41 protein-coding genes are annotated in these 57,671 nt (G+C 69.5%); 21 read left to right on the top strand and 20 right to left on the bottom strand.

Features of this window, described 5'->3' with window-relative positions:
- A partial coding sequence (locus tag VHB92_RS05270; protein ID WP_325452130.1) for a hypothetical protein occupies positions 1-288 on the top strand: 288 nt, incomplete at its 5' end.
- Between the two features lie 391 nt (positions 289-679).
- Here the strand turns inward: VHB92_RS05270 and VHB92_RS05275 are convergent.
- Positions 680-1,432: an SDR family oxidoreductase gene (locus VHB92_RS05275; protein ID WP_325452132.1), complete on the bottom strand. Its 753-nt coding sequence runs from the start codon at positions 1,430-1,432 to the stop codon at positions 680-682.
- A gap of 311 nt (positions 1,433-1,743) precedes the next feature.
- On the opposite strand from VHB92_RS05275, the gene VHB92_RS05280 reads away from it, so the two are divergent.
- Complete coding sequence (locus VHB92_RS05280) at positions 1,744-6,489, top strand: DUF5979 domain-containing protein (protein WP_325452134.1); 4,746 nt, start codon at positions 1,744-1,746, stop codon at positions 6,487-6,489.
- A 212-nt stretch (positions 6,490-6,701) separates the two neighbouring features.
- Here VHB92_RS05280 and treS read toward each other — a convergent pair whose 3' ends face one another.
- Genes treS through glgX form a run of 4 tightly spaced genes read right to left on the bottom strand, consistent with a single transcriptional unit; the run spans position 6,702 to position 15,332 of the window.
- Positions 6,702-8,993 (bottom strand): maltose alpha-D-glucosyltransferase, encoded by a 2,292-nt coding sequence (gene treS, locus VHB92_RS05285; protein WP_325452136.1) that lies wholly within the window; start codon positions 8,991-8,993, stop codon positions 6,702-6,704.
- Positions 8,990-10,894 (bottom strand): malto-oligosyltrehalose trehalohydrolase, encoded by a 1,905-nt coding sequence (treZ, locus tag VHB92_RS05290; RefSeq protein WP_325452137.1) that lies wholly within the window; start codon positions 10,892-10,894, stop codon positions 8,990-8,992. Before treZ ends, treS begins: the two co-directional genes overlap by 4 nt.
- Positions 10,894-13,293, bottom strand: coding sequence for a malto-oligosyltrehalose synthase (gene treY / locus VHB92_RS05295; RefSeq protein ID WP_325452140.1), 2,400 nt, complete (start codon positions 13,291-13,293; stop codon positions 10,894-10,896). The genes treZ and treY overlap by 1 nt, the downstream gene beginning before the upstream one ends.
- Positions 13,290-15,332, bottom strand: a complete 2,043-nt coding sequence (gene glgX / locus VHB92_RS05300) for a glycogen debranching protein GlgX (RefSeq protein ID WP_325452142.1) — start codon at positions 15,330-15,332, stop codon at positions 13,290-13,292. Before glgX ends, treY begins: the two co-directional genes overlap by 4 nt.
- 111 nt (positions 15,333-15,443) lie before the next feature.
- On the opposite strand from glgX, the gene VHB92_RS05305 reads away from it, so the two are divergent.
- The 4 genes from VHB92_RS05305 to VHB92_RS05320 all read left to right on the top strand — a co-directional run bounded on the left by VHB92_RS05305 (position 15,444) and on the right by VHB92_RS05320 (position 19,631).
- Entirely contained in the window at positions 15,444-16,925 is a 1,482-nt protein-coding gene (locus VHB92_RS05305; protein WP_325452144.1) for a maltokinase N-terminal cap-like domain-containing protein, read from the top strand.
- A 153-nt stretch (positions 16,926-17,078) separates the two neighbouring features.
- Complete coding sequence (locus VHB92_RS05310; RefSeq protein ID WP_325452146.1) at positions 17,079-17,978, top strand: UbiA family prenyltransferase; 900 nt, start codon at positions 17,079-17,081, stop codon at positions 17,976-17,978.
- Entirely contained in the window at positions 17,975-19,015 is a 1,041-nt protein-coding gene (locus VHB92_RS05315) for a sensor histidine kinase (RefSeq protein ID WP_325452148.1), read from the top strand. Before VHB92_RS05310 ends, VHB92_RS05315 begins: the two co-directional genes overlap by 4 nt.
- Positions 19,002-19,631 carry a response regulator transcription factor gene (locus VHB92_RS05320; RefSeq protein ID WP_325452149.1) on the top strand — a complete coding sequence of 210 codons (630 nt, stop codon included), beginning with the start codon at positions 19,002-19,004 and terminating at the stop codon, positions 19,629-19,631. Before VHB92_RS05315 ends, VHB92_RS05320 begins: the two co-directional genes overlap by 14 nt.
- A 164-nt stretch (positions 19,632-19,795) precedes the next feature.
- On the opposite strand, the gene VHB92_RS05325 is transcribed toward VHB92_RS05320, so the two are convergent.
- Positions 19,796-20,080, bottom strand: coding sequence for a Fe-S cluster assembly protein HesB (locus tag VHB92_RS05325; protein ID WP_325452151.1), 285 nt, complete (start codon positions 20,078-20,080; stop codon positions 19,796-19,798).
- A gap of 198 nt (positions 20,081-20,278) precedes the next feature.
- Complete coding sequence (locus VHB92_RS05330) at positions 20,279-21,250, bottom strand: SGNH/GDSL hydrolase family protein (RefSeq protein ID WP_325452153.1); 972 nt, start codon at positions 21,248-21,250, stop codon at positions 20,279-20,281.
- A gap of 125 nt (positions 21,251-21,375) precedes the next feature.
- Here VHB92_RS05330 and VHB92_RS05335 point away from each other — a divergent pair, with 125 nt between their 5' ends.
- Positions 21,376-22,299: a TIGR03560 family F420-dependent LLM class oxidoreductase gene (locus VHB92_RS05335; protein ID WP_325452155.1), complete on the top strand. Its 924-nt coding sequence runs from the start codon at positions 21,376-21,378 to the stop codon at positions 22,297-22,299.
- A gap of 154 nt (positions 22,300-22,453) precedes the next feature.
- On the opposite strand, the gene VHB92_RS05340 is transcribed toward VHB92_RS05335, so the two are convergent.
- Positions 22,454-22,936 carry a hypothetical protein gene (locus VHB92_RS05340; protein WP_325452157.1) on the bottom strand — a complete coding sequence of 161 codons (483 nt, stop codon included), beginning with the start codon at positions 22,934-22,936 and terminating at the stop codon, positions 22,454-22,456.
- On the opposite strand from VHB92_RS05340, the gene VHB92_RS05345 reads away from it, so the two are divergent.
- The 3 genes from VHB92_RS05345 (at position 22,923) to VHB92_RS05355 (ending at position 25,242) form a co-directional block, all read left to right on the top strand.
- Positions 22,923-23,183: a hypothetical protein gene (locus tag VHB92_RS05345; protein ID WP_325452159.1), complete on the top strand. Its 261-nt coding sequence runs from the start codon at positions 22,923-22,925 to the stop codon at positions 23,181-23,183. The two genes, VHB92_RS05340 and VHB92_RS05345, sit on opposite strands and share 14 nt — an antisense overlap.
- A 134-nt stretch (positions 23,184-23,317) precedes the next feature.
- Positions 23,318-24,436: a Dyp-type peroxidase gene (locus VHB92_RS05350; RefSeq protein WP_325452161.1), complete on the top strand. Its 1,119-nt coding sequence runs from the start codon at positions 23,318-23,320 to the stop codon at positions 24,434-24,436.
- Positions 24,433-25,242, top strand: coding sequence for a family 1 encapsulin nanocompartment shell protein (locus VHB92_RS05355; protein WP_325452163.1), 810 nt, complete (start codon positions 24,433-24,435; stop codon positions 25,240-25,242). Before VHB92_RS05350 ends, VHB92_RS05355 begins: the two co-directional genes overlap by 4 nt.
- A 204-nt stretch (positions 25,243-25,446) precedes the next feature.
- On the opposite strand, the gene VHB92_RS05360 is transcribed toward VHB92_RS05355, so the two are convergent.
- Together VHB92_RS05360 and VHB92_RS05365 are read right to left on the bottom strand one after the other, a co-directional pair.
- The gene (locus VHB92_RS05360; protein WP_325452165.1) at positions 25,447-25,716 is read right to left on the bottom strand and encodes a hypothetical protein; all 270 of its coding nucleotides are present in this window, start codon (positions 25,714-25,716) and stop codon (positions 25,447-25,449) included.
- 1,539 nt (positions 25,717-27,255) lie between these two features.
- Positions 27,256-28,149 carry an SMP-30/gluconolactonase/LRE family protein gene (locus VHB92_RS05365; RefSeq protein ID WP_325452167.1) on the bottom strand — a complete coding sequence of 298 codons (894 nt, stop codon included), beginning with the start codon at positions 28,147-28,149 and terminating at the stop codon, positions 27,256-27,258.
- Positions 28,150-28,551: 402 nt separating this feature from the next.
- On the opposite strand from VHB92_RS05365, the gene VHB92_RS05370 reads away from it, so the two are divergent.
- Complete coding sequence (locus tag VHB92_RS05370) at positions 28,552-29,988, top strand: dicarboxylate/amino acid:cation symporter (RefSeq protein ID WP_414653065.1); 1,437 nt, start codon at positions 28,552-28,554, stop codon at positions 29,986-29,988.
- Between the two features lie 243 nt (positions 29,989-30,231).
- Positions 30,232-31,434, top strand: coding sequence for a glycoside hydrolase family 3 N-terminal domain-containing protein (locus VHB92_RS05375; RefSeq protein WP_325452169.1), 1,203 nt, complete (start codon positions 30,232-30,234; stop codon positions 31,432-31,434).
- A 114-nt stretch (positions 31,435-31,548) separates the two neighbouring features.
- On the opposite strand, the gene VHB92_RS05380 is transcribed toward VHB92_RS05375, so the two are convergent.
- Both VHB92_RS05380 and VHB92_RS05385 read right to left on the bottom strand, forming a co-directional pair.
- A complete protein-coding gene (locus tag VHB92_RS05380; RefSeq protein ID WP_414653069.1) occupies positions 31,549-32,565 on the bottom strand; it encodes an agmatine deiminase family protein in 1,017 nt (338 codons plus the stop codon).
- 553 nt (positions 32,566-33,118) lie between these two features.
- Entirely contained in the window at positions 33,119-34,651 is a 1,533-nt protein-coding gene (locus VHB92_RS05385; protein WP_325452173.1) for a PucR family transcriptional regulator ligand-binding domain-containing protein, read from the bottom strand.
- A gap of 235 nt (positions 34,652-34,886) precedes the next feature.
- Between VHB92_RS05385 and gabT the strand changes: the two genes are divergently transcribed.
- The 3 genes from gabT (at position 34,887) to VHB92_RS05400 (ending at position 38,899) form a co-directional block, all read left to right on the top strand.
- Positions 34,887-36,257 carry a 4-aminobutyrate--2-oxoglutarate transaminase gene (gene gabT, locus VHB92_RS05390; RefSeq protein ID WP_325452175.1) on the top strand — a complete coding sequence of 457 codons (1,371 nt, stop codon included), beginning with the start codon at positions 34,887-34,889 and terminating at the stop codon, positions 36,255-36,257.
- Entirely contained in the window at positions 36,251-37,732 is a 1,482-nt protein-coding gene (locus tag VHB92_RS05395; protein WP_325452177.1) for an NAD-dependent succinate-semialdehyde dehydrogenase, read from the top strand. Before gabT ends, VHB92_RS05395 begins: the two co-directional genes overlap by 7 nt.
- Before the next feature lie 141 nt (positions 37,733-37,873).
- A complete protein-coding gene (locus VHB92_RS05400; protein WP_325452178.1) occupies positions 37,874-38,899 on the top strand; it encodes an alpha/beta hydrolase in 1,026 nt (341 codons plus the stop codon).
- A gap of 16 nt (positions 38,900-38,915) precedes the next feature.
- On the opposite strand, the gene VHB92_RS05405 is transcribed toward VHB92_RS05400, so the two are convergent.
- Positions 38,916-40,370: an FAD-dependent oxidoreductase gene (locus tag VHB92_RS05405; RefSeq protein ID WP_325452180.1), complete on the bottom strand. Its 1,455-nt coding sequence runs from the start codon at positions 40,368-40,370 to the stop codon at positions 38,916-38,918.
- A gap of 214 nt (positions 40,371-40,584) precedes the next feature.
- Positions 40,585-41,322 (bottom strand): alpha/beta hydrolase, encoded by a 738-nt coding sequence (locus tag VHB92_RS05410; protein ID WP_325452182.1) that lies wholly within the window; start codon positions 41,320-41,322, stop codon positions 40,585-40,587.
- A 169-nt stretch (positions 41,323-41,491) separates the two neighbouring features.
- Here VHB92_RS05410 and VHB92_RS05415 point away from each other — a divergent pair, with 169 nt between their 5' ends.
- The 3 genes from VHB92_RS05415 to VHB92_RS05425 are packed head-to-tail and all read left to right on the top strand — an operon-like array spanning position 41,492 to position 46,078.
- Positions 41,492-42,355, top strand: a complete 864-nt coding sequence (locus tag VHB92_RS05415; RefSeq protein WP_325452184.1) for a MurR/RpiR family transcriptional regulator — start codon at positions 41,492-41,494, stop codon at positions 42,353-42,355.
- A 5-nt stretch (positions 42,356-42,360) separates the two neighbouring features.
- The gene (locus VHB92_RS05420; protein ID WP_325452186.1) at positions 42,361-43,326 is read left to right on the top strand and encodes a serine hydrolase; all 966 of its coding nucleotides are present in this window, start codon (positions 42,361-42,363) and stop codon (positions 43,324-43,326) included.
- A gap of 58 nt (positions 43,327-43,384) precedes the next feature.
- Positions 43,385-46,078, top strand: coding sequence for a PKD domain-containing protein (locus VHB92_RS05425; RefSeq protein WP_325452188.1), 2,694 nt, complete (start codon positions 43,385-43,387; stop codon positions 46,076-46,078).
- 292 nt (positions 46,079-46,370) lie between these two features.
- Here the strand turns inward: VHB92_RS05425 and VHB92_RS05430 are convergent, their stop codons facing one another.
- Positions 46,371-47,480 carry a dipeptide epimerase gene (locus VHB92_RS05430; RefSeq protein WP_325452190.1) on the bottom strand — a complete coding sequence of 370 codons (1,110 nt, stop codon included), beginning with the start codon at positions 47,478-47,480 and terminating at the stop codon, positions 46,371-46,373.
- A gap of 166 nt (positions 47,481-47,646) precedes the next feature.
- Between VHB92_RS05430 and VHB92_RS05435 the strand changes: the two genes are divergently transcribed.
- Both VHB92_RS05435 and VHB92_RS05440 read left to right on the top strand, forming a co-directional pair.
- Positions 47,647-49,080, top strand: coding sequence for an aspartate aminotransferase family protein (locus VHB92_RS05435; RefSeq protein ID WP_325452192.1), 1,434 nt, complete (start codon positions 47,647-47,649; stop codon positions 49,078-49,080).
- Positions 49,081-49,092: 12 nt separating this feature from the next.
- Positions 49,093-49,488, top strand: a complete 396-nt coding sequence (locus VHB92_RS05440) for a VOC family protein (protein ID WP_325452194.1) — start codon at positions 49,093-49,095, stop codon at positions 49,486-49,488.
- Positions 49,489-50,140: 652 nt separating this feature from the next.
- Here VHB92_RS05440 and VHB92_RS05445 read toward each other — a convergent pair.
- From VHB92_RS05445 to VHB92_RS05465, 5 genes are all read right to left on the bottom strand, one after another.
- Positions 50,141-51,379, bottom strand: coding sequence for an arginine deiminase (locus VHB92_RS05445; protein WP_325452196.1), 1,239 nt, complete (start codon positions 51,377-51,379; stop codon positions 50,141-50,143).
- Positions 51,380-51,416: 37 nt separating this feature from the next.
- Positions 51,417-52,952, bottom strand: a complete 1,536-nt coding sequence (locus VHB92_RS05450) for a basic amino acid/polyamine antiporter (protein ID WP_325452198.1) — start codon at positions 52,950-52,952, stop codon at positions 51,417-51,419.
- A 241-nt stretch (positions 52,953-53,193) separates the two neighbouring features.
- Positions 53,194-54,726, bottom strand: coding sequence for an alpha-L-fucosidase (locus tag VHB92_RS05455; RefSeq protein ID WP_325452200.1), 1,533 nt, complete (start codon positions 54,724-54,726; stop codon positions 53,194-53,196).
- A 312-nt stretch (positions 54,727-55,038) separates the two neighbouring features.
- Positions 55,039-55,632, bottom strand: coding sequence for a GNAT family N-acetyltransferase (locus VHB92_RS05460; protein ID WP_325452202.1), 594 nt, complete (start codon positions 55,630-55,632; stop codon positions 55,039-55,041).
- Between the two features lie 151 nt (positions 55,633-55,783).
- On the bottom strand, positions 55,784-56,062 hold the full coding sequence (locus tag VHB92_RS05465; RefSeq protein ID WP_325452204.1) for an ArsR/SmtB family transcription factor: 279 nt from the start codon (positions 56,060-56,062) through the stop codon (positions 55,784-55,786).
- A 91-nt stretch (positions 56,063-56,153) separates the two neighbouring features.
- Here VHB92_RS05465 and VHB92_RS05470 point away from each other — a divergent pair, with 91 nt between their 5' ends.
- Positions 56,154-57,524, top strand: a complete 1,371-nt coding sequence (locus VHB92_RS05470) for an MFS transporter (RefSeq protein ID WP_325452206.1) — start codon at positions 56,154-56,156, stop codon at positions 57,522-57,524.
- Positions 57,525-57,671: the final 147 nt, after the last annotated feature.

Below are 57,671 nucleotides of genomic sequence, written 5' to 3' on the forward strand. Positions count from 1 at the left end.
GTGAACCTTGTTACCAAGGACGGTGCGCATACCGTGGTGCTGCTGTCGACGGATCTTCAGGTGCTCACAAGCGCGGAGAAGGTGCGAGCGTTGGAGATCGCGCTGTGGATGGTGGATGAGGGGTGGACGGTTATGACTGCCACGGACTCGCCGCTGGCAGAGGTGGTGCGACAAAGCGCTCGAGCGCTGGATGGCAGTTACATCGAGCTGAAGGACGAACCCGGCATGCAGGTGATCCCGACACGACACCGCATGCCGCCGTGGTCTCGGCTCGCCGGAGGCATCTGATGAGCACGCGGACCTCAGCTGACACCGCGCGACCGACCGCGGTGGTGGCAATGGACCACAACACCGCTGCGGAGGCGCTGGGGATGTCGCCAACCCGGTTGCGTCAGCATGTGCGTCTGGGTGATGTCACGCCTCACTTCTCCGGCACGAAACCGCTGTATCTAGTGACTGATCTTGAGCGCTTCGTCCAGCAACTACCGACACGACCGGAGCACCTACTAAGGGCCTGAGCCTCGTAGGCTGCTCTCGACGTCAGGCCGAGCTCTGCGGGCTGGCAACCGATGATTGACAGCGCATGCGGAGCCTCAGTATGTGTGCACCAATGTGTGCACGGCTCCACGATCGCCCTTTGATCTATTGGCAAATGTGGGCCGTAACCACTGCCTACGGATCAGAAGGTTGGGGGTTCGAATCCCTCATGGCGCACACTGTGTTGAGACAGTAAGAGAGCGGCCCGCGAAAGCGGGCCGTTTTCGTTTCTGCTCAGGATCGTGTGGGGGGCTGGACGGAAGCGAGTTCGCTCGCTACTCGCTCCCCGCGAGGCTTTCCCGGCTTCAGATTCCTGTGACGCGACGAGCAGGGGGGCGCTGCGCCTGGATCGCCCAACGAGGACTGCCCACTTTCGCGTGTCACTCACGCGATGCCGCCTGCGCTTGCTCTGACGCTGCGCCTTCGTGAGGTTGTAGACGGCGGTGCCTCCCCGGGCGACGCGGCCAGCGGACGAGCTGATGTTCACCAGGTCGGCCGTGCGTCTCGGCTCGTCGGCCGCTGCCTTGACAAGGTACGGCAGCGCGGCCCTCGACATGTAGAGCAGACCGAGCACGTTGATCTGCACCATCTGCTCCCACTCGCCCTCCGGCGCATCCGCGAAGGGGCCGACTAGCATCATGCCCGCGTTGTTGACCAGCGTGTCCAGGCGCCCGAAAGCATCCACCGCCTGCGCCACGGCGTCGGCCGCACCCGCCCTGCTCGTGATGTCGGCAGGGATCGCGTGCGCGGTGCCGCCCTGCGTCTGGATGCGACGCGCGACCTCCTCCAGCCGGTCCTTCCGCCTGGCAACGAGCGCCACGGATGCGCCCTCCCGGGCGAGGCGCTCAGCCGTCGCCGCGCCGATACCGCTGCTCGCCCCGGTGACGAGTGCCACCGTGCCGTCGAGCTCCTTCGACATCCGTTACCTCCTCGATGGGCGCCGCCCTCTATGGGCATCCGCCACGGGTCCCTCCCGCCGTCCATCTCGGCTCACGCATCCGCGCGAAAACAGGCGGATGCACCGAGAACAGGCCAATTCTGCCTGTTCTCGCGCGGAGAGCGCGATCATGCCTGTTTTCGGGACGGAGAGCGAGAGGGTGGGAACGTGGAGGGACGGGGACGGGGACGGCGAGGTGCGGCACGTGAAGGTGCGGGGGGAGGCCGGCTCTTTCGCGGGTCCTGTTCCCTTGCTACGGTGAGCCGGGTATGAGCGTACGCGCGGGGCGGGGGCCGCGGCTGGGCGCCTGGGGAGCGCCTGCTGTCGCTGGTTTCGTCGCGCTCGCACTCGTCACCGCCGGCTTGGTCAGTGTCGGCACCCAGGCGGCATCCGCCGAGGTCACGCGGAGCGCACTGGCACCCGACGCCGCAGCCGACTGCTCCTCGCTGGCTCTCGGTGTTCCGTGCCAGTTGCGCTACTCGAAGGAGTCGGCGCACACGACGCTGACGATTCCCCCTTCGGTGCCGACCGTGACCTTCCTTCTCTCCGGGGCGTCCGGCGGCGGTGGAGGACACGACCTCCAAGGCCCGGCCGGAACCGGCGGGTCGGTGCTCGGCACCGTCTCGGTCGAGTCGGGCGGAAAGGTGGAAGTGTGGCTCGGCGAGCCCGGTGCCGGCGCCGACGGAAAGACGAACGGCTGGTCGCAAGGCGGTGCCGGCGGACACGGCAGGAATCACGACGGCGCCGCGGGCGGCGGATCCTCGGCGCTGGCGTGGGAGTCAGCAGGCCACGACGCGCCACTCGCCGTAGCGGGCGGCGGTGGCGGAGCCGGCGGTGCCCAGGCCTTCGAGAACACACCGAATGGCGGCAGAGGAGGGGCGGGGGGCAAGCCGCCGACGGCCGGCGGCCCGGGAACGAGTACCGGCTATGCAGGCAGAGGCGGTCAGGGCGGCGCCGCTCATCGCGCCGACGGCGACGACGGCTCGGGCGGGTACACCGGTTACTACGCCTCGGGCGGCGGCGGTGGCGGCGGGGGATACGGCCACGGCGGCGGTGGTGGAGATGAGGGCGCTTCACCCGGGCACAAGATGGTCGCGCAGGCCGCCGGTGGTGGGGGTGGTGGCGTCTCGTATGCTGCTCCTGAGGTGGAGGGCGCCTATTTCGCATCCGGTCACCCGGGCGGCGGCCGGCTGACGGTCTTCCCGGGCGCTCCGCTGCCGGCCAAGCAGTGCGTCTCCTCGTCGGACAACCCGCAGAAGGCTGCAGTGCCGTCGGATGTGAGCTCCTACGGATTCGTCGCGGTCGGCGGCTCGGGAACGCACGGTCACAACGATGCTCCCGCCGGCACCGGAGCCATGCAGGCCGGCTACTTCAGCACCGCAGGCATCCGATCGCTCGACATCTGGGTCGGTTGCGACGGCTACAGCCACGCGGGCGCGGGCTTCGGCGGCACGGGAGCCGGCGGCGACAGCAACAACGGCAACGACGGCGGCCGCGGCGGAGGCGCGAGTGCGATAGCCGATGCTGAGACCCGTTCTCTGATCGCCGTCGCCGGGGGTGGCGGCGGCAATGGCGGTGACATCGGATGCGGCATCGGCTATCCGGGGGAGAGCTGCGGCGGGGTGGGCGGCTCGAGCGCAGGCGTGGCGGGAACGATCTTCGCCGCGAACGGACTGGGCGGTGGGTGGAACGCCTTCGCGGCCGGGGGCTGCGCCGACTGTCACGGAGGCAAGCATCCCGACCGCAACGGCGAAGAGGGCCACGGCTCCGGCTCGTACACGCAGCAGACCGGAGGCGGTGGCGGCGGAGGTGCGGGATACCCGGCTGGAGGCGCAGGCGGTCACCACATCACGGGGTACCCAGGTGGCGGCGGCGGTGCGGGCGGAGCCTTCTTGTCCACCAGAGTCGGCGCGAAGGTGAGCGAGCCCAGCGGCGTGGATGGCGACGGCTTCGTGCTGCTGATTCCGTTCGTCAAGGCGACCTCGAGCCTCACCGTCACCGTGACGGCTTCGGGCGATGGCGCGCGCTTCGCCGGCACGTTCCGGGTGCACGTCGTGTGCACGCTCGGGTCCTCGACGACACTCGATGAGACCACGGCTCTCACCGCCGGGCACTCGCACGAGTTCACCGCTCTGCCGTCGGGATCCGAGTGCACCGCGACAGAGACCGGCACAGGAGGCGCCTCGACGCCGGCAGCTCCGCAGAAGGTCACGCTTCCGGATGCGGGAGCGCACCTCACGCTCGACAACGTCTTCGCCGTCGCCGACCTCGGCATCACGGTGCGCTCCGCCATCACGGGCACCAACCCCGGCACGTCTTTCACTCTGGGGTCGCTCGGTGTGCAACTGGCCTGCATGCTCGACGGCAGGGCCGTTCCGTTGACCGATCCCGCCGCAAGCGGCACCGTCGTGATCGACGGCCAGGAGACCTGGGCTGCGCAAGGAGCCACCGTGACGGTGCCCGGACTGCCGGTCGGCGCGTCCTGCACCGCCACCGAAGCGGCGGGAAGCGGCGCCACGTCGGTGGCGTACAGCGTGAACGGCACTTCTCAGCCCGGGACCGACGCGACGATCGTGCTGACGCCCGAGAAGAACGGGATAGGCGTCGACAACGACTACCTGCTCGGCTCGCTCATCGTCACGCAGAGCGTCGACGGCGGAAGCCCGCCGCCGCCCGACGCGCAATTCGGCGGCACGATCGCCTGCAAGTTCCAGGGCCGTGCCGTGACGCTCGGCGGCGCGCACGACTTCGTTCTCGGGGTGGGAGCGAGCCAGACGCTCACCGGCCTGCCGATCGGTGCCGATTGCACGGTCGACGAGACCGACACCGACGGTGCGGTCGCCATCGGATACGCACCGTCGCAGACGGTACCCATCACCGCCGACCCGCCGACGGTCGCCGTCACGGCGACGTTCCAGACCGGTTCCCTTCTCCTCACCGTTCGCAGCATCGGCACGGCCGCTGCCTGGGCGAATACGCCGGCCGAGGTTCGGGTGACCTGTGTGCAGGACGACACGGTCGTGTTCGAGGAGACCGTCACGGTGCAAGGGGCGAGCGGCGGATGGGGCGCAGTCGCCGCGCCCGGCGGGTCGCAGTGCAGCGCACAGGACACCGGTGTCACGGGTGCGACCGGCACGAGCTATTCGTCGAGCGTCGATCCGACACCGCAGCCCCAGCCCGTCGCGGTGACGGTCGGTCAGGGCGGAACCGCGACGCTCCACGTCGACAACGCCTTCATCGCCGCTCCGCTCGGGGTCGCCACCGCCACCGGCGGAGCAGGGGCGATCTTCGCCAAGCCCGCCACGACGAGGGTGGACCAGTGCACGTTCGCGGGCGCGGGCATCGACATCGTGCCGGGATCGGCATCCCAGTCGTTCACGTTCCCCCGTGAGGGCGGCTCCGCGTCGATAGCGCTGCCGGCAGGAGCGTCGTGCCGCGTCACGCTGACCGACGCGGGGGCGACGAGCAGCCACGTGGCCTCGACCGTCAACGCAGCTCCGGTGACGTCGCTGGGAGACACGAGCCTCAGGGCGACCGTCAACCTCACGACGGGAGACCAGGATCCGTGGAGCGCCGTGACGTTCACGAACACGCTGGATGTCGGCCGCTTGCCGATCAGCGTCGACGTGACCGGAGCCGCAGCGTGGGCGGCATCCGTGCCGATCACGGTCGACGTCACCTGCACGCTGGGCGGGGATCCGCTCACCCCGCTCGGCCCGGCCGGCACGGTCGCGGTGCACTTCACCGCAGACGGGACCATCATTCCCGACGACGGCTCCGCTGCACTGGGCGCGCTGCCACTCGGTTCGAGCTGCTCGGCCGCGCAGCAGGGCGGCAACGGCGCCACCGCTGTCGACTACGAACCGGCAGGCAGCGGTTCCGGCGGGTCGGCCGACGTGCCGATCGAGCTCGGTGGCGCAGCGATCGTCGTGACCGACCGTTTCGATGCCGCTGACCTCGTCGTCTCGACCACGGTCGCCGGCAACGACGGCGCGAACCACCTGGACGGCGACTTCGCCTTCGATTCGGCATGCTCGTTCAACGGCCGCATTCTTCCGCCGCCTACCGACGACCCGACGCGGCCATCCGCCTTCTCGATCACGGGTGCGGGAACGCACACCATCGCCGGTCTCCCGGTGGGAACGTCGTGCACGGTGACCGAGTACGGCACGCAGAACGCCACCCAGATCGCGCCGTCGAGAGAGCAGACCGCCACCGTCGAGGCCGATGGTTCCGCGATCGGGTTCGAGAACGCGTTCGATTCGGCGCCGCTCGGAGTCTCGGCCAGCATCGTTGGCCCGGCCGCGTCGCAGTACGCGCCGCAGACCGTGGGGGCGACCGTGTCGTGCCAGTGGCCGAATGGCAGCGGAACGGCCGATCTTCCCGACGGAGGCCAGCTGGTCCTCGATGCCGAGAACGATTTCGCGGCGAGCCTCGATGCGCCGTACGGCACGTCGTGCTCGGTCGCTTCGCCCGTGGGCATGGCCACAGCGGTGCACGTGACGCCACCGGTGACGATGGGACTGGGCGATCAGCACCTGCTCGCGATCACGAGCGAGTGGGACCTCGCCTCGGCCACCGTCACCAAGCACACGTCGGGCGTGTTCGCCGGGGATCCGAGCTTCTCCTTCGACGCTCGGTGCACGTGGGCCGACGGCTCGATCCCGGTGCCGCTCGCCCAGGGATCCGCCGCATCGTTCGGTCTGCGTTCGGGCGGCTCCGCCACGGTGACCGTCCTCGCCGGCTCGACGTGCGCGATCACGGAGACGGATGCCGGCGGCGCCGCCCGAACGGACATCGTGGTGGCCGACGCCATCACCTCCGCCGTGAACGGTCGTACTGCGCAGGTGCGACTGGATGCCGGCACGCAGCCGCGGATCGACGTGACCAACGTCGCAGAGGCGGCGGCCGACCCGCTCGCGAGCACCGGTTCGGATGCGCAGGCCTGGCTGTGGCTCGCCGTCCTCCTGCTCGCGGCGGGCGGCGTGGTGCTCCTGGCCCGTCGCCGGGCCTGACCCGGCGCCGGCGCCCATCCGCCCCACAGGCCCCGCCCATCCGCCCCACCCGGCCCACGCCATCCGCCCCGCACGAACCCACCACCCCCTTGTGAAAACAGGCGGATGAACCGAGAACAGGCCAAAATGGCCTGTTCTCGCGCGGAGAGCGCGCTCATGCCTGTTTTCGGCGCGGGAGAGGTCGGGGGTGTGGGCTGGGGCTCGGGAGAGACTCAGGCCGTGTCGTCGTCCACGTCGTCGAGCACCAGGAAGAGGCCGGCGTACGGGGCGAGGCTGACGGAGAAGCTGTTGAGGTCATCGACCCGGCCGATCTCGTCGCCCGTCTCGACGTCGATGACGGCGCGGCGCGGGGTCAGGACATCCGAGCGCACCGTGCCCTCGATGGTCTCGTCGCTGAAGTTGAGCACCGTGACCTGCTCGTGGGCATCCTCCCGCGTGCGGTCGCCCTCGTCGAGCCGATGGACCATGACGAGCATGCCCGGATGCGCTACATCCGGAACGTCGATCTGCGTCGCCACGTCGATGCAGTACTCCTCCCGCACCCGCAGGATTCCCTTGAGCCGCGAGGCGAACGAGTCCGGCCGTCTCAGCTGAGCGGGCAGCGACCCGAAGAGCGACCTGCCGCGGGGCATCCCGGAGGAGGACACCGACGCGCCGGGATTCGCATCCGTCAGATCGTGCGCTCCGCGGTGGATCCAGCGCGTGTCGCCCGTGGCGATCAGGTCGCGCACCTGGTCGGCCGGCAACGGCAGAACGCCGAGCAGGTCCCAGGCGGACAGCGCGAACACGCCGGGCTGCCACGCGTTGAACATGGCCAGCAGAAGCTGAGCGCGACAGATGCCCTCGATGTCGTCGTCGCCGATCGCATCCAGCGTCGTGAACCCCTGCACGGCCGCGATGACGGATGCCGTCGTGCACGCGATCCCGTTCGTCGTGAAGACGAGATTGTACGGCGCGCGCTCGCCGGTGAGCTTGGCGAGCATGTCGGCCCGCACCGCCTCGGCCAGCTCCGCGCCGGTGATCTTTTCGCCGCGGAAGAAGAACGGATCCGCCCGGTGCCGCGCGGCCCAGTGCACGAGCTCGTACGTGAGCTCGTCGTGGTTCTGCATGGCGTGCACGAGCCCGGCCGGATCGACACCGGCATCCAGTGCCGCGCGCAGCGTCAGCCGCAGGAACTCGGTGTCTCCCGTCGTGAACGCGTGGTGGTACGCGGGCCGGTTGATGAAGTCGTAGGACAGGTCGGCGCCCACCCGGCTGGTGTCGCGGATCTCCTCGATGCTGAGGTTGAGCTCCTGGAACGTGAAGCCGCCCACCTTGCGCACCATGCTCCCGATGAGGTGGTTCGCCGCCTCCGACAGCGGATGCCCCTCCGACCAGCCCGGCAGGCCCTCGGCGCTCTTCTCGACGCCGAGGAACCCGTTGGCATCCAGCCGCAGCGCGCTCGAGCCGAGATCGCCCAGGGAGTGGAGCGCGTCGCCGATGACGAGACGCATGCCGGCGAACGTGGGATCGAGCCAGTTGATCGACGGCTGCCCCTGCTTGAAGTAGTGCAGGTACACCCATCGCCTGGTGCGTCCGTCGACGCCGACGGTCGGAGCGGTCGCACTCCAGTTCGTCTCCTTCACGCCGGGCGAGTAGAAGATCACCCGCTGCAGCTGCCCGATGATGTACCCGCTTTCGGCGAGGCGCGCCTCCGTCTCGGCGTCGAGGTTCACCGCGTCGCGACCCTCTGGCACGTCGGGCAAGAGGGTCCAGTCCTCTTCGGGGATCTCCACCATGTGGTAGATGCCCGGGTAGTCCTTGTACGCCATCTCGGCCAGGCGGAAGTCGGCGCCCTTGCCCGTGTGACCGGGCACGATGTCGTCGATGACGCTGCCGCCGTGCCGTTCCGCCACGTCGCACAGGTAGCGGAACTCGTCCTCCTGCCCGAAGATCGGGTCGATCTGCGTGCTGATCCGGTCGAAGTGCCCGTCGATGCTCGCGGTCTGCACCCATCCGGTGATGCCGCCCGCCTGCTTCACCGGGCCGGTGTGCACGGCGTTGATGCCGACGGACTCGAAGGCGCGCCACAACGCCTCGTCGCCGAGCGCCCCGAGGTACGACTGCCCCGGCCGCGTGATGAGCGAGATCGGGTACGCGGTGAACCAGACGGAGGCCGAGCGGATGGCGCGCCTGGCATCCGGACGCGCGTACGGGTTGCGCCACATGCTGGGCTGGCCGGACAGGCCCCTGCCCAGTACCTCGGCGTCGCCCAGCATCGACTGGCGCTTCAGCCATTCCACGTAGGAGGGATTGGAGGCATCGGCCGACCGAGGATCCGAGAACGAACGGCGGATGCCGCTGGCCCGCAGCTGCGCGCGGGGCCGCAGCCGGTGCGGCCTGGCCGGGTACCGCTCCTCGTCGTAGCTGATCTCGGCGGCCTCGTTCGCCGCCTCTGCCGCCTGCCGCGCCTCATCCACGGCGTCGCCCGACGGCGTGCCGGCCGACTCGTCCGTCGTCGTCATCCCCGCACCTCCGATCCGGTGCCGTTGCCGGCCTGGCCCATGCTCTCCTCCGTGGCGTTTCGTTCCCTGTTCGTGTCGGCGTTCGTGTGAGCGCTGCCGGCCGCGGCGGTCGCGTCGCCTCGCCCGGCGGCATCCGTGTCGCCTCGCTCTGCCGCGCCGGTGCCGACGACCACCAGCGAGTGGCCACCGAGGCGGATGCCGCCCTCCGTCGACGAGTGCTCGCCGAACGACGACACGACGGCCGTGTCGTCCACCCCGGGCACCGTCACCGGATCGGCGCCGAAGTTGATCGCGAGAGCCGTGCTCGCCCGGCGCAGCACCAGCCAGCCGTCGTTCTCATCCACGTCGACCCCGACGGTGGCGAAGCTCGGGTCGGTGAGATCCGCTCGCTCGCGACGGAGCCGGATCAGCTCCCGGTAGAACGCGAGCAGCCTGGCGTGCCTGCCGCTCTCGACCTCGTTCCAGTCGAGCTTCGACCTGAGGAACGTCTCGGGATCCTGCGGGTCGGGCACCTGTGACTCGTCCCAGCCCATGCGGGCGAACTCGGCCTTGCGGCCGCTGGCCGTGGCCTCGGCGAGCTCCGGCTCGGGATGCGACGTGAAGAACTGCCACGGCGTGGATGCCGCCCACTCCTCGCCCATGAAGAGCATCGGCGTGAACGGGCCGAGCAACGTGAGCGCGGCGGCGATCGCCAGGCCGCCGTCATCCAGGCCGCTGCTCAGCCGGTCGCCCGCCGCCCGGTTGCCGACCTGATCGTGGTCCTGGCTGAACACGACGAGCCGCGAGGTCGGCATGGTGAGGGTGTCGATCGACCGGCCGTGGTGCCTGCCGCGGAAGGTCGACATCGTGCCGTCGTGGAAGTAGCCGCGCCTGAGCACCTTGGCCAGCGTGCCGAGCCCGGCGAAGTCCTCGTAGTACCCGGTCGTCTCGCCGGTCAGCGCGACGTGCAAGGCGTGGTGGAAGTCGTCGCTCCACTGCGCATCCAGGCCGTCGCCATGCGCCTCGCGCGACGTGATGAGCTTCGGGTCGTTCAGATCAGACTCGGCGATGAGCGTCAGCGGACGGCGCAGGTGAGCCGACAGGCGCGACACCTCGGCGGCCAGCTCCTCGAGGATCGGCGTGGCCCTGGTGTCGACGAGCGCGTGCACGGCATCCAGCCGCAGCCCGTCGGCGTGGTAGTCGTTCAGCCACATGAGGGCGTTGTCGAGGATGTACCTGCGCACCTCGTCCGACTCCGGGCCGTCCAGATTGAGCGCGCTTCCCCACGTGTTGGCCTTGTCGTCGCGCAGGTAGGGGCCGAACTTCGGCAGGTAGTTGCCGCTCGGGCCGAGGTGGTTGTAGACGACGTCCTGGATGACGCCGATGCCGGCCGCGTGGCAGGCATCCACGAACCGCTGGTACGCCTCCGGTCCGCCGTACGGCTCGTGCACGGCGTACCACAGCACGCCGTCGTAGCCCCAGTTGTGCGTTCCGTTGAAGGCGTTCACCGGGAGCACCTCGACGAAGTCGACGCCCAGCTCGCGCAGGTGGTCGAGGCGCCCGATGGCGGCATCCAGCGTGCCCTCTGGCGTGAAGGTGCCGATGTGCAGCTCGTACAGGACCGAGCCGGCGAGAGGCCGGCCGGTCCAGGCGCCGTCGGACCACGCGAACGAGGTGGGGTCGAACGTCTGGGACAGCTCGTGCACGCCGGCCGGCTGGCGGCGGGACCTCGGATCGGGGAAGGGCCCCTCGCCGTCGATCTCGTACCCGTAGTCGACCGGACCGTGCGTCTCGAGCTGCGTCACCGACGCATCCGGTCGCCACCAGCCGTCGCGTCGCGGATCGCGCGCGAGCGGATGCCGCGACTCGCCGATCACCAGGTCGACGCTCCTGGCCGACGGTGCCCACACCTCGAAGCTCATCACGCCTCCCGTCTGCGTGAGGGTGCGGAACCGTCCACGTGCTCCGGTGCCGTCAGGAGCGCGACCGGATAGCGGGCGAGCAGCTCCGCGACAGGGATGCCGCCTCCCGCCGCGAACTGCCGCCCGGTCAGCACGTCGACCAGGCGGTCGCCTCCCGACTCGATGGCGGTGTCCTGCCATCCGCCCGCCTCGCGCAGCGTGCGCGGAAGCCGCGTCGCGACGGCGATCGCGCCGCCCCTGTCGAAGGCGACGACGTGGTCGCGCATGCTGCCCACGACGTCCACGGGCCGGTAGCAGGTGAAGAGCTCCGGATGCGCCCGGCGCAGCCGCAGGGCCCGCGCCGTGACCAGCAGCTTGGCTGCGCCGGTCTCGTCGATGGGCGGCAGCCATCCCGCGTCGATGCGCGCGAGCAGGTCGGCACGCATGCCGAAGTCGACAGGGCGGCGGTTGTCGGGATCGACGAGCGACAGCTCCCAGAGCTCGCTGCCCTGGTACACGTCGGGCACGCCGGGGGCTGCCAGCTGGAGCAGTTTCGCGGCCAGGCCGTTGACGAACCCCGCCGGGGCGATCGCGGCGACCGTCTGCTCGATCACGGATGCGACGCGCGCGTCGTCGAAGGCCGCGTCGATCGCGGCGTGCATGCGTTCCTCGAACGCGGCATCGGGGCTCGTCCAGTTCGTCGACACGCCCGCCTCACGGGACGCCTTCTCGGCGTACGCGTGCAGCCTCTCCCTCGATGCCGGCCACGCGCCCACGACCGCCTGCCAGAGCAGGTTCTCCAGCGTCGCATCCCCGAAGCCAACCGCCGCGTGCAGCCGCTCGAGTGCGTCGGCCCAGAGCTCGGGACGCTCGGACAACGCCGTGATGCGCGCGCGCGTGTCTTCGCTGCGCTTCGTGTCGTGCGTGGACAGCGTGGTCAGGGTGTCGGGGAGCGCCGCCTGCCTGCACGCCTGCCGCCGGTGGAACTCCTCGACGTCGATGGCGAACTCGCTGGGCTCCGACCCCACCTCGTTGAGCGAGGTCAGGGTGGCGACGCGGTAGAACGCGGAGTCCTCGACGCCCTTCGCCATCACCATTCCCGAGGTCTGCTGGAAGCGCACGGCGACGGGATGCCCTGACTCGCCGAGCACGGCCACGGTCGCGTCGATCGTCTCCGCGAGGTCGGAGCGGCGGGAGCGTGCCTCGGCGGCGGCCTCGTCGAGATGGTCGGCACCGACGGGAAGGTAGGTGCGGTACACCGGCATGGCGGCGAGCAGCTCGATGACGGCGTCCGCCAGGTCGGTGTCGTCGTGTTCGCCCGTTGTCGCGATGCGTGATTCCGTTCGCAGCATCCGCACGAGCCGGTTCACCTCGGAGCGCAGGATGCCGTCGGCGACGCCGCGCTTGGTGCCGTGGATCAGCTCGTGCCAGCGTCGACGCGGGTCGGCGTCTTCGGCCTCGACGGAGGCCGGCTCGGATTCCAGCTGCCGCTGCGCCCGTTCGAGCCCGGCACGACCCCGCGGGTCGACGAGCACGCGGTCGAAGTCGCCGAGCGCGTCGTATCCGGTCGTGCCCCTGGTCATCCAGTTGGCCGGCAGCGTCTCCGCTCCCTCGAGGATCTTCTCCACCCACACGGGCGCGCCGTCGGTCAGCGCGGCGAGGCGGTCCAGGTAGCCGCGCGGGTCGGCAAGGCCGTCCGGATGATCGACGCGCAGTCCGTCGGCCAGCCCCTCCCGGAACCAGCGGCCGATCTCCACGTGCGACTCGTCGAACACCCATGGCTCTTCGACGCGGATGGCCGCGAGCGTGTTCACGGCGAAGAATCGCCGGTAGTTCAGCTCGGCATCCGCTCGTCGCCAGTTCATCAGCTCGTAGTGCTGGCGCGCATGCACGTCTCGCGGGCTGTCGCCCTCATGGAACGTGCCGGGAGCGATCGGGTACCGGTTGTCGTAGTAGCCGAGCGTGTCCTGCTCGATGCGCAGCCGGTCGAGCTCGTCGTCTCCGTCGCCGAGCACGGGGATGCGGATCCTGCCGTCGCCTGCCGCCCAGTCCACGTCGAACGCGTCGGCGTACCGGGACTTGCGGCCGTGCTTCAGCAGGTCCCACCACCAGGCGTTCAACTCGGGCGTCGCGACACCCATGTGGTTGGGCACGATGTCGACCAGCAGGCCGAGGCCGGCCTGGTGCGCGGCATCCGACAGCCGGGCGAACGCCTGAGTACCGCCGCGCTCTGGATCGATGAGGGTGTGGTCGATCACGTCGTAGCCGTGTGTGGAACCGGGCTCCGCGCGCAGCACGGGCGACACGTAGACCCAGCCCACGCCGAGCCGCTTCAGGTAGCCGCACAGTGCTGCGGCGTCGTCGAGCGTGAAGTCCGAGGTGATCTGGAGCCGATACGTCGACGTGGGGACGGCTCTCACGATCCGCTCCGCGCGGACCGCAGCAGCGTGAACGTCCTGCCTCCGAGGATGAGCGTCGTGTGCGCCCTGTCTGCCGACTGCTCCTCGTCGCTGGAGGCGACCAGTCGCCACGGCTCGTCTGGCGCGTCGGGAACCTGGAACTCGACGCCGTTGTCGGCGGAGTTCAGCAGCAGCGCGAACGTGTCGCCACCCTCATGCGCGAGCACGAAGGTGACCGATCGCACATCCGGGTTCTCCCAGTCCTCCGGCTTGAACGGCTGCCCGTCCGAGCGCACGACGAGAACCGTGTCGGCTGCGCCGGTGCTGGGCGCCTGGCGGTACCAGTCGGGGCGAAGCGCACGGTTGTCGCGGCGAAGCCGCACCAGGTCGGCCGTGAACTGCAGCATGTCCTCGTCGACGTGCTCCCAGTCGAACCACGAGATCTCGTTGTCCTGGCAGTACGCGTTGTTGTTGCCGCCCTGGGTGCGACCCAGCTCGTCGCCGCCGAGGATCATCGGGACTCCGGCCGAGAGCAGCAGCGTCGCCATGAAGTTCTTGCGCTGAGCCCGCCGCCTGGCGTTCACCTCCGGGTCGTCGGTCGGCCCTTCCACGCCGCAGTTCGTCGAGCGGTTGTCGTCTTCGCCGTCGTTGTTGTCTTCGCCGTTCGCCTCGTTGTGCTTGTGCTCGTACGACGTGAGGTCCACGAGGGTGAAACCGTCGTGCGCCGTGACGAAGTTCACGCTCGACAGCGGCGAACGGCGGGATGCCTCGTACACGTCGGGGCTGCCGAGCACGCGCTGAGACAGCGTGCCGAGCACGTTGTCGGCGCCGTTCCAGAAGTCCCGCACGTCGTCGCGGAACTTGCCGTTCCACTCCGACCAGGTGGCCGGGAACCCGCCCAGCTGGTATCCGGCCGTGTCCCACGGCTCGGCGATCATCTTCACCGATGCCAGCACGGGGTCCTGCTCGGCGAGCGTGAGGAACGCGCTGTGCAGCTCGGCCGAGCCGTCCTGCCTCGTGAGCGTGGTGGCGAGGTCGAAGCGGAATCCGTCGACGTGCATCTCGGTCACCCAGTACCGCAGGGAGTCCATGATGAGGCGCAGCGCCGCCGGATGCCCGACGTTCAGGCTGTTGCCGGTGCCCGTCGTGTCGAAGTAGGACGCCGGGTCGCCGTCGACGAGCCGGTAGTACGCCGCGTTGTCGATCCCCTTGAACGACAGCGTCGGTCCGAGGTGGTTCCCCTCCGCCGTGTGGTTGTAGACGACGTCGAGGATGACCTCGATTCCTGCCGCGTGCAGGTCGCGCACCATGCGCTTGAACTCGTCGACCTGGCCGCCGTCGTCACCGCCGGCGGAGTACGCGCCGTGCGGCGCGAAGAAGCCGATGGAGTTGTAGCCCCAATAGTTGCTGAGGCCCTTCTCCAGCAGGTGGTTGTCCTGCACGAACTGGTGCACGGGCATGAGCTCGACGGCCGTGACACCGAGCCTGGTGAGATGCTCGATCGCTGCCGGATGCGCGAGGCCCAGGTAGGTGCCTCTGAGCTGCTCGGGCACCTCAGGGTGCAGCTTGGTGAACCCCTTCACGTGCGTCTCGTAGATCACGCTCTCCGAGAGCGGGGTGCCGGGCGGCTGGTCGCCCGACCAGTCGAAGTCGGGGCTGGTGACGACGCAGCGGGGCACCGAGGCGGCGTCATCCGTCTCATCCATGACAAGCGGATCGTCGAGGCTCTGCGCGAAGACGCTGGGACCCCACTCGTAGTCGCCCTCGATGGCGGTGGCGTAGGGGTCGAGGAGCACCTTGTTCGGGTTGTGGCGCAGGCCCGCGGCGGGATCCCACCGCCCGTGCACGCGCAGGCCGTACCGCGTGCCGACGCCCATTCCCGGCACGATGCCGTGGAAGACGTGGCCCGTGCGCTCCTTCAGCTCGACACGGGACTCCTGGTCGCCGTGGAAGATGCAGACCTCGACGGCGTCGGCCGTCTCGGAGTACACGGCCACGTTCGCGGATCCCTCCACGAGGGAGACGCCGAGCGGATAGGGGTGAGAACGAGAAGACGACACAGGGTGATTGTGCTCGTCCGCACGGCCCGCGGTCTACGGGTTGCCTCGGCGTCGCGCAACCCCTAAGTGCACTTCATCGTCAGGTGACCTGTCCGGGCTACTGTCGGGAGCATGCCGCAGGCCGCTGCTCTCGACGAAGACCTCGCCGGCTGGATCCAACGTCAACGATGGTTCGCCGGCAAAGGCGCCACTCCGCGCCTGCGAATGCTCGGCATGCTCGAGTGGCCCTCTCAGCACGGCGTGCAGGTTGCCACGCACTTCGTGCTCGATGAGAGCGAGGGCAGGGGCGCCCTTTATCAGGTGCCCGTGACGTATCGCGACGAGCAGCTGGAGGGTGCGGAGGGCGCCTACATAGGCCGGCTGCCCGACCCTGCAGGGATGCCTCGGCACGCCTACGACGCGCCTCACGACCCGGAGTTCGCCCGGCGCCTGCTTCGCCTGATCGTCGAGCAAGGCCGCGTGGAGGGGCGCAGATCGGCGGACGGGCGCAGCTCGGCGGAGGGGCACGGCTCGGGGGAGGAGCCCGGCACGGCGGACAGGCCCAGCACGGCGGCGTGGGGTGTGGCAGTTCGGCAGGACGGCGATGCATCGAGCGACGCCGAACTCTGGCGCGCCACGGTGCTGTCGTCGCGCGTGATGAGCGCAGAGCAGTCGAACACGTCGATCGTCTATTCGCTCGACTCGCTCGACGGGGAGGCGGAAGAACGGCACGCCATCTGTAAGGTGTTCCGCACGCTGCACCACGGTGAGAATCCGGATGTCGTGCTGCAGTCCGCGCTGTACGCCGCGGGGTCGGCATCCGTGCCCGCCGTCATCGGCAGCGTCGCAGGACAGTGGCCCGACGCGGGTCGCGCCGACGGCCAGGCGAGAGGACATCTCGCGTTCGCCCAGCAGTTCCTCACCGGCGCTGCGGATGCCTGGCAACTCGCGTTGAGCGCGGCGGCGGGCGGCACGGCGTTCCTCGACAGCGCCCGCCAGATGGGCGAGGCGACGGCCGATGTGCACTCAGTGCTCGGGTCCGCGCTGCCGACGCGCGCTGCGGCGCCGGCCGACGTGTCCGACATCCTCACCGGCTGGCGGGAACGACTGGACGCCGCGGCGAGGGAGGTGCCGGAACTCGACGAGCTGCGGTCACCCATCGAGCGGCTCTACGTCAGAGCGGCCGACGCGGAATGGCCGCGGCTGCAACGCATCCACGGTGACCTGCACCTCGGGCAGATCCTCGCCGTTCCCGGTGGACACTGGGTGATCATCGACTTCGAGGGTGAGCCGATGCGGTCGCTCGCGAGCCGCTCCGAGGTGGACGTGCCGTTGCGGGATGTCGCGGGCATGCTGCGCAGCTTCGACTACGTGGCGGGCGCGTGCGGAGACACGCCGGGTGCCAGGGAGTGGGCTCGGGCGTGCAGGGACGCATTCCTCGAGGGATACCGCGACCGGGCCGGACACGACGCGACGCGGCAGAACCTGCTGCTCGACGCGTTCGAGCTCGACAAGGCGCTGTACGAGGCCGTGTACGAGGCGCGCAACAGACCGTCGTGGCTCGCGATCCCGATCGCGGCCGCGCGACGTCTCGCTTCGGCAGTGGAGGACTGAGCACAGGCCCGCTCCGGAGCGCGACCGGCGACCGTAGACGTGATTCGTCGGGGTGTCTCGTCCCGGGCTCGTTCGCCCCGCAGTGTTACGTCGATCACGCGCGACGCACCGGCATCCTTCGCGGTCGACGCCGATCTGCGCCATGATGCTGGCGTGACGATCGGCGCTGAGTCCCGGCGGGAAGAGGATGCCCGCAGGCTCGGCTGGTACGCAGTGCCGCTCGTGCTCGCGGAATGCCGGCCGATCGTGCTCGTGATGTTCGCGCTGCGTTTCGTGGCGGGCGCATCCCTCGGCACGGCCGGCGGCTGCGGGAGACTCGACGCGCTCGACTGGTCTCATGTCGTGATCGGGCTCCTCGCCTGGGTGTGCGCGACCGCCGCGGTGTACCTCTACAACGGCATCTCCGACCTGCCCGGCGACCGTCTCAACGGGTCGGCCCGGCCGCTGGCGAGCGGACGGCTCCCGTTGCGGGTGGCCGTGGCGTGGTGCGTCGGGTTCGGTGTGGCGAGCGTGGTGCTCGGCGCGGTGCTCGGGCTCGCGTTCACGGCATCCGTGCTGGCGTCGCTCCTGATCGGCTGGTGGTACTCGGCCGGACGCCTGGCTGCCAAGCGCCGGGTGTGGTCGGCGTGCGTGGTGATCGGTCTGGGCGGAGTCATCACATATCTCGCAGGCCTGTACTCGGCAGGCGGCACACCGGATGCGTCGTCGCTGTCGGTCGTCGTACTGCTGTCGCTGTGGATGGCGACGGCGGGCAACACGAAAGACCTCGGCGACATCGAGGGCGACCGTTCCGCGGGCCGGCGCACGCTGCCCGTCGTGCTCGGGATGCGCGGTGCGGCGTGGACGATCACCGTGGCGTGCTGCCTCGTCGGCGTCGCCGGTCTCGCCGTGCCGTCGCCGGCCGGCCGGATCGTCGCCGGCTGCTTCGTCGTCGCCGGTCTCGTGATGCTCGCCATGGTGGTTCACGGACGGGACCTCGGATCGAAGCGGAGGATGTACGCGGTGTTCATGGTGAGTCAGCTGGTTGCGAACCTGATCGTGGTGGTGGCATGAAGATCGAGACGGCAGTGCTCGACGACGTCGTCGACGGCGTCTTCGCCCAGGTGCGGGAGGGCCTGATCGCCGCGCAGAGCCCGCTCGTCGAAGACGAGGAGGTCGAGGAGGGCCTGCGCGACCAGGTGCGGTTCCTGCTCGGGTCGGCGTTCGCCGAGCTCGGCTTCGTGGTGGAGCCTCGCCTCGACGAGGTGGACGATCGCGGGCTCGACGTCGGCCTCATCCGGGCGACCCAGCACATCCATCCCGCCGAGAGCCTGCTGGCCGCGAGGCTGCTGTTCTCGGCGAGCCTGCCCGGCCTGCAGCGCGCGACGAAGGATGCCGGTGATCCGGTCTCCGAAGACGCGCTCGCCATCGCGCTCAGCGACCAGATCTTCCGGCTGCTCACCTCGGCGGCGCTGTCGTACGTGGACGTGCTGCTCGACCGCATCACCGCGGTGCAGCGCGAGGAGCGGGCGTCCATCGCCCGGGACCTGCACGACAGGGTGGCGCACACCCTGGCATCCGGCCTGATGAAGCTCGATCTCGCAGACACCCAGCTCACGCGGGAGCGCGATCGGACGCGCACGGAGGCGAGGGGTCTGCTCGACCAGGCGCTCGGCGAGGCGCAGACGATCGCGATGGAGCTGCGCCAGATCACCGGCTCGCGCAGCCTGATCGACTCCGTGCAACTCTACCTCGACGAGGCCGGCGTGCACGACGTCGCGTTGGACGTGTCGGAGGCCGGCGAGCCGCAGCCGTTGGCGGATGCCACGCGCGACCAGGTGTTCCTGATCATCCGTGAGGCGCTGCGCAACTCGTTCTCGCACGGCATGCCGGCGACCGTCGGAGTTCGGCTGCAATGGGGCGGCCAGGAACTGAGGGTGGAGGTGTGGGACGACGGCAGCGGCTTCAGCCCGCTGCGCATCCGCCCAGGCGCGATGGGCCTGGTCGGCATGCGCGAGCGCGCCGAGCTCATCGGTGCGACGTACTCGCTGGAATCGGCGCCGGGCACCGGCACCAGAGTGATCGTGGAGGTGCCCTATGCCGACGAATGAGGCGACGGCGACGGAGCCGATCAGCGCGGTGCTGATCGACGATCATCGTGTGTTCCTGGATGCCTTCGGCAGCCTGCTGCAGAACGACGGCCGCATCGACGTGGTCGCGTCCGCAGCGACGAGCAGCGGCGGCGTCGAAGCCGTCGAGACGCACCAGCCGGTGCTCGTCATCCTCGACGTGGACATCGACGGCACGCCCGTCGAGCAGACGCTGCGCAAGATCCAGCGGGTCTCCCCACAGTCGGCGGTCGCCATCGTCACGATGCACAACCACGCGCCGCTGCGCGACGTGCTGCAGGGAGCGGGCGCGAGGGCGTTCCTCAGCAAGTCGACGTCGGGCGCCGTGCTCATCGATGCGCTCGTGGAGGCGGTCGCGACGGCTCCCGCCGTCCAGGCCAAGGGGCCGGCGCACCTGGAGAGGGAGTCGCTCACGCAGCGGGAGCGCGAGGTGCTGCGCCTGATCAGCCTGGCCCAGTCGAACAAGCAGATCGCTTCGGAGCTCGGCATCACGGAGGGCACTGTCAAGCGCCACGCGTACAGCCTGTTCCAAAAGCTCGGAGCGACGTCGCGCGTGGATGCCGTTCGCAGGGCGTCCAACGCCGGGCTCCTCAGCTGACGCGGCGTCTCGGGCGATGCCGCTTCCGGGCCGGTGCGGTGGCTCAGCTGAGCTGCATCGGCTGAGCCGCATCAGTTGGAGTCTGCCGGCTCAGACGCGAAAGGGGCGGTCCACCATCCGGTGACCCGCCCCTTCGAGGCTGCGTCGTGCGACGCGCCCGTGCCCTAGGCCTGGAGGCCGAGCTGGAAGTGCACGGCGCCCTGCTCGTCGAGCTGGGCATCCAGAACCTTGTCGTCGAGCGCTGCCGAGGCGTTCTCCTCGACGAACACCCGGGCGTCGCCTTCGATGATCACCTGGTCATCGGCCTGCGGTGCGGGTGCCACGGCCACCGCGAAAGTGGTCGCATTCGGCTCCGGGCTGCTGATGCGCAGACCGCCTTCCGGGGAATCGACGGCCTGGGTGGTCAGCGACTTCACGAGAGTGGTGGCGTTCTCGGTGAGGGTGAGCATGTGCTCTCCTTCCGGTTGCGATCATGAGTCGGCCACGATTCCGCAGCCGCCGCAGTGCCGCAACCCGAGGCGGCCGATTGTGCGCGGAGACCCAGGTTCGGCACCGCGGAGATCCAGGTTGGCGGCCTACAGGCCGGGGCTCGATCTCAGGCGAAGCAGGGGAGAAAGCCTGGGAGGGATCGGGCGACGGGACGCGCCTCACGCGGCAGGAGGTGCGACATCCTTCGCGTGGCGCAGCCGCACGCCCGCCCGCCGGGAGGCGCGGAACGCGAGCCACGCGAGGGGATGGCTGCTGGTCTTGTCGTATACGCGGTAGGGCACCAAGGGGCCGTCCTTCGCCGGATATCCCGCCGCTGCCCGCACGCTCGGGAACAGCACCTCGGCCGCGTTGACGTACCCCAGACCGGACGGATGCAGCCGGTCCATCGCCGAGAACATCGACGTGGGATCCCGCCGGAACAGCGGGCCGAGCGAGTCGGCGAGCGACACCGTCCGTGCCCCGGCGCGCAGCGCCACGATCGTCTGGCTCGTGGCGAGGAGGCGACTGAGCCAGTGCGCGAAGAACCGCAGCGGCTCGAAGAACGAGCGCACGGTCCCGAGATCCGGGCACGTCCCGACCACGACCCGCGCGCCCATGCGGCGCAGCTCGCCGATCGTGGCTCGCAGCGGATGCAGGGCGTCGGCGAGTGGCTTCAGGTGCATGGCATCGTTGCCGCCGACGATGATCACGACGACGTCGGGCGCAGAGGGCATCCTTCCCACCGCGATCAGCTGGGCCAGCAGGTCGGTGGACTCGGCCCCCACTTCCGCCACGTTGTCGAGTCGCACGGGTCGTTTCGCGACCTCGGCCAGGCGTTTCGCCAGGACGACCCCGACCGTCTGGTCGTCGGTGTCCGAGCCGTATCCGACCGCGAGCGAATCGCCCATGAGCACGAGGTGAAGGGGCTGACCGTCGTACTGCTCGCCGAACGGGCCGCTCGCGCCAGTGGGGGTGACGCTTCGGGTGCGAAGCAGCTTGCCGCGTGCCCAGAAGCCCTCGACGACCGTCAGCGCCGCAACGCCGAGGATGGCGGCCAGCGCCGACCCGAAGCCGACGGCGGCGTAGCGGACGACGAGGATCGGCCATCGCAGAGCGGCCGGTCGCTCCGGCGTCGGGTTGTCGTCGTTCATGAGTGCCTGCGGATGCTGTCACCTCGATTGCCTGAGGCAAACGTTACTCGCGGGCGCGGGTGACAGGCATTCCTCGTGTCGCCGCTCGGGACGTACAGGTGCGTCCCGACCGGCAGGATGGTGCGGTGGAATACTGCATCTTCGTCGAGCCGCAACTCGGCATGACCTGGGACCGACTGCTGGCGGCTGCGCTCGCCACCGAGGCGCACGGCTTCCACGGGTTCTTCCGTTCCGACCACTACATCGCCCCCGACCGCGTCTTCACGGGCGATCACGCCGTCTCGGATGCATGGACCACGCTCGCCGCTCTCGCCGTCAGCACCCGGCGCATCCGGCTCGGCACGCTCGTCTCGCCCGTCACGTTCCGGCATCCAGGAGTGTTGGCGGTGCAGGTGGCAAACGTCGACGCCATGTCGGGCGGCCGCGCCGAACTCGGCCTGGGGGCGGGCTGGAACGCGCCGGAGCACGAGGCGTACGGCATCCCGTTCCCGCCCAAGCGGTTCGGGCTGTTCGAGGAGGCCCTGGCCATCGTGAGCGGTCTGTGGGGCACGCCGGACGGGCAGACGTTCTCGTTCCAGGGTGAGTACTTCACGCTCGACGCCGCTCCCGGCGCGCAGCGGCCGGCCGGGGCACGCATCCCGCTCATCATCGGCGGGGGCGGTCCGAGCCGCACGCCGGCCCTCGCCGCACGATTCGCGAGCGAGTTCAACACGGGGTTCGTCGCGAACGAGGTCGTGGACGAGCGGTTCGGAAGGGTGCGCGACGCCGCGGAGGCATCCGGTCGCGACCCTCAGACGCTGCGACTGTCGATAGCGCTCACGGCCACGATCGGCGAGAGCCGTGCCGAGGCGGATGCGCGTGCTCGCGCCCAGCGCCTGGACCCGGCCGCCCAGCGCACGAGCGGCCTGCACGGCACGCCGGACGACGTGGCCGAGCGGCTTTCCGGGCTCCGGGCCCTCGGCGCCGCCCGGGTCTACCTTCAGCTTCTGGATGTCACCGACCTGGCACAGTTCGACCTGCTCGCCGAAGCGACGCGCCTGGCCGGCTAGCCGGCGCGGGTCCTCGGCTTCTTTCCGGTCCGCGTGGCCGGCGGCTCGGGTCGGTCGGCACGGGCCGCTGGGCTCACGCCGTGGGGTCAGTGCCGGTCGGCTTGGGCCACTGGGCTGGACCGCTGGGCCGGGCCGCTGGGCTGGGCCGCTGGGGTCAGTGCGCGAGGATGCCGAGCACGATCACGATCGAGCCGAGCAGCCCCGTGATGAGCGCGGCCAGGATCCGACGCCACCACGGGCGCCTGTTGCGCAGGGCGACGAGGTATCCGATCATCACCAGCAGCACGATGCCGATCAGGAGTGCGATGAAGTACGCGACGTACTCGTCCATCAGATGCAGTGCCGCCAGAAGCAGGAAGAACGCCGGCAGCAGCATGGCCAGCAGCATCCCGCTGGAGTGCCGCACCGCTTCGCCGAACGCCTTGCGAACCGGAACGGGCTCGCCGCCCTCGTCAGCGTGCGCAACGGCGGTGCGGGCGTAGACGTGGGTCAGCCAGAAGATGATCGTCGTCGCCACGATGAACGTGAGCACCTCGAGATCGGTCTGGTACTTCCATCCGATCGCCATCAGCGCGGTCACGAGCACGATGCCGTAGACCGTGGATTCCGTGCCGAACAGGTTCGTGACGAAGCGCACGGCTCGGCCTGAGGTGCTGGGTGTCTTCGCGGGGCCGGGAGTCGGGGCGGGAGTGCTGTCGGCGGCGGTGGCGGGCGTCTTCGCGGGGCCGGGAGTCGGGCCCGTCGCGGGACCGGTCGTCGGGGTCGGCGCGCCGCCGGCGGCCGCCGGGTTCGAAGGAGTTCGTGCGGCCGACTCGGCGCTGGCGGGGGCGGGCGTGGGCGCGTCCGGCCCTCGCGGCGACCCGACCGGCCTCTCCTCCATGTGAAGTGAACTTACCCGGTCTGCAGACGCTGCGCCGACCCGGTCCGGGCCCGACCCGGTACATCGAGGCAGGGCCGCCCGAGCGGGCGAGGTCAGGCTGCTCGGCGGTAGTGTTTGGCTGAAGCGGAGGGGAGCCGGATGTCGAGTCACCACGGCGATCGCGTACCGATCGATGCTCAGAGCGTCGACGCTCCGCTCTCCAGGTTCGCGGTCTTCCTGGTGGTCACGGTGCGCGACGATCCGGCATCGCTCGACATCGTTCGGGAGACGATCTCGGCGATCGACGACCTGGTGAAGACGGTCGGGTTCCGCGACCTCGGCGGACGTCTCTCGTGCGTCGTGGGCATCGGGCGCCTGCTGTGGGACAGGCTCGTGCCGGGCATCCGTCCCTCAGAGCTCGAGGTGTTCCCCGTCGTGCGCGGCGACGTGCACACAGCGCCGTCGACGGCGGGCGACCTGCTCTTCCACATCAGGGCGGAGCGCATCGACCTCTGCTTCGAGCTGGAGCGGCTGCTGCTGGATGCGCTCGGCAGCACGGTGCGCATCGCAGACGAGACCCAGGGCTTCAGATACTTCGACGAGCGGGACCTGCTCGGCTTCGTCGACGGCACGGCGAACCCGATCGGTCAGGATCTCGCCGACACGGCCATCATCGGAGTCGACGACGCCCCGTTCGCCGGCGGCAGCTACGTCGTCGTGCAGAAGTACCTGCACGATCTGGGCACCTGGGGTGATCTCACCGTGGAGGAGCAGGAAGCCGTCATCGGCCGCAGGAAGAGCGACAACGTGGAGCTCGACGACAGCGTCGAGAACCAGAAGGCGCACAAGACGCTGACGACCATCACCGACGAGAACGGCGACGAGATCGACATCCTGCGCGACAACATGCCGTTCGGCCGCCCCGGGTCGGGGGAGTTCGGCACGTACTTCATCGGCTACTCCGCACGGCTCTGGGTGACCATGCGGATGATCGACCGCATGTTCATCGGCGACCCGCCCGGCTTCTACGACAAGATCCTCGACGTGTCGATGGCCGTCACGGGCAGCACGTTCTTCGTGCCGTCGAATCCGGTGCTGCAGGCGCTCGCCGACCCGGATGCGCTCGCCGATGTGCTCGGGATCGCCGCGGACGACGACGAGTCTGGCGCGCAGAGCGACGAGTCCGGCGCGACGGCCGGCGACGGTCTCGGGATCGGATCGCTTCGCGCCATCCCGCTCGATTCAACAGACCTGGCACGGAAGGAACGCAGACCATGACGAATCATCTGCTGCGCGATCATGCACCGCTCACCGACGCGGCGTGGGCGCTTCTGGATGCCGAGGCGTCCGCTCGCCTGCCCGTCGCGCTCGGTGCGCGCAAGCTCGTCGACTTCTCCGGGCCGCACGGCTGGGATCACTCGGCGACCAACCTCGGACGCGTGACGGGCGTGGTGGATGCGCCCGAGGAATCCGTCATCGCGCGCAGCCGCAGGGTGCTCCCGCTCGTGGAGGTGCGCGCGGACTTCGCGCTCGAGCGGGAGGAGCTCGACGCGGTCGACAGGGGTGCGGAGGATGTCGACCTGAGCGCGCTCGACGAGGCGGCCGTGCGCGCCGCGCGCGTGGAGAACTCCGCGGTGTTCAACGGATGGGATGCCGTAGGCATCACGGGCATCATCCCCGCGTCCCCGCACTGCCCGCTTGTGCACGAGGGAGCGCCGCAGGACTATGACGACGTGGTGACACAGGCGATCGCCGCGCTGAAGCGTTCCGGCGTGGACGGGCCGTACGCGCTCGCGCTCGGGCCGACCCAGTGGACGAGCGTGATCGAGGCGAACGAGGGCGGCGGGTATCCGTTGATCCGGCACCTGCGCGACATCCTCGGCGGACCGGTTGAATGGGTGCCAGGGCTCGACGGCGTGGTCGTGCTCAGCCTTCGCGGCGGCGACTTCGTGCTCGAGGTGGGGCAGGATCTCGCGATCGGATACAGCGCGCACGACGCGCAGAGTGTGAGCCTCTACCTCGAGGAGTCGTTCAGCTTCCGCGTGAACACGCCGGAGGCCGCGATCCAGGTCATCCTCGGCTGATCGCTGCCAAAGCGCCGGGCGCGATACCGAGGGTTGAGTCTGTCGAAACCGGGCGACCCCGCGATACCGAGCGTTGAGCCTGTTGAAACCCGGCAACGCCAGCGCAGCGGTTTCGAAGCGCAACCGGCGCCGACGCGAGCCGGTCGCCGCCGGACATAGCCGGCGGCGACCAGACTGCCCTTGGCCGTTGACGCGTTCATGGCGTCACCTGCGTGGAAGCTCGTGCGCCGCGGCGAGCCAGGCCTGCTCCCGAGCCGCCCGCTCCCGCTCGAGGCGGTTGCGGTGCGCGATGAGCTCCCATTGCGCTTCCCGATCGGGCCGCGCACGGTACCGGTGCCTGCCCCAGAGGAGCAGAGCGAGACCTACTCGCATGGCGATGCGATCCAGTGGACTCGGCGGATGCGAGTCCCGGCTCCACGAGCTGACCGCGCCGGTGGTGGCGGCACGGGGCTTGACGAGTGTTTCGGTGTTCATGGTGATTCCTTCGCAGTGTGCTCGAACGTGTCGAGCGGGGTTGGTGGTGCGTGTGGTGCGACGGGTGCCACGCGGGGCGTGGCTCACGCGGCGCGGGCACGGATGCCGTCAGCCGCGATCTCGAGGGGCGGATACAAGAGACGATCGGTCGTCCGGCGTCGATGCCGGCGGGTTTTCTGCCAGCGGCACGCTCTGCGGAGAGCAGAGAGCGCCGGAACGGAGTGCGGGAGCCGAGCCCCGTTGCGGGAGCTTGGACGGAGCGGGCGCGACGCGCGGGGGCCGGTCGAGTCGGCGTCAGCGGTCTGCGCCAGATGCCGAGCTCAGGCGCCGAGGCCGTGGCGTGCGGTCGAAGTCGCTGCGTCGGTCAGTCGCCGAGCCAGCCGTCGCCCGCTGCTGCCACCGGACGACGCCTTCCGCTGCCGCCGGCCGACGCCCGCCGCTGCGAGCCGGCCGACGCCCGCTGCTTGCGCTGGCCCGTTGCCGTCCGCTGTCGACGCGGAGCAGACCGACGCCCGCTGTCGCCGCGGAGCAGACCGACGCCCGCTGTCGATGGCGAGCCGGTCGGCATCCGCTGCTGCCGGCTCTGTGGCCGCGCCACTCGTGTGAGTCGGACTGCCGATGCACCGACAGCTCGCGAGCGAGACTCGAGCAGAGTCGATCTAGTGCTGCTCAAACACCGGGCAGCGCGATCGACGGTGGCGCCGAGGCCGCGAGGGCGTCAGCAAGCGGATGCGCGCCTCAGCAGGCGGAGACCGCTAGCAGGCTGTCCCTGCGCGGAGGCCACGCTCACGAAGCAGGGATGCGCCGCGGAATGCGAAGGTGTGAGGCTGAGTGTTCGTGATGTCCTGCATCATGACGTTCCCCTTTCGCATTCCTGATCGCCCGCTCGAGCGCGAGACTCGCGCGAGCGGAACGGATGACCCGAATGGGCCTCCGTCAACTTAGCGGGGATTCACAGCCGAGCGCAAGGAAAGATGCGGAATCATGCAGCGCTCCCGCCCACGGGTCCGTTTCCTGTCCACGGGTCCCCTAATCTGCGGCAACAAACGGACCGCCCGGCAACAAGCGGACCCGCGGGGAGGACGCGGCTCTCCCGCGCCGGTCGCCACATGCCCCGGCACGACTGCCGCGTGGCGTCCACGGATCCCCGGTTGCCGTCTCCGGCGGTGCGGTTCCCGTCCACGGGTCCGTTTCCCGCCCACGGGTCCACTTCTTCGCGGCGACAAACCGACCGCCCGACAACAAGCGGACCTCTCGGGGAGGGCGAGGCTCTCAACGGCTCCCCGGTCGTGGCATGCTGCACACGACCGCCGCGTCGCGTCCACGGGCCCGGTCCCCGTCCGTAGCGCGTCCACGTCCCTTCCACGGGTCCGTTTCCTGTCCACGGGTCCACTTATTCGCGGCAATAGGCGGACCGCCCGGCAATAAGCGGACCGCTGGCTGGGGAAGGGGCACCGCGGGAGATGCGAAGACGGACGAGGCAGGTGGGGCGAGGACGGAGGAGGCAGCTGACCGCCCGGCGGCCAAAGTACCTCTGCGTCAGAGGCGCTTGGCGCCCTCGACCGTGACGCGGATCACGTAGAGCCGTGTCGTCGCGGTGATGTAGAGCAGGTTGCGCTGCGGCCCTCCGAACTCGAGGTTCGCTGCGATCTCGGGCAACCGCAGCACGCCGAGCAGCGTGCCATCCGGGTCGTAGACGTGCACGCCTTCCCCAGTGGCCGCCCACAGCCGGCCCCGATCGTCGAGCCGGATGCCGTCGTATCCCGCCGGGCTCGAGGCGAACTCCCGTCCGTTCTGCAGTTCGTCGCGCACCACGTCGAACACGGTGACGGTGCGGAGCTCGCTGTCGGTGACGTAGAGCAGTGTTTCGTCGGGCGAGAATGCGAGGCCGTTCGGCTGGGTCAGGGTGTCGGCGACGACCGCAAGCGGGGCATCCGGCGCCCAACGATACACGTTGCGGCTGCCGATCTGCTCGACCGAGCGATGCCCCTCGTAGTCGGTGAGGATGCCGTAGGTCGGATCCGTGAACCACACCGAGCCGTCGGAGCGGGCCACCACATCGTTCGGGCTGTTGAGGGCGAGGCCGTTGTAGGCATCCGCCAGCACTGTGGTGGACCCGTCGTGCTCGCGGCGCACGATCCGCCGGTTGCCGTGCTGGCAGGAGATGAACCTGCCCTGGGGGTCGACCGTGCGGCCGTTCTCGAATCCGGCGGGCTGCGACCAGACATCGACCCGTCCGGACACCTCGTCGTATCGCAGCACGCGGTCGTTGGGGATGTCGCTGAACAGCAGGAAGCGCCCTTGAGGCGAGTACGACGGCCCCTCGAGCCAGCGACCGTCGTCGAACAGGATGCGCAGTTCGGTGTCACCCCTGATCCCCTCGAAGCGGTCGTCTCTGCGCTCGAACACGGCGGGGATGCGGTCGTTGGTCATGGGGGTATTCCATCGCATCTGCGCACGGCTCCGCAGAGGCTCGACTCGCGCCGTCATCCTGCGGACGTCGGGGCTCACTCCTCGCGCGGGCTCGTAAGTCGGTGTGGCGGCGCGGTTCCGCTTTCACCGGCAGCGCGAGCGCTGGCGTTGCACGGCCGACGGACGGCTTGACGTTTCACCGGGCGCGGCCCGGGCCGGCGTTCACCGGCGCAAGCGGCCTGGCGTTTCAGTGGCAGAAAATGCTGCGCGGCGTCCCAGCGTCCGCATTCTCTGTCAGTGAAGCGGATGCCGCGAAGCCGCAGCCCCCCGCCGCTGACGGCCCGCCGGCGGGCGGCATCCGCCCTCGCGGTAACACTCCGTCACAGCCGACACCGTCGCTTCGGGCGTCGATAACGTGACCGCGTGACTTCGACGACTGCAGAGAACAAGGGACCAGGCGGCGAGCCCGCCCAGGGTCGACCCGCATCCACTCGCAAGGCGCCACGCTGGCTCACGTCGTTCGGCGTGCAGATCATCGCCGGACTCATCGCCGGCGTCGTGGTCGGCCTGATCGCCCGTTCCCTGGGCGGAACGCCGCTTCAGCCGAACTGGCTGACGGCCACGGTCACGACGATCGGCGGATCGTACGTCTCACTGTTGACGGCCGCCGTGGTGCCGCTCGTCTTCACCGCCGTCGTGAGCTCGATCGCCAACCTGCGCCGGGTGTCGAACGCGGCGCGCCTGGCCGTGCAGACGCTCATCTGGTTCGCCATCACGGCGTTCGTGGCTGTGGTCATCGGCATCGCGCTCGGCCTCATCGTGCAGCCGGGCGTGCACACGGGAGTGACGAAGGCGGATGCCGCCACTCCCAGCCACGTCGGCTCCTGGTGGGCCTTCCTCACCGGGCTGGTCCCGTCGAACGTGTTCGGTCTTTCGGCGCAGTCGCAGGTCGTCGGGACCGGGCCGGCGGCATCCGTCACCACGGCGGTGTCGTTCAACGTGCTGCAGGTGATCGTGATCTCGGCGGCCATCGGCATCGCGGCGCTGGCGGTCGGCAAGAAGGCCGAGCCGTTCCTCAACCTGACGTCGTCGGTGCTCTCGATCATCCAGAAGGTGCTGTGGTGGATCATCCGCCTGGCGCCCATCGGCACCCTCGCGCTCATCGCGAAGGCCGTCGCCACCTACGGCTGGGATGCGCTCGGCTCGCTCGGCGTCTTCGTGATCTCGATCTACGTGGGTCTGGTCATCATCCTCTTCGTCGTGTACCCGATCATCGTTCGCAGCAACGGGCTGTCGATCAAGCAGTACTTCTCCGGCGCATGGCCCGCCATCCAGCTGGGCTTCGTCTCTCGTTCGTCGATGGGCACGATGCCGCTCACCGAGCGTGTGACGGAGCGCAACCTCGGGGTGCCGCGCGCGTATGCGTCGTTCGCCGTGCCGCTGGGCGCGACGACGAAGATGGATGGCTGCGCCGCCCTCTACCCGGCGCTCGCCTCGATCTTCGTGGCGCAGTTCTACGGCATCCACCTGAACCTCGGCCAGTACCTCCTCATCGTGGTCGTCGCGGTGGTCGGATCTGCGGCGACCGCGGGCACGACGGGTGCCACGGTCATGCTCACGCTGACGCTGTCCACCCTTGGCCTGCCGCTCGCGGGCGTCGGACTGCTGCTCGCGATCGACCCGATCATCGACATGGGACGCACCGCGATCAACGTGGCGGGGCAGGCGCTCATCCCGACGATCGTGGCCAAGCGCAACGGCATCCTCGACCTGGAGCTGTACAACGCGCGGCGGAACGGCGACGATCCGTTCGTCGACGACGCGGCGGACGTTTCCGAGCCGGAGCCCGTGGCCGCCTGATCGCGTTGCGCGGCCGCCCGAGCCGCTTCGCGGCTGCCCGAGCGCGTTTCGATTGCAGAAAATGCTCTTCGCCTTCGGGCGGAGAGCATTTTCTGCGCGTGAGACGACTTCCGGATGCGGCGACGCGGCGTTTCGAAGCGGCGACGCGGCGACGCGGCGGCTGGACGCCACGGCATGAGGCGACAGCGCGAGGCGTTCTCTCGTGACGGGCATCCAGGCACCGGTGCCCCCTACGCTGGAGGCGTGCGCAGACCGACGGCTCGGATGCTCCGCGCGGCCGGCCTGGTCGCGCTCGGCGCCGCGCTCGCCGGGGTCGCACTGAGCGGATGCGCGGCATCCACTTCGAAACCGCATCGCACCGCATCGCCCACCACGGAGAGACCGACGCCGACGCCCACGCCCACGCCGACCAGCAACCCGATCGCGGGGATGACGCTCCAGCAGAAGGTCGGCCAGCTCTTCATGGTGGGGACCCAGGCGACAGAAGCAGACGCGACGACGGTGGATGCCGTGAAGAGCCTTGATGCAGGCAACGTCTTCCTGGCCGGCAGGTCGCATGGCGGAGTGGCTGCGACGAAGGCCCTCGTGTCGCAGTTCACGTCGCTGGTCGCATCCGGCTCGACGGCAGGCCTTCCGCTGTTCGTCGCGACCGACCAGGAGGGCGGCGAGGTGCAGGTGCTGAACAGGCCCGGTTTCGACGACATGCCGTCGGCCCTGCAGCAAGGCGCCATGGAGCCGTCGCAGCTGAAGGATGCCGCCCTCACGTGGGGGTCGCAGCTGAAGTCGGCCGGAGTCACGATGAATCTCGCGCCCGTCGTCGATCTCATCCCTTCGCCGGACGCCGCAGCGGACAACCCGCCGATCGGCGGCTTCGACCGGCAGTTCGGCTATGACCCGGCCACGATCACGAGCCATGCGGATGCGTTCCGCGCGGGAATGGATACGGCGGGCGTCGTCCCGGTGATCAAGCACTTTCCCGGGCTGGGGGCCGTCACCGAGAACACCGACACCGACTCGGGTGTCACCGACACGACGACGACGGCGACGAGTCCCAGCATCGGCGTGTTCGGTACGGAGATCCAGCACGGAGCCCGGGTGGTGATGATGTCTACGGCCATCTACACGCAGCTTGATCCGGGCGGTCCTGCCGTGTTCTCGTCCTCGATCATCAACGGTCTGCTGCGTCAGAAGCTCGGCTTCGACGGTGTCGTCATGAGCGACGACCTCTCGGCGGCAGAACAGACCGCGGCCTGGTCTCCTGCCGATCGGGCCGTGCTCGCGGTGCAGGCGGGCGTGGACATCGTGCTCATCTCGGCCGATCCCTCGGTGGCGGCTCCGATGGTGTCGGCGGTCGTGGCGAAGGCGCAGGCGGACCCGGCGTTCGCGAAGATCGTGGATGACGCCGCTCGGCGCGTGGTGGAACTCAAGCGCCAGCAGCTCGGCTGACGCCGCCGCGCTACCGAGGGTTGAGCTTGTCGAAACCCGACAGTGGGCAGGGGGGCGGTTTCGACAGGCTCAACCGGCGGTAACGGCGCGGGTTTCGGTGGTATCGGGGCGGGCTCAGCCGGCCGTGGCGAGCGGCTGCTGCAGTGTGATGCAGTGGATGCCGCCGCCGCGCTCGAAAAGCGGGCGCGCATCCAGAGACACCACCTCCCGACCTTCATATGCCGCTGCGAGTATGTCCAGCGCCTGCTCATCGTTCGGGTCGCCGAACGTGCCGGCGATGACACCGCCGTTGACGACGAGGTGGTTGATGTAGCTGTAGTCGATGAAGTCGTCCTCGTCCCTCAGCACTCGCGGAGCGTGCAGCTCGACGATGTCCCACTCCTCGCCGTCAGGAGTGCGCGAGGCCCGGAGCGTCTCCAGGATGCCGCGGGTGATCTCGTGGTCCGGATGCCCGGCATCCGCCTGGGTGTGCACCAGCAGACGGCCAGGCGAGGGGATCGTCGCCACGATGTCCACGTGGCCTCGCGTGCCGAACCGTTGCGCATCCCGGTACAGCCCGCGCTCCAGCCAGATGGGGTTGGTCCCGCCGAGAGTGCGCCCGAGCTCCGCCTCGACGTCCTCGCGTGTCCTGCCGGGATTGCGGTTCGGGTCGAGCTGCACCGTCTCGGTCAGGAGCACCGTGCCGAGCCCGTCCACCTGGATGCCCCCACCCTCGTTGACGAGGTCGCTCACGACGCGGGTCGCTCCGGCTCGCGCCGCCACGAGCGCTCCGATCACGGAGTCGCTGCCCCACTCCGCCCAGTCCTGAGCGCCCCAGCCGTTGAACCGCCACGTGGCCGCACCGAGCCGGCCGCGCCCGTCGAGCACGAAGCTCGGGCCGATGTCGCGCATCCAGGCATCGTCGAGCGGCGCCGTCACGAGCTCGACCTGGCTCGACAGGTAGCGTCGCGCCACACCGAGATCGTGCGGATCCACCACCATGGTCACGGGTTCGAACCGCAGGATCTGATGCGCCACCTCGCACCACGCGTTGCGCGCCTCGTCGAGCTCCTCTGCGGTGTCGCCGAGGTACGCGCCACCGCGCGGAAAGGCCATCCAGATGCGCTCCTGCGGCTCGGTCTCGGCCGGCATGCGCCAGCGTGCCTGCTCGCCGCGCTCGGACGCCTCTCCCGGCTCGGCCTCGCCCCCGGCCTCGCGCTCGTCGCTGGGCACGGCGGGGTCTTCACGCTCGTCGATCTCGATCGTCTCGATGACATCGACCTTGTCGATCTCGATCGACCCGCCGGCTTCAGGCTCGTCCGTCTCGTCGACCTCGATCGACTCAACCGTCCCGTCGACCTCGACGGCCTCGGCCTCGACGGACTCGCCGGCCTCAGGCTCCTCGACAGGCTCGTCGACCTCAACGGTCTCGACCATCTCGGAAACCTCGAGCGCGACCTCACCGTCGGCATCCGCGGCGAGCACGTCGGTCGCGTCGTCCTCGACGACCTCGACGACCTCGACGGCCTCGACCTCGACCACGTCGCCGGCCGCGTCCACGGCGAACACCTCCAGACGCGCCTCCGCGTCCTGCTGCCGCGGCGTCGGCTTGCGGTCGTTCTTGCCCATGTCATCCCCCTGTCGCGACCTGTCGTGCCTGCATCCGCACGCCACCTGAGGTGATCGGACGCCGTCCGACCTCGCCTCAGCCGTCCCTACCATCGTGCCCCGCGCGCACCGTGCGCAGGGCCGCCCATACCTCCGCCCGCTCGGCGAACGAGCCGAAATTCCGGCCGAGCGCCTTCTCGACGGCACGGATCCGCGCTGTCAGCGTGTGGCGATGCACGCCGAGTTCGCGCGCGGCGGCGTCGTACACGCCGTTGTGCTCCAGCCAGACGAGAACGGACGCGCTGAGAACTCCCTCCGAGTCCTGGGCGCGGAGCGGGGCGAGCAGCGCGGATGCCCGGGAGCGGCCATCCTCGCCGTCCAGCGCGGCCAGCAGGGAAGATCGAGCGCCGGCCGGGTCACCGCCCGCCGCCCGCGGGTCCGTCGCCCGACCACGCACCCGATGCTCACCGAGCGGCTGCCCGCCTGCAGCGTCCGCCGGTGGTTGCGGTCCTGCCACGGCTCCCACCGAGGCACGATGCACAGCGGCCTCGAGATGGGAGCTGGCGCGGTCCAGCGCAGCCACGTCGGCGTTCGTCAGCCCGGTGTGCTCGCCCAGCTCGCCGCCGAAGTCGTCGGCAAGCGTGCGGGCGTCTTCGAGCGCCCGCAGCAGAACGGCCCGCATCGTGGCGCGCGCCGACTCGAGCGCGCGACCCTGGCCGAGCGCAAGTCCGGCCAGCGCGACGACGCTCGTCACCACCTGCTGCGCGGCCTGGTCGAGATCGTCGGCTCCGCCGTGCGCGAGCACGCCGAGCAATCGGTCGCTCGCACCGATCGTCTGCAGCGACATGACGGTGTCGCCGTCCGCGATCGCGGATGCCGCTCGGCGGCCGACTGCGAGCAAGCGCCTGGCCTCTGTCTCGACGTTCGCTCGGGCGGATGCCGTCAGCCCGCGGGTCGGGAACACGCGATCGACGGCGCCGTCGGCATCCACGAGCGCCACCCACTTGCCGAGTTGCCGGGAGAGCTCGTCGAGCGTGGCATGCAGCCCATCGGCACGCAGAGCGGCGAACGACACCGCTCGCTGTGCGGACAGCGCCCACGTGTTGCGGGCGTACGCCTGCTCGGCCAGGAGATCGGCCGCGTACCTGGCCACGGCGATGAAGGGCGTTCGATACGGAACCTCGAACAGCGGGATGCCGTGCCGCACGCACGCGTCCGCGAGCTCGGCCGGCGTCTGGCGTACGACATCCGTGCCGAAACCGAGCGCGGCGACGCGGGCGAGCGCGAGCCGGTTCACGTAACCGTCGTAGTCCGCCGCGCTGCTGGCCGGCGCACCACTGGTCGGCGTGCTGCCGGCCGGCGCACTACCGGTCGGCGCGCTGCTGGCCGGCGTCCTGCTTCCCGACGTCCTGCTTCCCTCCGCGGGCGCCTGCGGCGTGCCGAACTGCGTCCCCGTGGTGAGTAGCACCTGGCCGGGGATGAGGAAGGGAGTGGGGTCGTCGAGATCGGAGCTGTGCACCCAGGAGATGGCGGCATCCAGCGCCTGCGACGGAAGCTCCGCTTGCGGCGTGAGAAGGTGGAGGGCGAGCTCTCGACGGCCGAGCAGGGTCGTGACGGTGGGTGCCGGCATGGCGCGAGTGTACAGAGTGTCCAGGAGAAGGCGCCGAATGTACACGTTGTACAGAGAGTTCGGCCGAGCGCGGGCCTAGCCTGGCGAAGAGGCGAGAAGTTCGCATCGGCGAAGGGCTCGATCGGCGTGTGCGACAACGGTCCGATACGGGTCTGGCCGCCGGAGCGGCACGAGACCCGATCGACACGGATCCGGTCGACGCGACGCCTGCCACGTGAAACGAATCGAGACAGCGATGACCACAGTCGACACGCAACCCGACTCCGCGCCCGCCATCCCGGTCGGCGGCCCGCAGCTGGAGCAGCAGCGCCGCCTGCTGACCGAGATCCCCGGACCGCGCTCGCGTCAGCTGCTCGAGCGCAAGGCTGAAGCTGTGGCCAGGGGCGTTGGGCACACCGTCCCGGTCGCCACGGTCGCGGCGGGCGGAGGCGTGCTCGTCGACGCGGACGGCAACTCGCTCATCGACCTGGGCAGCGGCATCGCCGTGACCGGCGTGGGCAATGCGGCGCCGCGCGTCGTGGAGGCGGTCCAGCGGCAGGTGGCGCAGTTCACCCACACGTGCTTCACGATCTCGCCGTACGACTCGTACGTCGACGTGGCGGAGGCGCTCAACCGGCTGACGCCAGGCGACTTCGCCAAGCGCAGCGCCCTGTTCAACTCCGGCGCCGAGGCCGTGGAGAACGCCGTCAAGATCGCCAGGCACTACACGAGGAAGCAGGGCGTCGTGGTGTTCGACCACGCGTACCACGGCCGCACCAACCTGACGATGGCGCTCACCGCGAAGAGCATGCCGTACAAGAACGGCTTCGGGCCGTTCGCGCCCGAGGTGTACCGGGTGCCCATGTCGTATCCGTACCGCGACGGCTCGAGCGGAGCGGAGGCAGCCCGCCGTGCGATCGGGCAGATCGAGGTGCAGGTGCGCGCGGAGAACCTCGCGGCCATCCTGATCGAACCCATCCAGGGCGAAGGCGGCTTCGTCGTTCCCGCCGACGGATTCCTGCCCGCACTGCAGAAGTGGGCGAACGACAACGACGTCGTCTTCATCGCCGACGAGGTGCAGACCGGCTTCGCCCGCACCGGAACCATGTTCGCCAGTGAGCAGTTCGGCATCGTGCCCGACCTGGTCACGACGGCCAAGGGCATCGCGGGCGGCCTGCCGCTCTCGGCCGTCACGGGCCGGGCCGAGATCATGGACTCCTCCCAGGTCGGCGGCCTCGGCGGCACGTATGGAGGCAATCCGATCGCGTGCGCAGCGGCACTCGCCGCCATCGAGACGTACGAGCACGACGACCTCGCCACGCGTGCCCGCGAGCTGGGCGCCATCCTCGAACGCCGACTGAACGAGTTGAAGGCCTCAGATGCAAGGGTCGGCGATGTTCGGGGCCGGGGCGCGATGATGGCCATGGAGCTCGTGAACCCGCAGACGGGAGAACCGGATGCCGCGCTCACCGCGCGCGTGCAGGCCGCGGCGCTCGCCGAGGGCGTCGTGGTGCTCACGTGCGGCACGTGGGGCAACGTGATCCGGTTCCTGCCGCCGCTGGCGATCTCGGACGAGCTTCTGAACGAGGGACTGGATGTCGTGGGGAAGGCGATGACGGAATGCTGAGCGAACAAGAGCTGCTGAGCCGAGTGCCCGACAGGCTGTACATCGGGGGCGACTGGGTCGAAGGCGAGCGGGCGGGGGAGTCCGGCGGCGGCGCGCTGAAGGTGTTCGACCCGTCGAACGGGTCCGTGCTGAAGACGATCGCGGATGCCTCGCCGGCCGACGGCATCCGTGCCCTCGACGCTGCCGTCGCGGCCGCCGACGAGTGGGCGGCGACCGCGCCGAGGAAGCGCGGCGAGATCCTGCGCGCGGCGTTCGACCTGCTGCAGGAGCGCGCCGACGACTTCGCGTTGCTCATGACGCTGGAGATGGGCAAGCCGCTGGCCGAATCGCGCGGCGAGGTGACGTACGGCGGGGAGTTCCTGCGCTGGTTCAGCGAGGAGGCCGTGCGCATCACCGGGCGATACGGCATCAACCCCGAGGGCACGGGCCGCATGATCGTGTCGCAGCATCCCGTGGGGCCGTGCTACCTCATCACGCCGTGGAACTTTCCGCTCGCCATGGCCACGCGCAAGATCGCGCCCGCGCTCGCCGCAGGATGCACGGTCGTGGTCAAGCCGGCCGAGCTGACACCGCTCACCACGCTCTACTTCGCGAAGCTGCTCGAAGACGCGGGGCTCCCCGGCGGAGCGGTGAACGTGATCACGACGACGACGTCGGGCGCCGTGTCGGAGCCCATCATCTCGGACCCTCGACTGCGCAAGCTGTCGTTCACCGGGTCGACGCCGGTCGGGCGCAAGCTGCTGCAGCAGGCATCCGCGAACGTGCTGCGCACGTCGATGGAGCTCGGCGGCAACGCGCCGTTCGTGGTGTTCGACGACGCCGATCTCGACAAAGCGGTCGAGGGCGCCATGCTCGCGAAGTTCCGCAACATCGGCGAGGCGTGCACGGCGGCGAACAGGTTCATCGTGCACGAGGATGTCGCCGACGAGTTCGCCGCGAGGCTGACCGACCGCGTGCGCGCGCTGAAGGTGGGAAGGGGCACCGACGAGGGCGTCACCATCGGACCGCTCATCGACGACAAGGCCGTGGCGAAGGCGTCCGGACTCGTGCGAGACGCCGTCGATCGAGGCGCGACCCTGCGCCTCGGCGGATCGGCGATCGAGGGCGACGGCACCTTCTTCGAGCCGACGGTGGTGACGGATGTCGTGCCCGGCAGCGACATCCTCCGCGAGGAGATCTTCGGGCCCGTCGTGTCGATCGTGCCGTTCCACGACGAGGACGAGGCGGTGCGCATTGCGAACGACACCGAGTACGGACTCGTCGGCTACGTGTTCACGAAAGACCTGGCTCGCGGACAGCGCATGATCGAGCGGATGCAGACCGGCATGATGGGGCTGAACGTCGGCGTCGTGTCGAACGCGGCAGCGCCGTTCGGCGGGGTGAAGCAGTCGGGGCTCGGCCGCGAGGGCGGATCCGAGGGCATCCACGAGTACCTGTCCACCAAGTACACGCTGACGCCGAACCCGTTCGCGTAGCCGGCGAACGGAATACGGCGCGTCAGACGGATGCCGTCGCGCGTTCCGCCAGCGCTTGCCTGACCGGTGCGAACGACTGGGGATCGACACCCTGAGCCACGCTGCGTCTGCCGCAGCCGCCCGACCACTATGGTCTCTAGGGTGGGGGAACGGGGCCGCAGGCCGTGGTATCGACGGCGCGCGGTGATCGCGTGGGCATCCGTCATCGTCGTGCTGGGCGTGCTGACCGTCTTCTCGTTCGTCAGTCCGTGGCCGAGCGCTCTGCTCATCCGCACGGTCTTCGAGGTCAATGCGCATCAGACCGTGCAGACGATGGAGAAGTACGCGCCGACCGGCGGCCTTCGTGAGCGGATGAACGTGCCGTACGCGCCAGGCGGATCCTCCGACACCACGTTCGACCTGTTCGCGCCCGAGGGTGCCGTTCAGCCGCGCACCACCGTCGTGTGGATCCACGGCGGCGCGTGGATCTCCGGCGACAAGAGCAACGTCGACCCCTACGTCCGCATCATCGCGTCGCACGGATACACCGGCATCAGCCTGAACTACACGGTCGCGCCCGAGGCGCAGTATCCGACAGCACTGAAACAGCTCAACTCCGCGCTCGGATACATCCTCGAGCACGCGGCAGAGCTCGGCGTCGACCCTTCGCACATCGTGCTGGCCGGCGACTCTGCCGGTGCGCAGTACGCGGCGCAGCTGGCCGTGATGGCGACGAACGAGTCCTACACACAGAGGCTCGGCATCCGGCCTGCGCTGACGAAGGACCACCTCGCGGCCGTCGTGCTCGACTGCGGAATCTACGATGTGCGCGGCATACCGAAGGCGCCGGGCATCGGTGGATGGGGATTCCGCACCGCGCTGTGGGCGTATCTCGGAACGAAGGACTGGTCGCACACGCCCGGTGGCGAGGCGATGACCACCATCGACCACGTCACCAAGGACTTCCCGCGCACCTGGATCTCGGGCGGCAACGCCGACCCGCTCACCGCGGGCCAGTCCAAGCCGATGGCCGCCAAGCTGAAGGGCCTCGGCGTGCAGGTCACGAGCGTCTTCTACCCAGAGAACGAGACGCCGCCGCTGCAGCACGAGTACCAGTTCCACCTCAACCTGGCGGCGGCACGTTCCGCGCTGAACTCGACGCTGCAGTTCCTCGGCACGGTCGGGTGAGCGCGCGCCGGCCGGCTCAGGAGTCGAAGCCGAGGCCGACGGCATCCATCGTGCGCAGGAAGAGGTTGCGCCGGCCCTCGTGGTGGTCGGCGCGGTCGAGCGACCAGCGCATCAGGTTCACGCCGACGGATGCCGCGGGCTCGGGCGGGAACGGGATCGGCTTCGTGCGCACCATCCGCAGACGGGTGCGCTCGGTGTCGGCCCCGGCGAGGAGGTCGAGCATCACCTCGGCACCGAAGTGCGTCGCCGCGACGCCGAGCCCGGTGAATCCCGTCGCGTAGGCGATGCGGCCATCGCGCGCGCTGCCGAAGAATGCGCAGAACCGGCTGCACGTGTCGATGGCGCCCGCCCACTTGTGCGTGAACCGCAGACCCTCCAGCTGCGGGAACGTCGTGAAGAAGTGCTCGGCGAGCATGCGGTGCGTCGCATCCCGCCGCTCGTACCGCTCGCGAACCCGGCCGCCGTAGTGGTACACGGCGTCGTAGCCCCCGAAGAGGATGCGGTCATCCGCGCTCAGCCGGTAGTAGTGGAACTGGTTCGCGCTGTCGCCGATGCCCTCCCTTCCGCGCCAGCCGATGGCATCCCGTTGCCCGGGGGAGAGCGGCTCGGTCATGAGCACGTAGTCGTACACCGGCACCGTGTAGAGGCGGTTGCGTTTGAGCAGGGAGGGGAACGCGTTCGTGCCGAGGGCGACCTTGGCGGCGCGCACCACGGCCGCCGACGGACGTCCGGTGACGTCGAGCGCCGCCGTGCGCACGTCGACTCCCTCGGCAGCGCTCAGACCCGACGTGACCAGCTCGGTCACGGGTGTGCGCTCGAAGAGCTGCACGCCGGCATCCGCACACGCTCGTGCCAGCGCCCTGGCCAGCTTGGCCGGATGCACGAGGGCTCCATCGTGCGGATGGAGCAGGCCGCCGAGATACGTCGGCGAGTGCACGGATGCCCGCAGCTCCGCTTCGTCGAGGAACACCGCGCTGTGCCCGTCGGCCGCCTCGCGCAGCCACTCGACCTGGTGCGGCTCGACGGCCACGTCGATGGACCCGTTGCGCTCCCAGTCCGCGTCGAGCCCGAGCTCGCGGACGATCGCCTCGATCGCGTCGAGGTTCTCCCGGCCCAGGCGCGCGAGCTGGTCGTACTCCTCGGGGAAACGGCTCCTGCCGTTCTCCTCGCCGTGCGTGAGGCTCGACTCGGCGAAGCCGCCGTTGCGTCCCGACGCCGCCCATCCGATCGTCCTCGCTTCGAGGAGCACGACCGACGCGTCGGGATGGCGCCGCTTGGCCAGCAACGCCGTCCACAGGCCCGAGTAACCGCCACCCACCACGACCAGGTCGGCCGATGTGCTCGACGTGAGCGCCGGGTATGCGTCGGGCGGAGCATCCTCGAGCCAGAACACCGACTGGCGGGTGTCTTTCAGCGCGTGGTCGGCCATCGCTGCATTGGGCCGCAGACGCTCGAACACGGTAGATCGCATGGATGCTTCGCTCACCTTCGATGGCGGATCGCGCGACGCGGGAGCGTCGGCACAGGCGATCCGTCTTCATCATGGCAACCGTCGGCCGAGAGCGGTGCACGGATTCAGTCGCGAATCGCGCCGGATCCGGCCGATCCGTCCGCGTCGACGGCGGCCCGGCGTGCGGCGGTCGAACCGGCGGCGCGTGCCCGTAGGTGGAGGCGCATGTCGAGGGTTAGCCGAGGTGTGCCTGGAGGAAGGCCATCACCTGCTGTGACACCTCCGGGTGCGCGAGCAACTGGATGCCGTGGTCGGATCCGGGCACGACGATGAGCGTGCTCACGCCCTTCGGCGTCAGCTTCTGGAATCCGGCGTCGGCGGAATCGGAGCCGTAGGGGTCGTTGTCCGCCGTCACGAACAGGGTCGGGCAGCGAAGCTTCGCAGCTGACGTGCCGACATCCGTTCCCTCCAGGTACTGCTCTGCTGAGAGCGCGACGAGAGCGTTCGGCGCCGGCTTCAGCCGGGCTGCCGCGATGACGGAGGCCATGGCGCCCATGGAGCCGCCGAACAGGGCGAGCTTCGAGGCGCCGTGCTCGCGCATCCATCGGGCGACGGCGACGGCATTGTCGTCAGCGGCGCCGATGTAGTTGTAGAGCGCGACCGTGTACTCGTGCGAGACGAGAGAGTCTGCGAGGTTCTTCCAGTCGCAGAGGTCTTGCTCGCTCTCGTTCGAGATCACCACGCCGGAGTCGCCGTCGCCGAGCACCTGCACTTCGAGCGCGCCGACCCTGACGGCTTTGGCGGCGGGTTCTGATGCCAGGCAGGATGCCGTGGTCGGTTTGGGCAGAGGCTCGCTCGTGGGGGAGTGCCGGTCGGCTGAGGCGCTCGAACCGGCGCCCGAGCAGCCGGAAAGCGCGATCGCGACGGAGGCGGCGACCGCGAATGCGAGCATGCCGAGTCGCGTGCGTCTCATGCCCCGGTGCATGCTCCGATGGTAGCGACGGCACCGCCGCCGTCGCACTGTCGAAGAAGGGGAAAAGGGGTCGACGCGGATGCCGCCGATGGATAGCATCTCCATCGGTGAGCGAATTCGTGAAAATGATTGACATGCCGGCTGTCGTGGGCGGCGGAGACGCGCGGGCATGAGCATCCAGTCCAGCATGCAGGCCCTGTCCGACGGGTATCCGCCGTCGATGAAGCGCATCGCCGAGGTGGTCATCGCGCGGCCCCAGGCGGTTCTCGAGATGACGATCAGCGAGCTGGCGCGACTTTGCGACACCTCGGAGACGACGCTCGTGCGGTTCGCTCGCACGCTCGGCTTTCCGGGCTATGCGGCGATGAAGCTGCAGATGGCCGCCGAGCTGGCGGCCGAGACCGCCCAGCTGGGCGCCGACAGCAGCTACGGCTCGGACATCGCTCCGACCGACACGCTCGCCGAGACGGTGGCCAAGATCAGCGGATCCGAGCTGTTCGGCATCCGGGAGACGGCCGCGAGCCTCGATCTCGACACGCTGCAGAGCGTCATCGACGCGGTGGCCGCCGCGGAGCGGACCGTCGCCTTCGGGGTCGCGGCGAGCAACATGGGGGCCAGAGACCTCAGGGAGAAGCTGCTTCGCATCGGCCGCGTCGCGCTCGGCTTCACGGATGCGCACGACGCGGTGAGCTCGGCGTCGCTGCTCGGTCCGCGCGACGTCGTGATCGGGTTCTCGCACAGCGGCCAGACCAGGGAGGTCTGCGAGCTCCTGCGCGTGGCGCACGAGGGAGGTGCGACGACGGTCGCGATCACGAACGTGCCAGGCTCGCCGGTGACCCGCGACGCGGATCTCACTCTCCTCACCTCGGTGCGCGAGACCACCTTCCGCTCGGGCGCGATGGCGAGCCGCATCGCTCAGCTGACGATCGTCGACTACGTGTTCGTCGGTGTCGCGCGCACGACGTACGAGGCCAGCGTGCAGGCGCTCAAGACGAGCCGCGAGAGCCTGACCGGTCTGCGCGGAGACAGGTAGCCGGGATGAACGGGGTGCGCGAGCGGGGGACGGAGCCGCGGCAGGATGCCGCACAGCGCTCGGCACGCCCTGTGGCGACCGCGGACGCGGGACGTGCTGCTGAGCGGTCCGAGGTGAGCGGGAACCCGCTCGGCTCTCCGGAAGCGAACCGGATCGCGCACGACGTGCCGGTGACGGGGATGCGCCCCGGCGCCATCCGGCCGCCGGCCGAAGCCGCGCCGCTCATCGCCTTCGCCATGAGCGACGACGAGGGGCGGATGCTCGCCTCGCGGAACGCGCAGACCGTCTTCTACGCGGCATCCACCGTGAAGCTCGGCCTGATGCTCGCGGTCGTCATCGCCGCCGAACGTGGCGAGCTGAGCCTGCAGGACAGGCTGGAGTGCCACCGCGTGTTCAGGTGCGTCGACCAGGACGGAACGACAGAGACCTTCGGTCTCAAACCGGAGGACAGCGACGCGTCGTTCCCCGCCGATGGCACGATGGCGACCGTCGCCGACCTCGTCGCGATGATGATCGATCGCTCCTCGAATGAGGCGACCAACGTGCTCTTCGACCGCGTGGGGCCGGGGCGGATCGCGGAGGCGTTCCGGCTCTGCCGTGCGACCGGGTCGCGCATGGAGCGAAGGATCGGCGACCCGTTCGCTGTGCGGGCGGGACTCACCAACGAGACCACGGCGGCCGACCTGGTGGCGGTGATGCGGGCCATCGTCGGCGGACGGCTCACCACACGCAGGAACGCCGACTGGATGCGCGAGGTGCTGGAGGCGCAGGAGCACCCGCGCATCGGCACGGTCGTGCCCGACGGACTGCCGTGGGGCTCGAAGTCGGGCGACGTGCCCGGTATCGAGCACGACGTCGCTTTCGTCGGGCCCGCGGCCTCGCGGCAGTTCCTCGCAATCTGCACGCGCGGATACGAGGCGGAGCCCGGGCGTGAGGCGATCAGAGCACTGGCGGCAGCGCTCCTGCCGTGAGGAGAGACCATTCCGGCCCATCGGGAGGGCTGGATTCGCCCAAGGAGGGACGACGAAGATGGCACATGACAACCGAAGGAGACGGGGCTCCAGGCCAGGAGAGGCGCCACCACGGCGGCTGCGCTGGACCGCCGTGGCGATTCCCGCCGCGCTGATCGCCACGTTCGCGCTCGCGCAGCCGGCGTTCGCCGACACCGCGCAGCCGGATGCCGCGACCGCGCCGACGAGCACGGCGGCACCGACCGGAACCGCCGACCCGACCAGCACTCCTGCACCGACCGGCACCGCAGCGCCGTCGAGCACCGCGGCGTCGAACACGTCAGCGTCGAACACGTCGGCGAAGTCGACCTCGACGAGCGCCGCCGCCGATGACAGCGGCCTGGGTGCCAAGATCGCGAGCGTCGCGCTCAGCCAGGTGGGCAGGGGCGACAACCCCGTCGTGACCGGCTTCGGCGGCCTCAACTGCAACCCGTACACGACGATGGTGGCGGGATTCTCCGCCAACTCCGACGGCTGCGGGTACGACACGACGTTCAAGGTGCGCAACTCGAACGAGAACTGGTGCGCGGACTTCGTGAAGTGGGTCTGGCAGCAGGTCGGCATCACGCAGGACATGAACACGGTCAATGCCGCGGCATCCAGCTTCGTGCAGTGGGCCCTCGACGACGGGCAGACGCCCGTTGCGGACTCCGGGACCCCTGCCGTCGGCGACGCCGTGGTCTTCTACCACGCCGGTGCCATCACCCCGGCCCGCTATGCGGATCACGTGGGCATCATCGTGGCGGTCAATCCTGACGGCACCGTCGACATGGTCAACGGCGACTTCAGCAGCTCGACCAACGTCAAGGTGGAGCACGACACCAACCTCGACCTGACGACGTTCGCCCACAACACGTGGAGCTCGGGCGAGGTGTGGGCCCTGGTGTCGCCGCCGACGGCTGCGCAGCATCCGACGCCGCACGCATCCATCGACGGTCCCGACACCGCGGTGGTGGGAACGGATGCCGTGTTCCACGCCAAGGCGACGGAAGACGGCGGCTCCGTCACCGGCTACTACTGGACGTTCGGCGACGGCCGCGCCACCAATAGCAACGGTGCCGACGTGACGCACACGTTCGCCACGCCAGGGCTGCACACCATCACGGTGACCGCCACGTCGAACTTCGGCACGATCTCCACGGTGACCAGGAACGTGAACGTGGTCGGCGCATCCGCCGGTGTCGCCGCCGTGCCGTCCACGGAGACGTGGTACTCGAGCTACCCGGTGTCGTACTACAGGTTCGTGCGCTCGGGCAGCGGTCTCGCTGCCGACGTCTGGGATGGCGCGAGCTGGCTCCAGGTTCAGGCTGCGGGCGCGCCGGCATCCAGCGGCGCGCCCGCGGCACTGACCTACATCGACCCCGAGGTGAACTCCGCGACCACGCCGCACGCGTACTACCGCGCGAAGGACGGCTCGCTGGCCGAGACGTACCTCGGAACCGACGGATGGGTGAGCAAGACCCTGCCCGGCATGCCCGCAGAAGGAGCCGACGTGGTCGCCGCCTACACGGCATCCGGCCCCGCTGTCTTCTTCGTGGACGCGAACGGCGACCTGAACGAGACGAGCGAGGAGTCGGGCTCGTGGTCGACGGCCGTGCTGTCGCACTCCGGTGTGCAGCCCGCGCCGCTCGCGCTGGCCGAGACGGCCGACGGTCCGACGCTGTTCGCGGTGTCGCACAACGGCAAGCTGACCACCACGTCGTCCGCCGGCCACGCGTGGCCCACAGTGCCCTCCAACGTGCGCCTGTCGAAGGATGCGATGCTCAGCGCCGTCACGACCCCCGACGGTGTCGCGAGCGTGATCGTGAACGGCGCGGATGCCCACGGCAAGAGCGCTTCAGCTCTTGTGCAGCTAACGCGCAAGTCACGGGGTGCGTGGGACCAGACGGTGCTTCCTGGGAGCCCTGCCGCCGGTGCGATCGCCGCATCGACGTACGAGCTGCCCAGCGCCGTGAGCGGACCGCTCGGGAACTTCCCGAACCCGCCGGGAACGCTCGTCGACGGTCCGAAGCAGCCGCTCGGCACGGTCGTGGCCTTCGTGAGCACGGACGGCACCCCTGCCGTGTCGTACAACGACGGCTCCGGCTGGAAGACCAGCGCACTGCCCGGCAAGGCGAGCGCCATCACCGGAATCGCTGCCGAGCCGATCGCCCACCAGCCGTTGCAGGTGTACTTCGACACGGCATCCGGTCCCGCAATGGACACGACGGGTGACACCGCACCGCCGAGCGGCCCGTGGACGACCCAGGCGCTGCCCGCAACGCCGGCGTCGTTCGCCGACCGCGTGCTCCTCTACGCCGCAGGATCGGCCGATCTGCCTGCCGCACAGGCGGCGGCCACGGCCGCCGGGCTGCCGGCGAGCCAGGTGACCACCTCGTATCAGGTGGCGTGGGCCGCGACGCTCTCCGGCGATCACTTCGTGATCGCTGTGGGGCAGGCCGCGCTGAACGCGCTCGAGTACAACACGTGCGGATGGGCTAACCCGTCGGCCGTCGACCCGGGCAGCACGCCGTTCGACTACGTGACCCGTGCCCTCGACTCGTTGCCTGGCGCCGACCTCTTCATGAACGGGGCGGCGGCAACGGCGTCGCAGACGCAGCAGCGGGCCACCGACATGGCGTACTACGCGGTGCACGGCACGCTGCCCGCCGGTGAGACCGCGCTTCCGACCGCGGCCCGTTCAGCGCGCACGTGCCTGGGCTCGGCGAGCTGAGGCACGCGAGCTGAGCTCGGGGAGCCGAGGTCGGTGAGCTGAGCTCGGTGAACTGAGCTCGGGGATTGGAGCAGCGAGCCGTAGGGCGTTCACCCCCGTCGGCTCGCTGCTGCTCGAGATCCCGTTTCGAGGTCAAAAGATGCGATCGACGAACAGATCGTCTGCATTTTCTGACCTCGAGACGGGATCTCGTGCTGCAGGGGCGTCGCGGCGCGGCGGGCGAGCCCTTGCGTCGCGCCGTGAACCGTTGGGTCGCGCCGTGAACCGTTGAGTTGGCGCGCGAACCGTGAGGTCAGCGGAGGCCGCGGATGCCCAGGCCCGGCTCGTCGGACACGACGACGGTCTCGCCGTCGTACGCGATGCCTCCGAGCACGGGCGACTCTCTCAGCCAGAGCCCTGCGTCGAGGTCGTGCGCGGCAGCGGATTCCGACCGCGAGTCGACCAGGGCGGCCACACAGCTCGCGGCCGCGATGCCGACGTGGCTCTCCATCATGCAGCCGACGATCGCCCTCATCCCGGCGCGCTCGGCGAGGTCCAGCACGGCCACCGCCTCCCGGATGCCGCCGGTCTTGGCGAGCTTGATGTTCACCAGGTCGGCGGCCCGGCGCGCGATCACCTCGCGCAGATCCCGAGTGGTCCACACGCTCTCGTCCGCGAGCACCGGCGTCTGCACATGCGCCGTCACGAACGCGAGACCCTCGAGGTCGTCCCTGTGCACGGGCTGCTCGACGACCTCGACCGCGAGTCCCAGGTCTTCCCAGGCGCGGATGACGTCCACGGCTCTGGATGGCGTCCAGCCCTGGTTCGCGTCGGCGCGCAGCGTGACATCGGGGCCGACGGCATCCCGCACCGCGCGCATCGCGGCGACGTCGTCGGCGCCCGCCCCCACCTTGAGCTTGAGCGTGCGGAAGCCGTCGTCCCGGTGCCGCACCGCCGTCTCGGCCAGACCCGCGATGCCGTCGTCGCTGTGCACGGCGGAGAGCGTCATGTCGCTGTTGACCGTGGACCCGGTCGCGCCGAGCAGTTCACGTAGTGGTACCCCGGCCGCCAGCGCCGCCAGGTCGTAGATCGCGCAGTCGACGGCCATCCGGGCGGCGGAGTTGCGCACCACGGCGCGGTCGAGGGCGAGGCTCGCGTCGGCAGCGGCATCCGTCGTGCCGTCCACGGGCATCCCGAGCACCGCGTCGCGCAGCGGACCCTCGACCGCTGCCGTCACGCTCGCGCGGCTCTCGCCCGTGACCCTCCAGCTGGTCGGTGCCTCGCCCCAGCCGCTGCGTCCGTCGCTGTCGATCACCTCGACCAGCAGCACGTCGATCTCGGTGGCCGTGCGCACGGCCGTGACGAACGGGCGGACGAGCGGGACGGTGGTGCGATGCAGCCGCACCTGGGCGATCGTGGTCACCACCGAACGATACGACAGCGGTGGCGACCCCTCGCTGAGGCGTCGGAAAACGATGGCGAATCGGGCGATTCGTCTTTCCGGCCTGCGGCGGGCATCCGCGGTTCGGAGAATGGAGTGGTGACGATCGCCGCCGTCGCATCGGCGCGCGGCGGAAAGGCAGGGCACGATGACGAGCACGCAGACGGCCACCGACACGACGGCCGCAGGCCCCGGCGCGGCAGCGGACGACTCCGCCCGCAACGCGGAGCTGCAGGCCAAGGCGCGCGACCACCTGTGGATGCACTTCGCGAGGCAGTCCGTGATGGAGGACGGCACCGGGGTGCCGATCATCGTGCGCGGCGAGGGCCACAGGGTCTGGGACATCCACGGCAAGGAGTACATCGACGGGCTCGCCGGCCTGTTCACCGTCAACGCCGGTCACGGCCGCAAGCGGCTCGCGCATGCAGCGGCCAGGCAGGCGGAGCAGCTCGCGTTCTTCCCGATCTGGTCGTACGCGCATCCTTCGGCCATCGAGCTGGCCGATCGTCTCTCCGGCTACGCACCGGGCGACCTGAACAGGGTGTTCTTCACCACGGGAGGCGGCGAAGCCGTCGAGACCGCGTTCAAGCTGGCCAAGTACTACTGGAAGCTGCGCGGAAAGCCCACCAAGCACAAGGTGATCTCGCGCTCGATCGCGTACCACGGCACGACGCAGGGTGCCCTCGCGCTCACGGGCATCCCCGAGATGAAGGCCATGTTCGAGCCGCTCACGCCGGGCGGATTCCGGGTGCCGAACACGAACTTCTACCGTGCGCCGGAACACGGCGACGATCTCGAGGCGTTCGGCCGGTGGGCTGCGGATCGCATCGCCGAGATGATCGAGTTCGAGGGGCCGGACACCGTCGCCGCCGTCTTCCTGGAGCCCGTGCAGAACGCGGGCGGATGCTTCCCTCCGCCGCCCGGATACTTCCAGCGGGTTCGCGAGATCTGCGACGAGTACGACGTGCTGCTGGTCAGCGACGAGGTGATCTGCGCGTTCGGCCGCATCGGGCAGTGGTTCGCGTGCGACGAGTACGGCTACGTGCCCGACATGATCACGTGCGCCAAGGCCATGACGAGCGGATACTCGCCCATCGGCGCCTGCATCGTCAGCGATCGCATCTACGAGCCGTTCCAGCACGGGCATGCGTCGTTCCCGCACGGGTACACGTTCGGTGGGCATCCGGTGTCGGCCGCCGTCGCACTCGAGAACCTGGACATCTTCGAGGAGGAGAAGCTCAACGAGCACGTGCGCGAGAACTCGCCGCTGTTCCGGGCCGAGTTGGAGAGCCTGCTCGATCTGCCGATCGTCGGCGACGTTCGCGGCGCCGGGTACTTCTTCGGTATCGAGCTCGTGAAAGACAAGAGCACGAAGGAGACGTTCGACGACGACGAGTCGGAGCGGCTGCTGCGCGGCTTTCTCTCGAAGGCGCTGTTCGACGCCGGGCTGTACTGCCGCGCGGATGACCGCGGCGACCCGGTCATCCAGTTGTCGCCTCCGCTGACCATCGGCCCGACCGAGTTCGCGCAGATCCGCGACATCCTGCGCGGCGTGCTCACCGAGGCATCGGCGCGACTGTAGAGCGGGCGAGCCGTGCCTTCGGTCAGCGTGCGATACATCGTCGACGATGTCGACGACGCGATCGCGTTCTATGTGGAGCGGCTCGGATTCGACGTGGTCATGCATCCGGCGCCGACGTTCGCCATGCTCTCCCACGGCGACCTCAGGCTCGTGCTGAGCGCGCCGAGCGGATCACCGGGCGGTGGTCAGGCGATGCCGGATGGCACACTGCCGACGCCGGGCGGGTGGAACCGGTTCGCGATCGAGGTGGACGGGCTCGACGAGCTCGTCGCGCAGCTGAGGTCGCACGGCGTTCGGATGCGCAACGACATCGTCGACGGCGTGGGCGGCAGGCAGATCCTCATCGAGGACCCCTCGGGCAACCCGGTCGAGCTCTTCGAGCCGACGATTCCGGAGGCGAGGCTGTAGGGGCCGCGGCACGCGGTCTCCGTCGTCGCCGCCGTCCCGCGCCGCCGCGCCTCTGCGTCGACGCGGCCCTGCGCCGACGCCGCTCTGCGCCGACGCCGCTCTGCGCCGACGCCCTTCCGCCGATGGGTCCCAATGCTGACCGCTGGTCCCATTACGTGCATCGACAAGGGGACCGGTCGGCAGCATCCGGACCGGTGGCGAAGCCCGCGCCGCGGTCCCTGCGCCATGTTTGCTCCGGATGCTTCGGTGTGCGCCAACGGGTCCGGATGCTGTCGCGTCTAGCGGCCAGGATGCGCGACAGTTCCCGATGCTGACCGCGGGTCCCGATATCCGCGTCGAGGAGGGGACCTGTCGGCAGCATTGGGACCGGTGGGCGAAGCCCCCGCTGCTGTCCCTGCGCCTCTCTGCGCCAGCTGCGTCTCCGCCGCCCGTGTGTCCACAGGTTCGGGTGCTGCGGCCTGCGCGGACGGGGTCCGGATGCTGCGGCGTGCGCCGACGGGTCCGGATGCTGCCCGCGGGTCCCGTTCCGTGCGTCGAGAAGGGGACCCGTCGGCACGATCCGGACCCCTCGACAGTAACGGGACCCGTCGGCCCGGCCGAAACCGCGGTCGCGCAATCCACGCAGCCACCAGGCACGCGTGGGCGGCAGCGCTTAGAAATCGACCGCCTCCCGGGAGATCGGGCACGTCATGCAGTGGCCGCCACCGCGTCCTCGTCCCAGTTCGGCACCCACGATGGTGATCACCTCCACCCCTGCCTTCCGCAGCAGAGTGTTCACGTGCGTGTTGCGGTCGTAGGTGAAGACAACGCCCGGTTCTACGGCGACCGCGTTGTTGCCGCTATCCCATTGCTGCCGCTCACCCGCATACCAGCCGCCGCCCGGCTCCACCGTTCGTAGCTTTGTGAGGCCGAGCGCGTCGGCCACCACGTCGACGAAGAGGTCCTTCTCCTCCGTCACCTCGATGCCTCCGTGGTCGTCGGGGCGTAGGGAGAAGGCCTGGATGCCGTCCACGATGTCCGGATAGTACGTCACGAGGTCCCGGTCGGCGAAGGTGAACACCGTGTCCAGATGCATGGCGGCGCGCAGCTTGGGCATTCCGGCTACCACCACTCGTTCTGCGGCGCCCTCCTCGAACAGTCTCGAGGTCAGCTGGGTGATCGCCTGACGCGAGGAGCGCTCGCTCATGCCGATCAGCACAGCTCCGTTGCCGATCGGCATGACATCCCCGCCCTCCAACGTTGCCTGACCCCACTCGAGTTCCGGATCACCCCACCACACGGTGTTGCCCGTGAAGTCGGGATGGAAGTCGTAGATCGCCTTCATCAGGAGCGTCTCGTCGTGGCGCGCCGGCCAGAAGAGCGGGTTCATGGTGACGCCGCCATAGATCCAGCACGTGGTGTCGCGGGTGTAGATCGTGTTCGGCAGGGGAGGCATCAGATACTCGTTGACGCCTGTCGACTCCCTGGCCAGCGACACGTACGCGCCACGGAAGTCCTCAGGCAACTCGCGCGTGGAGAGACCACCGATCAGGTGTTCGCTCAAGGTAGCGTCATCCAGCGACTCCAGGAATACCCGGGTGTCGGCGATGAGTCCCAGTCCCACCTCGTTCGCCGTGATCTTGCGATCGAGAAGCCAGTCCCGTGCACCCGGCACGGCGAGGGTCTGCGTCAGGAGGTCGTGCAACTCCACCACCTCCACCCCGCGAGCCTCGAGCTTCAGCACGAAATCATGGTGATCGCGCTTCGCGTTGTGCACCCAGAGCAGGTCGTCGAACAGCAGGTCGTCCGCATTGCTGGGGGTGAGCCGTTCGTGAGCGAGTCCAGGTCTGCAGACGAGAACCTTGTTCAGTTTGCCCACCTCGGAGTACACGCCATACGGCTGATCAGGCATCAGGAGCGCCTCGCTCTCGTTTCGCAGTCGGTAGGAGTCAGTGGTTGTAGTAGTTGACCGGGACCGGGGGCGCGATCTGCACTACACCTGTGGCGAGCAGCACGATGCCCACGATCGCGAACAGGACGAGCACGATGAACACCACCCAGCCCGGCCGTGTGAAGATCCGTACCGTCCGGCCCGGCTGAGCATCCGCCCGTTGCTCCCGTCTCGCGAAGAAGTACAGCAGTGTGGCCGGCGCCAGCAGGATGCCCGCGAGGAACATGAACACGTATCCGGCGGCCCACACGAGGAACAACGTGTAGACGGTGGAGATGATGGCGATCACCATGTCTCGGATGCGATGGTCGGACTTCGTGACGTCGTAACCGTCGCGCTTGACGGCGATCTTCACGGCGTAGCCGCTGGCGAGCGCATATGGTGCGAGCGACAGCGCGGCGGTGAGGTCGAGTGTGAAGTCCAGCGCGTTGTGCACGAACTGCACGACGAACAGGATCAGCGTCACGAGGATCGACGTCCACAGCACGGCATTTGCCGGCGCGTCGTGCCTGTTCAAGCGTCCGAAGTAGCGCGGCATGTCCTTGTCCGACGCCGCGGCGTACACCACGTCGGCCGCCAGGAGCTGCCAGGCGAGGTAAGCGCCCAGCACCGAGATGATGAGCCCCACTCGGATCACGGCACCACCCCACGGACCCACCGCCGCCTCGAGGACGCTACCGACCGACGGCTGCTGCAGCTTCGCGATGTCGGCCTTGGGCAGGATGCCGTACGACAGGATCGACACGGATGCGAAGAGTGCGAGCACCGAGAGGAACCCGATCACCGTGGCCCTTCCGACGTCCGAGCGCTTCTTCGCATGCCTCGAATACACGCTGGCGCCCTCGATACCGAGGAACACGAACACCGTGACGAGCATGGTGCCTTGCACTTGAAGGAAGAGCGAGTCCCCCCCGGGGACGTCGTATCCGCCGCTCAGATTGCCGACGAAAACGTCCCATTTGAAGAAGAAGATCACGAGTACCAGGAAGAGGGCCAAGGGCACGAGCTTGGCGACCGTGACGATGGCGTTGATCGCCGCGGCCTCCTTGACGCCCTGTCGGATCAGGAAGAAGAAGCCCCAGACGGCTGCACCGGAGACGAGAAACGAGGTCCACGTGTCGCCTGCTCCAAGCACCGGTTCGAGATGGGGGAAGAGCTGGCTGATCGTGGTCATGATCAGGATCCAGTAGAACGCGTTGCCGGCACACGCGGAGGCCCAGTAGCCCACGGCGGAGAGGAAGCCCGGGTAGATCCCGAATCCTTCTCGTGCGTAGACGTAGACGCCGTTGTTCAGCTTGGGCTTGCGGTTCGCGAGCGACTGGAACACGAGGGCGAGCGTGAGCATCCCCAGGCCGGCAACGGCCCAGGCGATCAGGGCGCCGTAGACCCCGGTCTGGCTCGCGAATCGGGTCGGAAGTTGGAAGACCCCGGCACCGACCATGGAACCGATCACCATTGCGGTGAGCGCGGGAAGGCTGAGCTTGCTCTTCTTATCCTGATCGGCTGTCGCGGATGTTGCGGTGTCGGACGTCACGATGGACCCTCGAATCCTCGGTTGCACGCACTCGCACGGTCGCTCATCCTCGATCGGCCTGGAACGTCCATAGAGGGTGAACTTTGCTCGGGGGTCCGTGGCCGCGGCGCACGCCGACAGGTCCGGATGCTGCCCGCGGGTCCGAATATCTGCGCCGAGAACGGAACCAGTCGGCAAGATCGGGACCGGCGGGAAGCCCGCGCTGCGGTCTCTGCGCCTCTCTGTTCCGGGTGCGTCTCCGCTACCCGTGCGCCGACGGGTCCGGTTGCTGTCCGCCGGTCCCGTTATGTGCGTCGAGAAGGGGACCGGTCGGCAGGGTCCAGACCCGTCTCGGGCACCGATCGGCAGGACCGGGACCCGTGGCGAGCACCGGGCTGGTGCGCGCGGGAGGATGTAGTGAGGATGCGCCGCGCGGCTCAGTCCCGGAGGAAGAGCTCGATGACGGGCACCGCGACATCGGGCCGGCGGACCGGAAGCGTGAGAGTGAGGGTGCCCTCCGGCTGCCCTGGGTCATGTTCTGCGCCTGTGCGTGCGGATCGATCACGCGCATGGCGACCTCGCTGCCGTCGTGAAGCAGCTGGGCGTAGTCGACGCGGTCGGCCAGCCCGGGGAGGTGCAGCGTCTCGAACGGCCACGCGAACAGGTGCGCGTAGAGCCGGCCGTCGCGTTGGGTGTACCTCACGTCGGTGGGGGGAGTGAACGACGAGGCGCCGGCGCCGTAGATGGACCTGCCGTGCAGGCGCATCCAGTCGCCGATCCCGTCGAGTGCGTCCTTCGCGTGCCGGTCGAACTCGCCTCGACCGTTCGGCCCGACGTTGAGCAGCAGGTTGCCGTTCTTCGCGACGCCGTCGATGAGCATGAGCACCAGCATCCCGACCGACTTGTAGTCGGAGTTGTCGCGGTCGTAGCCCCAGCTGCCGTTGAGCGTCTGGCACGCCTCCCACAGCACCGGTCGGCCGTCGCGCTCAAGGGGCCGTTCCGGCTGGTACTGCTCGGGCGTGACGAAATCGCCGGGGATGCCGAGGCGGTCGTTGACGAGGATGCCGGGCTGCAGCTCCCGCACCATGGTGAGCAGCTCCTCGGAGTGCCAGTCGCGGGCATCCTTGCCGCCCCACACCGGCGGAGTGTGACCCTCGCCGTAGGAGAAATCGAAGAACAGGTAGTCGATGCGGCCGTACTCGGTCAGCAGTTCGCGAACCTGGCCGTGCAGGTACTCGCGGTACCGCGCCATGTCGCGTCCCGCGTTGAGCGCCTCGGCGTTCGGCTCGTCTCGCTGGGGGTGGAAGCCGTCGATCGTGAAGTCCGGATGATGCCAGTCGAGCAGGGAGTGATAGAACCCGACCTTGAGACCCGCCTCGCGCACCGCCGCGACGAACTCCGCGACGACGTCGCGGCCGAACGGCGTGTGCATCACTGTGTAGTCCGTGAGGTGGGAATCCCACAGGCAGAACCCGTCGTGATGCTTCGTGGTCAGCACCACGTAGCGCATGCCGGCCGCTTTGGCCGCCGATGCCCACTCCTTGGCGTCGAAGAGATCGGGATCGAACCGACGGAAGTAGCGCTCGTACTGCTGTGCGGTCATCCGCTCGCGGTTCATCAGCCACTCGTGCCTGGCGCCCATGGCGTAGAGGCCCCAGTGCAGGAACATGCCGAAGCTGACGTGGGTGAACCACGCGGTGTCGGGTGTGCTCGCCGGTGCGACCGCGCCTTGGGCGGGGCCTTGGGCCGGCCGCACCGCGTCGGTCCGAACGTCGGGGCCTGTCGTCTCGGGCACGCGGGCTCCTTTCGCCTTCGTGTTGGATGCACGACAACGCTAGGGCAACGCGCCTCGGGGGCGCTGCCGCTCGGGTGGCGCTGCCGCTCGGGTGCTGCCGCGCATCGAGCGCGCCGTCGCTCCGAGCGTGCCGTCGCTCCGAGCGTGCCGTCGCTCGGGCCGTGCCGTCGCCCCTGGGGCCGTGCTGACGGCGCTCAGCTGACCCCCCCCTCGAGGCGTCGCGACTGCCGGGCGCTCCCGCACCTCGGTACCGCCGCCACTCGGTACCGCCGCCACTCGGCGCCGCCGCTTCCGCCCCTCCGGCGCCGCCCGCTACCGCAGCTGCTTCCGCATGACCCAGCGGTCGCGACCTCCGATGCGCGACGACGTCTGCACGGCCCGATCGAATCCGGCCTGCTCGAAGAGTTCGGTGCTGCCCACGTAGCCGGAGATCACGTCCGTTCGCCCGACGCCCGCCAGGTCGATGGGATACCCCTCGACGACGACCGCGCCGTGACCCTCCGCGTGCCGCACGGCGCCGTCGAGCAGCGTGTGCATCAAGCCCTGCCTGCGGTAGGCGGGCTTGACGACGAAGCACACGATGGACCAGGCATCCTCGTCGTCCAACAGCGGGATGGTGCGCGAATGCATCAGCCTGCGATACGTGGAGCGGGGTGCCACGGAGCACCAGCCCGCCGGCTGCCCCTCGACGTACGCGAGCACGCCAGGACCGGGCTCGCGCTCGCACTCGTGCCGCATGTACTCACCACGCTCCTGGTTCGGAACGCGGGAATCGCGGTACGACATGCACCAGCAGCCTCCGCCGCCCGGCTTCTTGACGCCGACGACGTCGTAGAAGCCGTCCCAGTGCCCCGTCGCGGGCACGACCTCGACGTTTGCACCCTGGAGAGGGATGGGCTTGACCATGAGTCCTGCCTCACGTCGTCGTGGTGACCGCTCGCGCTGCCGTTGCGGAGTCGGTGGTCACCACCCTAGAACGCACCACCGACATGCGGCGGTGCGGCGCGAGGCAGCAAGCTCGGCCGCGCATCCGGCGCTGCGGAGCGAGGCCGCTGTCTCAGCCGCGCAGCACGGAATCGATGAGGCCGGGGAACCGCTCGTCCAGCTCCGCCTTGCGCAGCTGGATGTCGTGCTGCCGCCCGTTCACGATGGTGCGGGTAAGACCCGACTCGCGCAGCGTCTTGAAGTGATGGGACAGCGTCGACTTCTGCACGTCGAAGGGCCACAGGTCCGAGGTCTTGGGGTGAGCGGTTCCGTCGGCGAGGTGCCGAACGATCTCCAGCCGGATCGGGTCCGCGAGCGCTCTGAGCACGTCGACGAGCTGCACATCGGACATGTCCGGTGAAGGATAGCTCTGCGACGGCTCCACGAGCATCCTCCCGAGAAATAGTTTGACCGTAATCGAACAATGGCGCTATCGTAACCGTATGACCGTTGTCGAACAATCGTATCGCGGTTCCACCGTGCGCCTCCTGCTGCTCGCGCTCGGCATGTTCATGGTGGGCACCAACGCGTTCGTGATCGCCGGGCTGCTCCCGCGGATCGCCCACGATCTCGAGTCGAGCCAGGCATCCGTCAGCTACTCCATCACTCTCTATGCGCTCATCGTCGCCGTGGCCTCGCCCGCCGCGTCGATCGGACTGTCTCACGTTCCGCGCTGGGCGCTGATGGCATCCGGGTCCGTGCTGTTCTGCGTCGGCGCGGCGATCGCCGCATCCAGCACCACGCTCGGCATGTTCGCGCTGGGCCGTGTCGTCGCAGCGCTCGGCGGTGCCGCCCTCGTGCCCACTGCGACGGCCGTCGCCGCCACCATCGTGCCGCCCGAGCGTCGCGGTCGCGCGCTCGCCATCGTCGGAGCAGGCTTCACCTTCTCGGTCGCGATCGGATCCCCGCTCGGCACCGAGCTCGGCACCCTGTTCGACTGGCGCATGCCGATGTGGTGCCTCGTCGCGATGGGCGTCATCGTGGCGGCGGCGATTGTCCCGTTGTTCCGCGGCGTTCCGCATCCTTCGCCCGTCACGTTGCGACAGCGGCTGCGACCACTGGCGGATGCCCGCGTGCTCGTCACGCTCGGAGCGGCGCTCTTCGTGACCACCGGCTTCAACGTCGTGTACATCTTCTCGGCCGAGGTGTCGGCGGGCGCCACGGGCGGATCCGGCGGGCTGCTCGCCATCCTGCTGCTCGCGTACGGTGTGGCCGGTGTCGTGGGCAATGCCCTCGCCGGGCCGTTCACGGACCGATTCGGGAGCCGAAGCATCGCGACGATCGCGCTCGCCGTTCAGGCCGTCGCGCTTCTCGCGCTCGCTGCCTTCGCGTGGTCGTTCGGCGCATCCGTCGTGGTGTTCGCGGTGTGGGGCGCTGTCACGGCGGCGGCGACCATCCCCGTTCAGCACCGCCTCGTGGTCATCGAGCCGGCGCAAGCCCAGCAGACCATGGCCTGGTACTCCTCGGCCATGTATCTCGGCATCGCGATCGCGCCGCCGCTCGGCAATGAGTCGCTCGCGCTCGGCGGGCCGTGGCTGGTGCCGGTCACCGGTGCCCTCGTCACTGCGATCGCGCTCGTGCTCTTCCTTGCGGGATTCCGCGCGAGGCGGATGCCGCGGCCGGCGGCATCCGGTGGTGCGCCGGGCGATGCAGATGCCGCGGGTGCCGCCAATGCCGATGCAGATGCCGCGGGTGCCGATGCCGATGCAGATGCCGCAGGTGCCGATGCCGATGCCGCGGGAACTCACGGCGCACCGCTTCCGGTCGCGGTCACGACAACCGGCGTGCCTCTGCCCGGCCCGCATCGTCCGTAGGGCGGTTCCGCGGCAGGGCGAGGCCCGTCGGGTGCGCGGTACGGCGAGGCCCGTCAGGTCCGGGACCGACGGCTCGGGCGCGACCCCAACTCCGGTTGGGTCCGGCTCTGCCGCTCGTCGAAATCAGGAGATCGGCCGGTTCGGCTG

The organism is Humibacter sp. (genome assembly GCF_035547335.1).
Lineage (GTDB): Bacteria > Actinomycetota > Actinomycetes > Actinomycetales > Microbacteriaceae > Humibacter.

Bases quoted from the DNA above. Each gene is read 5' to 3' on its own strand.
- VHB92_RS05280 (WP_325452134.1), top strand. From the start codon at position 1,744: ATGAGCGTACGCGCGGGGCGGGGGCCGCGGCTGGGCGCCTGGGGAGCG.
- treS (WP_325452136.1), bottom strand. From the start codon at position 8,993: ATGACGACGACGGACGAGTCGGCCGGCACGCCGTCGGGCGACGCCGTG.
- treZ (WP_325452137.1), bottom strand. From the start codon at position 10,894: ATGAGCTTCGAGGTGTGGGCACCGTCGGCCAGGAGCGTCGACCTGGTG.
- VHB92_RS05305 (WP_325452144.1), top strand. From the start codon at position 15,444: ATGCCGCAGGCCGCTGCTCTCGACGAAGACCTCGCCGGCTGGATCCAA.
- VHB92_RS05315 (WP_325452148.1), top strand. From the start codon at position 17,975: ATGAAGATCGAGACGGCAGTGCTCGACGACGTCGTCGACGGCGTCTTC.
- VHB92_RS05320 (WP_325452149.1), top strand. From the start codon at position 19,002: ATGCCGACGAATGAGGCGACGGCGACGGAGCCGATCAGCGCGGTGCTG.
- VHB92_RS05325 (WP_325452151.1), bottom strand. From the start codon at position 20,080: ATGCTCACCCTCACCGAGAACGCCACCACTCTCGTGAAGTCGCTGACC.
- VHB92_RS05330 (WP_325452153.1), bottom strand. From the start codon at position 21,250: ATGAACGACGACAACCCGACGCCGGAGCGACCGGCCGCTCTGCGATGG.
- VHB92_RS05350 (WP_325452161.1), top strand. From the start codon at position 23,318: ATGTCGAGTCACCACGGCGATCGCGTACCGATCGATGCTCAGAGCGTC.
- VHB92_RS05355 (WP_325452163.1), top strand. From the start codon at position 24,433: ATGACGAATCATCTGCTGCGCGATCATGCACCGCTCACCGACGCGGCG.
- VHB92_RS05360 (WP_325452165.1), bottom strand. From the start codon at position 25,716: ATGAACACCGAAACACTCGTCAAGCCCCGTGCCGCCACCACCGGCGCG.
- VHB92_RS05365 (WP_325452167.1), bottom strand. From the start codon at position 28,149: ATGACCAACGACCGCATCCCCGCCGTGTTCGAGCGCAGAGACGACCGC.
- VHB92_RS05380 (WP_414653069.1), bottom strand. From the start codon at position 32,565: ATGCCGGCCGAGACCGAGCCGCAGGAGCGCATCTGGATGGCCTTTCCG.
- VHB92_RS05385 (WP_325452173.1), bottom strand. From the start codon at position 34,651: ATGCCGGCACCCACCGTCACGACCCTGCTCGGCCGTCGAGAGCTCGCC.
- gabT (WP_325452175.1), top strand. From the start codon at position 34,887: ATGACCACAGTCGACACGCAACCCGACTCCGCGCCCGCCATCCCGGTC.
- VHB92_RS05395 (WP_325452177.1), top strand. From the start codon at position 36,251: ATGCTGAGCGAACAAGAGCTGCTGAGCCGAGTGCCCGACAGGCTGTAC.
- VHB92_RS05405 (WP_325452180.1), bottom strand. From the start codon at position 40,370: ATGCGATCTACCGTGTTCGAGCGTCTGCGGCCCAATGCAGCGATGGCC.
- VHB92_RS05410 (WP_325452182.1), bottom strand. From the start codon at position 41,322: ATGAGACGCACGCGACTCGGCATGCTCGCATTCGCGGTCGCCGCCTCC.
- VHB92_RS05415 (WP_325452184.1), top strand. From the start codon at position 41,492: ATGAGCATCCAGTCCAGCATGCAGGCCCTGTCCGACGGGTATCCGCCG.
- VHB92_RS05420 (WP_325452186.1), top strand. From the start codon at position 42,361: ATGAACGGGGTGCGCGAGCGGGGGACGGAGCCGCGGCAGGATGCCGCA.
- VHB92_RS05425 (WP_325452188.1), top strand. From the start codon at position 43,385: ATGGCACATGACAACCGAAGGAGACGGGGCTCCAGGCCAGGAGAGGCG.
- VHB92_RS05435 (WP_325452192.1), top strand. From the start codon at position 47,647: ATGACGAGCACGCAGACGGCCACCGACACGACGGCCGCAGGCCCCGGC.
- VHB92_RS05445 (WP_325452196.1), bottom strand. From the start codon at position 51,379: ATGCCTGATCAGCCGTATGGCGTGTACTCCGAGGTGGGCAAACTGAAC.
- VHB92_RS05460 (WP_325452202.1), bottom strand. From the start codon at position 55,632: ATGGTCAAGCCCATCCCTCTCCAGGGTGCAAACGTCGAGGTCGTGCCC.
- VHB92_RS05465 (WP_325452204.1), bottom strand. From the start codon at position 56,062: ATGTCCGATGTGCAGCTCGTCGACGTGCTCAGAGCGCTCGCGGACCCG.
- VHB92_RS05470 (WP_325452206.1), top strand. From the start codon at position 56,154: ATGACCGTTGTCGAACAATCGTATCGCGGTTCCACCGTGCGCCTCCTG.